The organism is Flavobacterium sp. (assembly GCF_039916025.1).
In the GTDB taxonomy this organism is placed as follows: Bacteria; Bacteroidota; Bacteroidia; order Flavobacteriales; family Flavobacteriaceae; genus Flavobacterium.
The window spans coordinates 1-57,671 of record NZ_JBDSMB010000137.1; the positions used below are offsets into that span (position 1 = coordinate 1).

Annotated in this window: 46 protein-coding genes (1 of these 46 running past the window's edge); 23 read left to right on the forward strand and 23 right to left on the reverse strand. The window is 36.1% G+C overall.

All coding sequences use genetic code 11. The annotated features are described in order from the left end of the window. Positions 1 to 47: 47 nt before the first annotated feature. The 4 genes from ABIQ27_RS09765 to nhaA all read left to right on the forward strand — a co-directional run bounded on the left by ABIQ27_RS09765 (position 48) and on the right by nhaA (position 10,452). The gene (locus tag ABIQ27_RS09765) at positions 48 to 6,299 is read left to right on the forward strand and encodes a gliding motility-associated C-terminal domain-containing protein (RefSeq protein WP_348033697.1); all 6,252 of its coding nucleotides are present in this window, start codon (positions 48 to 50) and stop codon (positions 6,297 to 6,299) included. Positions 6,300 to 6,354: 55 nt separating this feature from the next. Next, complete coding sequence (locus ABIQ27_RS09770; RefSeq protein WP_348033698.1) at positions 6,355 to 7,266, forward strand: type IX secretion system membrane protein PorP/SprF; 912 nt, start codon at positions 6,355 to 6,357, stop codon at positions 7,264 to 7,266. Between the two features lie 13 nt (positions 7,267 to 7,279). After that, a complete protein-coding gene (locus tag ABIQ27_RS09775; RefSeq protein WP_348033699.1) occupies positions 7,280 to 9,229 on the forward strand; it encodes an OmpA family protein in 1,950 nt (649 codons plus the stop codon). Positions 9,230 to 9,297: 68 nt separating this feature from the next. Beyond that, entirely contained in the window at positions 9,298 to 10,452 is a 1,155-nt protein-coding gene (nhaA, locus tag ABIQ27_RS09780; RefSeq protein WP_348033700.1) for a Na+/H+ antiporter NhaA, read from the forward strand. 34 nt (positions 10,453 to 10,486) lie between these two features. On the opposite strand, the gene corA is transcribed toward nhaA, so the two are convergent. Further along, positions 10,487 to 11,557 carry a magnesium/cobalt transporter CorA gene (gene corA, locus ABIQ27_RS09785; protein ID WP_348033701.1) on the reverse strand — a complete coding sequence of 357 codons (1,071 nt, stop codon included), beginning with the start codon at positions 11,555 to 11,557 and terminating at the stop codon, positions 10,487 to 10,489. A gap of 68 nt (positions 11,558 to 11,625) precedes the next feature. On the opposite strand from corA, the gene hutI reads away from it, so the two are divergent. After that, a complete protein-coding gene (gene hutI / locus ABIQ27_RS09790; protein WP_348033702.1) occupies positions 11,626 to 12,864 on the forward strand; it encodes an imidazolonepropionase in 1,239 nt (412 codons plus the stop codon). A gap of 58 nt (positions 12,865 to 12,922) precedes the next feature. Here the strand turns inward: hutI and ABIQ27_RS09795 are convergent, their stop codons facing one another. Further along, positions 12,923 to 13,807, reverse strand: coding sequence for a hypothetical protein (locus tag ABIQ27_RS09795; protein WP_348033703.1), 885 nt, complete (start codon positions 13,805 to 13,807; stop codon positions 12,923 to 12,925). A gap of 96 nt (positions 13,808 to 13,903) precedes the next feature. Between ABIQ27_RS09795 and ABIQ27_RS09800 the strand changes: the two genes are divergently transcribed. After that, positions 13,904 to 14,941, forward strand: a complete 1,038-nt coding sequence (locus tag ABIQ27_RS09800) for a formimidoylglutamase (RefSeq protein ID WP_348033704.1) — start codon at positions 13,904 to 13,906, stop codon at positions 14,939 to 14,941. Positions 14,942 to 15,085: 144 nt separating this feature from the next. Then, entirely contained in the window at positions 15,086 to 16,342 is a 1,257-nt protein-coding gene (locus ABIQ27_RS09805; protein ID WP_348033705.1) for a DEAD/DEAH box helicase, read from the forward strand. Here the strand turns inward: ABIQ27_RS09805 and ABIQ27_RS09810 are convergent. The 3 genes from ABIQ27_RS09810 to ABIQ27_RS09820 form a co-directional block, all read right to left on the reverse strand. Next, a complete protein-coding gene (locus tag ABIQ27_RS09810) occupies positions 16,339 to 18,543 on the reverse strand; it encodes a response regulator (protein ID WP_348033706.1) in 2,205 nt (734 codons plus the stop codon). The two genes, ABIQ27_RS09805 and ABIQ27_RS09810, sit on opposite strands and share 4 nt — an antisense overlap. A 77-nt stretch (positions 18,544 to 18,620) precedes the next feature. Continuing rightward, positions 18,621 to 20,312, reverse strand: coding sequence for an energy-dependent translational throttle protein EttA (gene ettA, locus ABIQ27_RS09815; RefSeq protein WP_348033707.1), 1,692 nt, complete (start codon positions 20,310 to 20,312; stop codon positions 18,621 to 18,623). Positions 20,313 to 20,393: 81 nt separating this feature from the next. Further along, positions 20,394 to 20,576 carry a CAL67264 family membrane protein gene (locus ABIQ27_RS09820; RefSeq protein WP_348033708.1) on the reverse strand — a complete coding sequence of 61 codons (183 nt, stop codon included), beginning with the start codon at positions 20,574 to 20,576 and terminating at the stop codon, positions 20,394 to 20,396. A 173-nt stretch (positions 20,577 to 20,749) separates the two neighbouring features. Between ABIQ27_RS09820 and ABIQ27_RS09825 the strand changes: the two genes are divergently transcribed. Next, a complete protein-coding gene (locus tag ABIQ27_RS09825) occupies positions 20,750 to 21,358 on the forward strand; it encodes a Pr6Pr family membrane protein (RefSeq protein WP_348033709.1) in 609 nt (202 codons plus the stop codon). A gap of 36 nt (positions 21,359 to 21,394) precedes the next feature. Here ABIQ27_RS09825 and ABIQ27_RS09830 read toward each other — a convergent pair whose 3' ends face one another. The 8 genes from ABIQ27_RS09830 to ABIQ27_RS09865 form a co-directional block, all read right to left on the reverse strand. Continuing rightward, entirely contained in the window at positions 21,395 to 21,898 is a 504-nt protein-coding gene (locus ABIQ27_RS09830; RefSeq protein WP_348033710.1) for a 4'-phosphopantetheinyl transferase superfamily protein, read from the reverse strand. Next, positions 21,895 to 22,149: an acyl carrier protein gene (locus ABIQ27_RS09835; protein WP_348033711.1), complete on the reverse strand. Its 255-nt coding sequence runs from the start codon at positions 22,147 to 22,149 to the stop codon at positions 21,895 to 21,897. Before ABIQ27_RS09835 ends, ABIQ27_RS09830 begins: the two co-directional genes overlap by 4 nt. A gap of 1 nt (position 22,150) precedes the next feature. Further along, entirely contained in the window at positions 22,151 to 23,422 is a 1,272-nt protein-coding gene (locus tag ABIQ27_RS09840) for a beta-ketoacyl-[acyl-carrier-protein] synthase family protein (RefSeq protein ID WP_348033712.1), read from the reverse strand. Between the two features lie 49 nt (positions 23,423 to 23,471). Further along, the gene (locus ABIQ27_RS09845) at positions 23,472 to 23,897 is read right to left on the reverse strand and encodes a FabA/FabZ family ACP-dehydratase (protein WP_348033713.1); all 426 of its coding nucleotides are present in this window, start codon (positions 23,895 to 23,897) and stop codon (positions 23,472 to 23,474) included. A gap of 1 nt (position 23,898) precedes the next feature. Next, positions 23,899 to 24,951: a type III polyketide synthase gene (locus ABIQ27_RS09850; protein ID WP_348033714.1), complete on the reverse strand. Its 1,053-nt coding sequence runs from the start codon at positions 24,949 to 24,951 to the stop codon at positions 23,899 to 23,901. Positions 24,952 to 24,967: 16 nt separating this feature from the next. Further along, a complete protein-coding gene (locus ABIQ27_RS09855; RefSeq protein ID WP_348033715.1) occupies positions 24,968 to 25,681 on the reverse strand; it encodes a methyltransferase domain-containing protein in 714 nt (237 codons plus the stop codon). Then, the gene (locus ABIQ27_RS09860; RefSeq protein ID WP_348033716.1) at positions 25,671 to 26,813 is read right to left on the reverse strand and encodes an NAD(P)/FAD-dependent oxidoreductase; all 1,143 of its coding nucleotides are present in this window, start codon (positions 26,811 to 26,813) and stop codon (positions 25,671 to 25,673) included. Before ABIQ27_RS09860 ends, ABIQ27_RS09855 begins: the two co-directional genes overlap by 11 nt. An 86-nt stretch (positions 26,814 to 26,899) precedes the next feature. Further along, positions 26,900 to 28,177, reverse strand: a complete 1,278-nt coding sequence (locus ABIQ27_RS09865; protein ID WP_348033717.1) for an amidohydrolase family protein — start codon at positions 28,175 to 28,177, stop codon at positions 26,900 to 26,902. Between the two features lie 232 nt (positions 28,178 to 28,409). Between ABIQ27_RS09865 and ABIQ27_RS09870 the strand changes: the two genes are divergently transcribed. The 5 genes from ABIQ27_RS09870 (at position 28,410) to ABIQ27_RS09890 (ending at position 32,076) form a co-directional block, all read left to right on the forward strand. After that, positions 28,410 to 29,423 (forward strand): restriction endonuclease, encoded by a 1,014-nt coding sequence (locus tag ABIQ27_RS09870; protein WP_348033718.1) that lies wholly within the window; start codon positions 28,410 to 28,412, stop codon positions 29,421 to 29,423. Positions 29,424 to 29,562: 139 nt separating this feature from the next. Then, complete coding sequence (locus tag ABIQ27_RS09875) at positions 29,563 to 30,195, forward strand: hypothetical protein (RefSeq protein ID WP_348033719.1); 633 nt, start codon at positions 29,563 to 29,565, stop codon at positions 30,193 to 30,195. 116 nt (positions 30,196 to 30,311) lie between these two features. Beyond that, on the forward strand, positions 30,312 to 30,839 hold the full coding sequence (locus tag ABIQ27_RS09880) for a hypothetical protein (protein WP_348033720.1): 528 nt from the start codon (positions 30,312 to 30,314) through the stop codon (positions 30,837 to 30,839). 18 nt (positions 30,840 to 30,857) lie between these two features. Further along, positions 30,858 to 31,298, forward strand: a complete 441-nt coding sequence (locus tag ABIQ27_RS09885; RefSeq protein WP_348033721.1) for an RDD family protein — start codon at positions 30,858 to 30,860, stop codon at positions 31,296 to 31,298. 91 nt (positions 31,299 to 31,389) lie between these two features. Further along, positions 31,390 to 32,076 (forward strand): T9SS type A sorting domain-containing protein, encoded by a 687-nt coding sequence (locus tag ABIQ27_RS09890; RefSeq protein WP_348033722.1) that lies wholly within the window; start codon positions 31,390 to 31,392, stop codon positions 32,074 to 32,076. Between the two features lie 62 nt (positions 32,077 to 32,138). Here the strand turns inward: ABIQ27_RS09890 and ABIQ27_RS09895 are convergent, their stop codons facing one another. Beyond that, positions 32,139 to 33,197, reverse strand: a complete 1,059-nt coding sequence (locus ABIQ27_RS09895) for an NAD(P)-dependent alcohol dehydrogenase (protein ID WP_348033723.1) — start codon at positions 33,195 to 33,197, stop codon at positions 32,139 to 32,141. A 290-nt stretch (positions 33,198 to 33,487) separates the two neighbouring features. Here ABIQ27_RS09895 and ABIQ27_RS09900 point away from each other — a divergent pair, with 290 nt between their 5' ends. Together ABIQ27_RS09900 and ABIQ27_RS09905 are read left to right on the forward strand one after the other, a co-directional pair. Then, positions 33,488 to 33,865 carry a hypothetical protein gene (locus tag ABIQ27_RS09900; RefSeq protein WP_348033724.1) on the forward strand — a complete coding sequence of 126 codons (378 nt, stop codon included), beginning with the start codon at positions 33,488 to 33,490 and terminating at the stop codon, positions 33,863 to 33,865. A gap of 57 nt (positions 33,866 to 33,922) precedes the next feature. Next, the gene (locus tag ABIQ27_RS09905; protein ID WP_348033725.1) at positions 33,923 to 34,510 is read left to right on the forward strand and encodes a C40 family peptidase; all 588 of its coding nucleotides are present in this window, start codon (positions 33,923 to 33,925) and stop codon (positions 34,508 to 34,510) included. Here ABIQ27_RS09905 and holA read toward each other — a convergent pair. Next, the gene (holA, locus tag ABIQ27_RS09910; protein WP_348033726.1) at positions 34,503 to 35,507 is read right to left on the reverse strand and encodes a DNA polymerase III subunit delta; all 1,005 of its coding nucleotides are present in this window, start codon (positions 35,505 to 35,507) and stop codon (positions 34,503 to 34,505) included. The genes ABIQ27_RS09905 and holA overlap by 8 nt on opposite strands. Before the next feature lie 54 nt (positions 35,508 to 35,561). On the opposite strand from holA, the gene ABIQ27_RS09915 reads away from it, so the two are divergent. From ABIQ27_RS09915 to ABIQ27_RS09925, 3 genes are all read left to right on the forward strand, one after another. Next, positions 35,562 to 36,023 (forward strand): type I restriction enzyme HsdR N-terminal domain-containing protein, encoded by a 462-nt coding sequence (locus ABIQ27_RS09915; protein WP_348033727.1) that lies wholly within the window; start codon positions 35,562 to 35,564, stop codon positions 36,021 to 36,023. Positions 36,024 to 36,034: 11 nt separating this feature from the next. After that, complete coding sequence (locus ABIQ27_RS09920) at positions 36,035 to 37,024, forward strand: glycosyltransferase family 2 protein (RefSeq protein ID WP_348033728.1); 990 nt, start codon at positions 36,035 to 36,037, stop codon at positions 37,022 to 37,024. Between the two features lie 82 nt (positions 37,025 to 37,106). Further along, entirely contained in the window at positions 37,107 to 37,943 is an 837-nt protein-coding gene (locus tag ABIQ27_RS09925; RefSeq protein WP_348033729.1) for an OmpA family protein, read from the forward strand. 110 nt (positions 37,944 to 38,053) lie between these two features. Here ABIQ27_RS09925 and ABIQ27_RS09930 read toward each other — a convergent pair whose 3' ends face one another. After that, on the reverse strand, positions 38,054 to 38,674 hold the full coding sequence (locus tag ABIQ27_RS09930) for an L-threonylcarbamoyladenylate synthase (protein ID WP_348033730.1): 621 nt from the start codon (positions 38,672 to 38,674) through the stop codon (positions 38,054 to 38,056). 103 nt (positions 38,675 to 38,777) lie between these two features. Next, positions 38,778 to 41,105, reverse strand: coding sequence for a UvrD-helicase domain-containing protein (locus ABIQ27_RS09935; RefSeq protein ID WP_348033747.1), 2,328 nt, complete (start codon positions 41,103 to 41,105; stop codon positions 38,778 to 38,780). Between the two features lie 105 nt (positions 41,106 to 41,210). Here ABIQ27_RS09935 and ABIQ27_RS09940 point away from each other — a divergent pair, with 105 nt between their 5' ends. After that, the gene (locus ABIQ27_RS09940; protein ID WP_348033731.1) at positions 41,211 to 41,735 is read left to right on the forward strand and encodes a hypothetical protein; all 525 of its coding nucleotides are present in this window, start codon (positions 41,211 to 41,213) and stop codon (positions 41,733 to 41,735) included. A 34-nt stretch (positions 41,736 to 41,769) separates the two neighbouring features. Here the strand turns inward: ABIQ27_RS09940 and ABIQ27_RS09945 are convergent, their stop codons facing one another. From ABIQ27_RS09945 to ABIQ27_RS09955, 3 genes are read right to left on the reverse strand one after another with little or no spacing between them, the layout of a single operon-like run. Beyond that, a complete protein-coding gene (locus ABIQ27_RS09945) occupies positions 41,770 to 43,767 on the reverse strand; it encodes a thioredoxin family protein (RefSeq protein ID WP_348033732.1) in 1,998 nt (665 codons plus the stop codon). Then, positions 43,760 to 45,070, reverse strand: a complete 1,311-nt coding sequence (gene tilS / locus ABIQ27_RS09950; protein WP_348033733.1) for a tRNA lysidine(34) synthetase TilS — start codon at positions 45,068 to 45,070, stop codon at positions 43,760 to 43,762. Before tilS ends, ABIQ27_RS09945 begins: the two co-directional genes overlap by 8 nt. Positions 45,071 to 45,092: 22 nt before the next feature. Beyond that, positions 45,093 to 46,379: an anthranilate synthase component I family protein gene (locus tag ABIQ27_RS09955; protein ID WP_348033734.1), complete on the reverse strand. Its 1,287-nt coding sequence runs from the start codon at positions 46,377 to 46,379 to the stop codon at positions 45,093 to 45,095. A gap of 201 nt (positions 46,380 to 46,580) precedes the next feature. On the opposite strand from ABIQ27_RS09955, the gene ABIQ27_RS09960 reads away from it, so the two are divergent. After that, positions 46,581 to 47,477 carry a DUF4349 domain-containing protein gene (locus tag ABIQ27_RS09960; protein ID WP_348033735.1) on the forward strand — a complete coding sequence of 299 codons (897 nt, stop codon included), beginning with the start codon at positions 46,581 to 46,583 and terminating at the stop codon, positions 47,475 to 47,477. A 99-nt stretch (positions 47,478 to 47,576) separates the two neighbouring features. Beyond that, positions 47,577 to 47,951, forward strand: a complete 375-nt coding sequence (locus ABIQ27_RS09965) for a DoxX family protein (protein ID WP_348033736.1) — start codon at positions 47,577 to 47,579, stop codon at positions 47,949 to 47,951. Between the two features lie 54 nt (positions 47,952 to 48,005). Here ABIQ27_RS09965 and katG read toward each other — a convergent pair whose 3' ends face one another. Continuing rightward, positions 48,006 to 50,252 (reverse strand): catalase/peroxidase HPI, encoded by a 2,247-nt coding sequence (gene katG / locus ABIQ27_RS09970; protein ID WP_348033737.1) that lies wholly within the window; start codon positions 50,250 to 50,252, stop codon positions 48,006 to 48,008. 178 nt (positions 50,253 to 50,430) lie between these two features. On the opposite strand from katG, the gene ABIQ27_RS09975 reads away from it, so the two are divergent. Then, positions 50,431 to 52,107: an amino acid permease gene (locus tag ABIQ27_RS09975; RefSeq protein WP_348033738.1), complete on the forward strand. Its 1,677-nt coding sequence runs from the start codon at positions 50,431 to 50,433 to the stop codon at positions 52,105 to 52,107. Positions 52,108 to 52,162: 55 nt separating this feature from the next. Here ABIQ27_RS09975 and ABIQ27_RS09980 read toward each other — a convergent pair whose 3' ends face one another. Next, entirely contained in the window at positions 52,163 to 54,319 is a 2,157-nt protein-coding gene (locus ABIQ27_RS09980; protein WP_348033739.1) for a prolyl oligopeptidase family serine peptidase, read from the reverse strand. 746 nt (positions 54,320 to 55,065) lie between these two features. On the opposite strand from ABIQ27_RS09980, the gene lpdA reads away from it, so the two are divergent. Continuing rightward, complete coding sequence (gene lpdA, locus ABIQ27_RS09985; RefSeq protein WP_348033740.1) at positions 55,066 to 56,469, forward strand: dihydrolipoyl dehydrogenase; 1,404 nt, start codon at positions 55,066 to 55,068, stop codon at positions 56,467 to 56,469. Positions 56,470 to 56,536: 67 nt separating this feature from the next. On the opposite strand, the gene ABIQ27_RS09990 is transcribed toward lpdA, so the two are convergent. Further along, positions 56,537 to 57,671: the 3' portion of a hypothetical protein gene (locus ABIQ27_RS09990; RefSeq protein WP_348033741.1), read on the reverse strand. The gene runs 89 nt beyond the window's last position; only the last 1,135 of its 1,224 coding nucleotides appear in the window; the start codon falls outside the window, past its right edge; the stop codon is at positions 56,537 to 56,539.

A 57,671-nucleotide genomic window follows, 5' to 3' on the forward strand; every position in this document is an offset into this window, starting at 1 on the left:
CTCTTGCTTTTGAAACAAATCAAGGAAAAGGTCGTGCAGAATTCACATTGGTATCTCCTAGTGGTCAAGCAGTTGTTCTAGTCGGACCTTATTGTACAGGTGGTGCATGTGAAGATGACAATTCAAGCGACCAAGAATTATACTTGCCATTATTTTATCCAAATAGTTCAGGATATACACAATGGAACAATAACAATGTTATAACTCAGGATATTCCTCAAAACTTTACCCCTAATGGTGCTTTGTCATCTCCTAATACAATTGTTGGTGTAAATAGCTATGTTTCAAGTTTTGAGAATTTAACTGGTCCAATGAATGGTACCTGGTTTATATTCGCCAGAAAACAAGCTAGTGTTAACGGAAGTATTACTTTCCAAAGCGTATGTTTAACACCAGCAAGTGCATGTCCTAGCAATAAGGTAATCACAAGAACATGGACAGTAACTGATGCTTGTGGGAATGCAACTTCTGCAACACAAACTATAACTATTCAAGATATTACAGCTCCTGTAATTGCTACATTACCTGCTACATCAACCATCAACTGTCCGGCAACACCTAACTTTGCTCAGGCTATTGCTACAGACAATTGTGACCCAAATGTTTCTTTAACATTTGTTGATGTAACAACTAATGGTGCTTGTGCCGGTTCTTACTCAGTAACCAGAACTTGGACAGCTACCGATGCCTGTGGAAATACTTCTACAGCTTCTCAAACTATAAACGTACAAGATATTACCGCGCCAACTATTGATACAGCTGCTGCTAATGCAACTGTTGAATGTGACGGGAATGGTAACTCAGCTGCTTTAGCTGCCTGGTTAGCTTCTAACGGTGGTGCTTCAGCTTCTGATGCTTGTTCTAATGTAACCTGGACAAACAACTTTAATGCGCTTAGCAATGGTTGTGGCAACACAGGTTCTGCTTCGGTAACTTTTACAGCAACTGATAATTGTGGAAACACAGCAACATCTTCAGCTACATTTACTATTCAAGACACTACTGCTCCAACAATTACAATTGCTGCAGCGAGTGCTACAGTTGAATGTGATGGTCAGGGAAATACTGCTACATTACAAGCCTGGTTAAACTCTAACGGTGGTGCTTCAGCTTCTGATACTTGTTCTAATGTAACCTGGACTAACAACTTTGATGCTCTTAGCGATGGTTGTGGAAATTCAGGAACTGCTTCGGTAACATTTACAGCTACTGATGATTGTGGTAACGCAACTTCTTCAACAGCTTCATTTACAATTCAAGATGATACAGCACCAACAATTAATACTATTGCTGCAAATGTAACTGTAGAATGTGATGGAAATGGTAACTCTGCTGCTTTAGCTGCTTGGTTAGCATCTAACGGTGGTGCTTCAGCTTCTGATACTTGTTCTAACGTAACCTGGACCAACAACTTTAATGCTCTTAGCAATGGTTGTGGAAACACAGGTTCTGCAACAGTAAACTTTACTGCTACTGATGATTGTGGTAATAATACTTCATCAACTGCTACTTTTACAATTCAGGATACAACTGCCCCAACTATTGATATTACTGCAGCTAATGCTACAGTAGAATGTGATGGAAACGGTAATCCAGAAGCTTTAACAGCTTGGTTAGCTTCTAATGGTGGCGCTTCTGCTTCTGATATTTGTTCAAATGTAACATGGACAAATAGCTATAATGAACTTAGCGATGGTTGTGGTAACACAGGTTCTGCTTCTGTAACGTTTACTGCTACTGATGATTGTGGGAATGCTACTTCATCAACAGCAACATTCACTATTGAAGATACTACTGCTCCAACTATTGATACAGCTGCTGCTAATGCAACTGTAGAATGTGATGGAAATGGTAATTCAGCTGCTTTAACTGCCTGGTTAGCTTCTAACGGTGGTGCTTCAGCTTCTGATACTTGTTCTAACGTAACATGGACTAACAGTTTCACTGCATTAAGCAATGGGTGTGGAAACACAGGTTCAGCTTCGGTAACGTTTACTGCTACTGATGATTGTGGCAATGCTACAACTACTTCAGCAACCTTTACTATTGAAGATACTACTGCTCCAACTATCTCTATTGTTGCAGCTAATGCAACTGTGGAATGTGATGGAAATGGTAACTCAGCTGCTTTAGCCGCTTGGTTAGCTTCTAATGGTGGTGCTTCAGCTTCTGATACTTGTTCTAACGTAACATGGTCTAATAACTTTGATGCTTTGAGCAATGGTTGTGGTAATACAGGTTCTGCTTCGGTAACATATACTGCTACTGATGATTGTGGTAACGCTACTACATCAACAGCTACCTTTACAATTGAAGATACTACTGCGCCAACAATTACTATCGCAGCAACTAACTTAATTGTTCAATGTGATGGTAGTGGTAACTCAACTGCTTTATCCGCATGGTTAGCTTCTAATGGTGGTGCCTCAGCCTCTGATATATGTTCTAATGTAACTTGGTCTAATAATTTCAGTACTATAGCAAGTGATTGTTCAGCTGCTGTGACAGTAGTATTCTCTGCTACTGATGATTGTGGTAATGCCACAACTACTTCAGCTTCATTTACTGTTCAGGATATTATTGCTCCAACAATTGATATTGTTGCAGTTAATGCTACAGTAGAATGTGATGGTCAGGGAAATACTGCTGCTTTAGCTGCTTGGTTAGCTTCCAATGGTGGCGCTACAGCTTCAGACACATGTTCTAATGTAACCTGGTCTAACAGCTTTGATACACTTAGCAATGGTTGTGGAAACACAGGTTCAGCTTTGGTAACTTTTACCGCTACTGATACTTGTGGAAACACTTCAACTACTTCAGCTACTTTTACAATTCAAGATACTACAGCGCCAACTATTACAATTACTGCAGCTAATGCTACAGTAGAATGTGATGGTCAGGGAAATACTTCAGCTTTAGCTGCCTGGTTAGCTTCTAACGGTGGTGCTTCGGCTTCAGATATTTGTTCTAACGTAACTTGGACTAACAGCTTTGAGGCTCTTAGCAATGGTTGTGGTAGCACAGGTTCTGCTTCTGTAACTTTTACAGCTACTGATGATTGTGGAAATACTTCAACAGCATCTGCTACCTTTACTATTGAAGATACTACGGCTCCAACTATTAGTGTTGAAGCAGCTAATGTAACTGTTCAATGTGATGGTCAGGGAAATACTGCAGCTTTAACTGCTTGGTTAGCTTCTAACGGTGGTGCTTCAGCTTCTGATACTTGTTCTAACGTAACGTGGACTAACAACTTTGATGCGCTTAGCGATGGTTGTGGAAACACTGGAAGTGCTTCTGTAACTTTTACAGCTACTGATGATTGTGGAAACGCAACTTCATCAACAGCAACCTTTACAATTGAAGATACAACTGCGCCAACAATCTCTATCGCTGCAGCTAATGCTACAGTAGAATGCGATGGAAATGGTAATCCAGAAGCTTTAACAGCTTGGTTAGCTTCTAATGGTGGTGCTTCTGCTTCTGATATTTGTTCTAACGTAACATGGACAAATAGCTATAATGAACTTAGCGATGGTTGTGGTAACACAGGTTCTGCTTCTGTAACTTTTACTGCTACTGATGATTGTGGTAACGCAACTACGTCAACAGCTACATTTACTATTGAAGATACTACCGCTCCAACTATTAGTACGCCTGCGGCTAACTTAATATCACAATGTGATGGTAGTGGAAATACGGCTACACTTCAAGCTTGGTTAGATAACAATGGTGGTGCTTCGGCTTCAGATATTTGTTCTAACGTAACTTGGTCAAATAATTTTGATACTATAGCAAGTGATTGTTCAGCTGCTGTAACTGTAATATTTACTGCCACTGATGATTGTGGAAATGCTACAACTACTTCGGCTACATTTACTGTTCAGGATAATATAGCGCCAACTATTGATACAGCTGCAGCTGATGCAACTGTACAATGTGATGGAAATGGTAACACAGAAGCTTTAGCCGCCTGGTTAGCTTCTAATGGTGGTGCTTCGGCTTCTGATACTTGTTCTGATGTAACTTGGTCTAACAGCTTTGATGCTCTTAGCGATGGTTGTGGAAATACAGGTTCAGCTACAGTAATATTTACCGCTACTGATGCTTGTGGAAACACAGCTACATCTTCAGCTACATTTACTATTGAAGATACAACTTCACCAACTATTGATATCCTTGCAACTAATGCAACCGTTGAATGTGATGGAAATGGTAACACAGAAGCTTTAGCCACTTGGTTAGCTTCTAACGGTGGTGCTTCGGCTTCTGATACTTGTTCTAACGTGACTTGGTCTAACAGCTTTGATGCTCTTAGTGATGGTTGTGGAAGTACAGGATCAGCTACAGTAACATTTACTGCTACTGATGATTGTGGAAACACAGCAACATCTTCAGCAACCTTTACTATTGAAGATACTACCGCTCCAACTATTGATATCGTTGCTGTTAATGCAACAGTAGAATGTGATGGAAATGGTAACGCAGACGCTTTAGCCGCCTGGTTAGCTTCTAATGGTGGTGCTTCGGCTTCTGATACTTGTTCTAATGTAACTTGGTCTAACAACTTTGATGCTCTTAGCGATGGTTGTGGAAACACAGGTTCTGCTTCGGTAACCTTTACAGCAACTGATGATTGTGGAAACACTGCAACATCTTCAGCTATCTTTACCATTGAAGACACTACCGCTCCAACTATTGATATTGCAGCAGCAAATGCTACAGTGGAATGTGATGGAAATGGTAATACTGAAGCTTTAGCTGCCTGGTTAGCTTCTAACGGTGGTGCTTCGGCTTCTGATACTTGCTCTAACGTAACTTGGACTAACAACTATGAAGCTCTAAGCGATGGTTGTGGAAACTCAGGTTCTGCATCTGTAACGTTTACTGCTACCGATGATTGTGGTAACACTGCTACATCAACAGCAATCTTTGCAATTGAAGATAATACAGCTCCATCAATCTCAGTTACTACAGTTAACACAACAGTAGAATGTGATGGAAATGGTAATACCGCAGAAATGGCAGCTTGGTTAGCTTCTAATGGTGGTGCTTCGGCTACAGACATTTGTTCTAACGTAACCTGGACTAATAACTTTGATGGTCTTAGTGATGGTTGTGGTAGCACAGGTACTGCTTCTGTAACGTTTACTGCTACTGATGATTGTGGAAATTCTTCTTCAGCAACAGGTTCATTTACTATTGTTGATACAGTAGCACCAACAATCACAACTGTTGCTGTTAATGCAACAGTAGAATGTGATGGAAATGGAAATACCGCTGCATTAAATACTTGGTTAGCTTCTAATGGTGGTGCTGCAGCTTCAGATATTTGTTCTAATGTAACTTGGTCTAACAACTTCATTGCATTAAGCGATGGCTGTGGAAGTACAGGTTCTGCTACAGTAATCTTTACAGCTACTGATGGTTGTGGAAATAGTGTTGCTACAACAGCTACATTTACAATACAAGATACAATTGCACCAGTATTAACTTCAGAATTTGATCAGAAGGTACAGGTTACTTGTTCTACTATTCCGGTTGCACCTGAATTAACCTTTACTGATAATTGTTCTGGTAATATTGTTCCAGTGCCTACAGTAACACAATCTGAAGTAATTGATAACTCTTATATTATAGTAAGAACATGGGTTGCTACTGATGCTTGTGGAAATATATCTCAAACATATACGCAAACAATTCATGTTACTGTAACAAATACAACAGTACAGGAAATACCTGCTGTAAGATGTAACTTTGCTGAATTCGATAGCGTTGACTTAATGACATTGCTACCTGCTGGTACACCAACTGGCGGTACATGGACAAATGTTAACAGCGCTACTGGTTTAACAGGAACTGTATTCAATCCTTTTGGAGTAGCACTTGGAGTTTATATCTTTAGATATACACTTGCTGACGGTAGTTGTTTCGATAGCTATGACATAGTGATGACTGTAAATGATGATTGTAAACCATTACCTTGTGAATTAATTGCAATACACAATGCATTTACTCCTAATAATGATGGTATAAATGACTGGTTCCAAATTGATCATATTGGAGACTTTGAATGTTATCCTAGCAATAAGGTTGAAATATACAACCGTTGGGGTGTTTTAGTTTATGAAACTAAAAACTATGATAACCTTGGAAGAAGATTTGAAGGTGTTTCCGAAGGAAGGACTACTATTGACAAATCAGCTGAATTGCCAACAGGAACTTACTTCTATGTAATCCAATGGACTGATGGAGGAGCTTCTTTCACTAAAGACGGATATTTATACCTTACAAGATAAAAAAACCTACTAATTCCTGAGGGTTGAAAAACCCTCAGGTTAAAAAATAGAAAATATGAGAACAAAAATTTTAATTTTCGCTTTGATGTTAACGTGTTACTCTGGTTTTGCTCAGCAAGATTCACAGTTTACCCAATACATGTATAACACCATAAATATCAATCCGGCTTATGCAGGATCGAGAGGAGTCATGAGTATTTTTGGATTGCATCGTACCCAATGGGTAGGATTAGATGGTGCTCCTACCACTAATGCATTTTCCATCAATACACCAATCAACAACAGTAATCTTGGACTTGGAGTATCTTTAGTAAATGATAAAATTGGCCCAACTAAAGACAATACCATTTCAGCCGATTTATCGTATACAATCCCAATGAATGAAAACTATAAACTGTCTTTTGGAGTTAAAGCTTCCGGGAATATATTTAATTTAGATACGGATAAGTTGACTCCTGCTCAGGCAAATGATCCAAATCTTCAAAATTTCGATAATGAGTTTTCACCGAATTTTGGAGCTGGAGTTTATCTTCATTCTGATAAATTATACTTAGGCCTTTCGGTGCCAAACTTCCTGCAGGATTCTAAATACAACGATAATGATGTAGCTGTATTTCAGGAAAGAATGAATTTTTATTTTATTGGTGGTTATGTGTTTGATTTAGGACCATCGGTAAAATTCAAACCGGCTGTTTTAACTAAACTAGTAACTGGTGCTCCGCTACAGGTAGATGCTTCGGCCAACTTCTTATTCTTTGACAAGCTAATGCTTGGTGGAGCGTATCGCTGGGATGCTGCAGTAAGTGCTCTGGCAGGTTTTCAAATAACCGATGGTTTGTTTGTTGGCTATAGCTATGATATGGAAACAACAGAATTAAGAAGATATAACTCGGGTTCTCATGAGATTTTCTTACGATTTGAGTTGTTCAATAAAGTTAGTAAAATGGTATCACCTAGATTCTTCTAATAATATAACGATTATGAAAAATAAAATTACATATTTAGTACTATTAGCTCTCACTTGTGTGAGTAGTTATTCTCAGGTTAGTAAAAAAATAGAAGTTAGGGGTAATAAAGAGTATGCAAAATACGCTTATATTGATGCTATCAAAACATACGAGCGAATCTATGAAAAAGGATACAAATCGCCTGATATGCTTCTAAAAATGGGAAACTCTTATTATTTTAATGCTGAGTTAGAAAAAGCAAACAAATTTTATTCTGAGCTTTATGCGACGAATCCGGAACAAGATCCTGAATTCTATTATCGTCATGCCCAAACGCTTAAAGCTGTAAAAGAAAATGACAAAGCGGACGCTATGTTAGCCATATTTTCAGAAAAAAGCGGAAACGACACCAGAGCAAAATTACTATCTGAAAACAGAAATTATTTAGATGTAATCAAAAGCAACTCAGGTCGCTATAAAATCGAGAATGCTGGTATAAATACCAAGTATTCTGATTATGGAACTGCATTTATGGGAACTAAAGTAGTATTTTCATCTGCCCGTGATACTGGAAACTTCTCTAAAAGAATCCACACCTGGACAGGTCAATACTTTACCAATCTTTACGATTCTCCTATTTCAGAAGATGGTTCTCTTGGAGCTGTTGGTAAATTTGGTAAAAAAATAAACACCAAATACCATGAAGATACTCCGGCTTTTTCTAAAGATGGAAAAACGGTTTACTTCACGCGTAATAATTACCTTGACGAAAGAGGGTTTGATGCCAGTAAAGTAACGCTTTTAAAAATTTATAAAGCCACTTTAGATAAAGAAGGACAATGGACAAATATTACTGCGCTTCCATTCAACAGCGATGGTTATCAAACAGCTCACCCAGCCTTATCACCGGATGAAAAAACATTATATTTTGCTTCTGATATGCCTGGAACTAAAGGACAATCAGATATATTCAGAGTAAAAATAAATGAAGACGGCAGCTTTGGTCCTGCGGAAAATCTTGGAGATTCAATTAACTCAGCCGGAAGAGAAACTTATCCTTTCGTTTCTGACGATAACGAATTGTATTTTGCTTCGGATGGTCAGCCTGGTTTAGGTGGATTAGATGTATTTATCACAAGATTGCCAAAAGACGGAAGCCTTAATTTTAAACAAGTTCTAAACGTTGGTGAAGAAGCAAACAGTCCAAAAGATGATTTTGCCTTTATCATTAATTTTAAAACTAAAAATGGATTCGTAAGCTCAAACAGAGATGGCGGACAAGGAAACGATGATATTTATAAATTTGTAGAAACAAGACCAATTTGGTGTGATCAAATCCTTTTCGGTGTAGTTACTGATGAAGATACTAAAGCAGTTTTACCGAATGTGAAATTGATTCTTTTTGATGAAAAATTCAATCAGCTTAAAGAAACAACTTCTGATGCAGAAGGAAAATACGAATTCACCGAAGTCGTTTGTGGTACAAAATATTATGTAAGAGCTTCTCTTGAAGATTATACGACGAAAGAATCTCCAGTAGTTATTGGTAAAGAAACCGGTAAGACAGAACTTAACATCGAACTAAAAACAACTACATGTAAAGTTAAAATAGGTGATGATTTAGCAGATTGTTTCAAAATCAATCTTATCTATTTTGATTTGGACAAATGGAATATCAGACCTGATGCAGCTGTGGATTTAGCAAAATTACTGGATGTATTGAACCAAAATCCATCAATGAAAATCAACATTCGTTCTCATACAGATAGTAGAGCTTCATTCTCTTACAACGATAGATTATCGAAAAGAAGAGCAAAATCTACCAAAGACTGGTTGATTAAAAACGGAATTGCTGCCGATCGTTTAACATCTGAAGGTTTAGGTGAAAACGAATTGGTTAACGGTTGTTCAGATGGTGTAAAATGTTCTGAAGCAGAACACCAACTTAACAGACGTTCAGAATTCGTAATTACAGCATTATAATACAAAACCCTAATAATCATATTTTAAAAAAGCATCCTTAAACGGGTGCTTTTTTTTATCTTTGAAATATGAAAATTACTAAACTTTTCAATGATTTTTTTGATAGTGAGAAAGCAGGCGGATTTACATTAATTGCCTGTACACTGCTTTCATTACTGCTGGCGAATTCTATTTGGAGCGAAAGTTATCTACACATTTGGCAATATCAATTAGGAAATCATTCGCTCGAACATTGGATAAATGACGGGTTGATGACCATTTTCTTTTTGCTGATTGGTTTGGAATTAGAACGCGAAATTTATGACGGTGAACTTTCCAATATCAAAAATGCATTGCTTCCAATCTCGGGAGCGCTTGGTGGAATGCTGGTTCCGGCAGGCTTGTTTTTACTTTTAAATTTTGGAACTGAAACACAATCCGGAGCCGGAATTCCAATGGCGACAGATATTGCTTTTGCATTGGGAATATTATCACTTTTAGGAAATAAAGTTCCGACTTCATTGAAAGTTTTCTTAACAGCTTTGGCAGTAATAGATGATTTGGGCGCAATTCTGATAATTGCCATTTTCTATACCGGCGATTTAAATTGGATGAATCTAATCATTGCCTTATCCATTTTTGGAGGCTTGTTAATTTTAAACAGATTGAAAGTTCATAACCTTATTCCCTATTTAATTGGCGGTGTTTTTATGTGGTATTTTATGCTTAATTCCGGAGTTCATGCTACAATTACAGGAGTTTTATTAGCATTTGCAATTCCGTTTAGTAAAGGAGATGAAAAATCACCATCCATAATTTTACAGCACTTTTTACACAAACCTGTTGCCTATTTTATTCTTCCCATTTTTGCCTTGGCAAATACTGCAATCATAATAAATTCTAATTGGCATTCAGCCTTATCCCAAAATTACACGCTAGGAATTGCTTTAGGATTAATTATCGGGAAGCCTATTGGAATTGCGCTTTTCAGTTATTTAGCAGTGAAATTAAAAATCTGTTCGCTTCCGGACGATATCAATTGGAAAGCCATAATCGGTGTTGGATTTTTAGGCGGAATTGGATTTACGATGTCAATCTTTATTACGCTTCTCGCATTTTCCGATGCTGAGCATATCGATAATTCCAAAATCATGATTTTGGTTTCTTCCCTAATTGCCGGAATTATAGGTCTATTATTTTTAAAGTCAGTTTTGAAAAAGGATTTTAACCAAGCTAATTCGTAATTCGTAATTCGTAATTCGTAATTCGTAATTCTTTTTAATACCAATTCTTCTTTTTGAAATAATATATCATTCCCAAAAGCAACAAAATCATAATCCCAATGATGATAAAATAACCATACTGCCAGTGCAGTTCGGGCATATTGTCAAAGTTCATTCCGTAAACTCCAACAATAAATGTCAATGGCATAAAGAAAACCGAAACTACGGTTAAGGTTTTCATCACTTCATTCATCTTGTGGTTTTGGGAAGAAAAATAAAAATTAGAAGCACTGTCAAGCGTAATCAAGTCATACTCTATCTGTTCCAAAAGCTCTAAACATTTTTGATGCAGACGCTCGAAAAAACTATAATTATCATGCTCTATAGCATTAAAAACATTATCGTCTTTCATGCTTTTAATCGAATACAAAGAATCACGCAGCGGAATTATAGAACGCTTTAAGAAGTTATAATTATCACGGTGTTTTTCGATTTGCTCTAAAATTTGTGGATTGGTACTTGTTTTTGATAAATTAATCAATTCCTCAACCTTGTCCTCTTCGTTTTCGATGGTGATGTAGAAATTTTCCATTACCGCATCAAGCAATAAATACAATAAATAATCTGCTTTTTTATCTCTTACAATTCCTGAATGTGTTCTGATTCGCTCCCGAATGTGCGAAAAAAAATCGCTTCGCTTTTCCTGAAACGAAACTAAAGTCCCATTCTTCAAAAGAAAACTTATTTGCTCCACATTGATAGCATCGCTATTCTCAATCGGCAGTAATGATTTAATATTGAAAAAAAGAATGTCGTGATATTCTTCAAGCTTCGTGCGTTTAGTCGTATTTAATATATCGCCCAGCATAAAATTATCAACCTTTAGACAGTCGCCAATCGATTTGACAATCACAATATCATTCAAACCATGAACATTCAGCCAATTTATTTTGGAGTCATTAAAATATTTTTCACAATCAGCAACCTTAAACTCATTATACTCAGTCAGGTCATTGGTATCGTAAACAAACAACTGCATTTCTGTCGCTGTATCTTTATGCTTTCCTGTATATTCTAAAAGTGATGGTTGCACTTTTCTACCTTTTTTGTATTTAATTTTTCTCACGAATTCTAAATTTGTTTAAATTTAATACTATTTCTTTTTTTAGAACTATTTTTACCAAAAATCATTTTATGCAAACGTTGATCATCAACATAAAAGAGTTATTGCAAGTCAGACAAACTTCAATAGATAAAGTTTCCGGAAGCGAAATGGGAATTTTACCGACTATCAAAAATGCCTATTTGTTAATTGAAAATGAAACGATTGCAGCTTTTGGCTCGATGGATAACTGTCCGAAAATAAACGCTGACAAAACAATTGATGCTGCTGGAAAAATGATTTTGCCATCATGGTGTGACAGCCATACTCATATCGTGTATGTTGGTAATCGCGAACAGGAATTTGCAGACAGAATCAATGGTTTGACTTATGAAGAAATTGCTAATCGTGGCGGAGGAATTCTAAATTCTGCCAAAAAACTAAACGAAGCAACGGAAGAAGAAATCTACAACCAATCTAAAAAAAGACTCGAAGAAGTTATCCAGCAAGGAACCGGTGCAGTCGAAATTAAATCGGGTTACGGCCTGACCGTTGATGGTGAACTCAAAATGCTTCGCGTGATAAAAAAATTAGCTGCTAATTATCCAATAACCATTAAAGCTACTTTTCTTGGTGCTCATGCTTTCCCTTTAGAATACAAAGAAAATCATGCTGGATACATTGATTTAATCATCAATGAAATGCTTCCCAAAATTGCCAAAGAAAACCTGGCTGATTATATTGATGCTTTTTGTGAAACAGGCTATTTTTCAGTTGAAGAAACCGAACGGATTATGGCGGCCGGAAAGCAATATGCTTTGCGTTCCAAAATACATGTTAACCAATTTACAGCCATTCACGGAATTGCAGCCTGTGTACAACACAACGCACTTTCTGTAGATCATTTGGAAATTGTAACCGATGAAGATATTGAAGAACTGAAAAATAGTGAAACGATGCCAGTCGCGTTGCCAAGCTGTTCTTATTTTATCAGCATTCCGTATACGCCCGCACGAAAAATGATTTCTGCTGGTCTGCCTCTGGCTTTAGCTTCCGATTTTAATCCGGGAACTTCACCATCAGGAAATATGAATTTTGTTGTAGCAACAGCCTGTATTAAAATGAAAATGACGCCCGAAGAAGCAATCAATGCCGCCACAATAAATGGTGCGTATGCTATGGGAATCTCTGTAACTCACGGAAGCATAACTGTTGGCAAAAAAGCCAATCTCATTATCACAAAACCTCTGAATTCATACTATGAATTGCCCTATTCCTTTGGCACTGATTTGATTGAACAAGTCCTGTTAAACGGAAAGTTAGTTTCATAAAAAAAGTCCCGATAAATCGGGACTTTTTCCTTTTATAATTATTAAAAAGCGATGATGATTATTTCAAGCTAAAGCTGCTTTTTGAAACCAATTCTCCTTTGTCAAATACATTGACAAAATACGTTCCTTTAGCAAAATCCTTACCTGGCAATTGTTCAGAAACATTAACTGATTTGTTTTCATATTTAACCGTTGTTGTAAAACTGTAAGTTAAAGTTTGATCTCCAAATGAAACGGTTGCTTTATCACCCAACACATTGTTTTTAGCATCAATCACCTGAACATAATAGGTTTTGTCTCCAGACTTAGCAATTTTGTTTTCTGCTATCGTAAAATTAACCTGAAGCATGTCTGTTCTGCTTGCTTTGTCAGTGGCAATTTGTTTTCCGGAACTTCTCACTTTATACGAAGCTGTTTTCAAATTCGTAACCGATAGTTTAGAACCCATTTCAACCGTTTTAGCTAATTCTTCATTTTGACCAACTAAAACCTGATTGTATTTTTTGTTGTCTTCCAAAACTACTTTTGTGCTATCCAGATTGGTGGTTAAAGTTTGATTTTGTGTCTTCAGAACCTCAACTTCCTGCATCAAATTCTGCATTTTCTGCTCTAATGCTTTGTACTGAGTTCTGTATTTCTGTAGAGAAGCATTGTCACCTTTTGATGATTTTAGGTCTGCCATAAGTTTTACAACTTTATCTCTCTCAGTAATTAACTCATCCGACATTGAAGTGTTTTCAGCGATTGCAGCATCATAAGTAGCTTTCAAATCCGATAAATCCTTCAATACTGACTCTTTTTCAGATTTTACAGTTACAACTGTTGTTTGTAATGACTTCGCGTCAGATGTAAGTTTAAAAATGTAAATTAAACTTCCTATCAACAAAACTGCTAAAATTCCAATAATAGCTTTTAGTTTCGAATGATTGTTTTGATTTTCCATGTAGTATTTTTTTTTAATTATATAATGGTACTATATTAATATAGTAACGAAAGATAAGCAATTTTATTATATTTTTGGTGAAATATTTTTTTTCAGATGGAGAATATAATTCCGTTTTCAATTACTGATTTAGCAAAAGTTACCAACCACAGAAGCGGCGAAGTAAAGTTTGGCGAAAAAATGCTAACCATTCCCAAAGGCGAGAATTGTCATGATTATTTGAAAAATTGTGAAGCACAATATGTGCTTTTTGGAATTCCGGAAGATGTTGGTGTCAGAGCTAATTTTGGTCGTCCCGGCGCTTATTCAGCATGGGAAAGTGCTATTTCGAGCATTGCTAATATTCAGCATAATCGTTTTTGTAAAGGCAGTCAAATATTGATTTTAGGCGCTCTAGATGTTTCCGAAGAAATGGAAGCTGCCAAAGATTTAGATTTCCACGTAACGGCTGACCGAAAAAAATTAAGTTTACTTGTTGAAAAAATCGATAAAGAAGTCGTTCATATTATCAGTTCTATTATAAAATATGGCAAAACGCCAATAATCATTGGTGGCGGTCATAACAATGCCTACGGAAATATAAAAGGAACAGCACTCGGATTAGGAAAACCAATAAACGCCATCAATTTTGATGCGCATTCCGATTTTAGGATTCTGGAAGGAAGACATAGCGGCAATGGCTTTTCGTATGCGTATGAAGAAGGTTTTCTAAAGAAATATTTCATTTTTGGCTTACACGAAAATTATACTTCTAAAAATGTACTCGATAATTTAAAGAAAATTGAAGACCGCGTTACGTTTAATACTTATGATGAAATTAAAGTGCGTCATCAAAAAAACTTTCCGCAAGAATTAATCAATGCATTTGAATTTATCAGAAACGACAATTATGGCATTGAAATCGATTTGGATGCTTTGCCTAATATTGCCAGCAGCGCGATGACAATGAGTGGTTTTTCGGTCGAAGAATTACGTCAGTTTGTTTACTTTTTTGGCAACCATAAAAATGCAGCTTATCTTCACATTTGCGAAGGCGCACCCGATTTAGGCGAAGAAAAAAACAACCATCTTATCGGAAAACTGATTGGTTATTTGGTTACGGATTTTATTAAATCGAGAAAGGAATTGCTATGAGCAAGTGATTAGTGAATAGTAATTAGTGAGTAGTAAAAAACCAAATAATTATCTAACTATAATTGACTAATTACTTGTAACTAATTACTAATTACTAATTCCCTATCTTTGCGCCGACTTACTACTTAACAGTAAGTATATTATATGTTATTCGAAGATTTATCATTATCCAAAAGTATTCAAAGAGCAGTTTTTGAAGAAGGATACACAAGCCCAACACCAATTCAGGAAAAAGCGATTCCATTTATTTTAGAAGGAAAAGATTTGGTTGGCTGCGCACAAACAGGAACAGGAAAAACAGCAGCTTTTGCTATTCCAATTATACATAACCTACACAGAATGGTTGGTTCATCCAAAAAAGCAAAAGTAATTCGTTGTTTAGTGGTTACACCAACACGCGAATTGGCGGTTCAGATTGGAGAAAGCTTTGACACTTATGGGAAATATACCAACATTCGCCAGATAACGGTTTTTGGTGGCGTTTCTCAGGTGCCACAAGTTGACCAGCTAAAGAAAGGCGTAGATATTTTGGTTGCCACACCAGGAAGATTACTGGATTTACACAAACAAGGTTTTATCGATTTTGACCATTTGCATTATTTGGTTTTAGACGAATCTGATTTGATGCTCGATATGGGTTTCATTAATGATGTTAGAAAAATTGTTAAACTGGTTCCAAGCAACAGACAAACATTACTATTCTCGGCAACGATGCCAATGGCAATCCGTGAATTAGCCGATACTTTTTTGAACAAACCCGAATATGTTTCGGTAACTCCGGTTTCATCAACAGCTGAAATCATTGAGCAGCAAATCTATTTTGTTGGAAAAGAAGACAAACGCGGTTTATTGTATCATTTGATACGAAATGAAAACCTCAGCAATGTTTTGGTTTTCGTCAGAACAAAACATGGTGCAGATAATGTGGTTAAAGCATTGAAAAAACACGGTGTTAATGCTGAAGCGATACACGGAGACAAATCACAAACGGCAAGACAACGCGTTTTGGATCATTTCAAGAACAAGGAAATCTCCGTTTTGGTTGCAACCGATATCGCAGCGCGTGGGATTGATATTGAAAGTTTACCTTATGTAATCAATTTCGATTTGCCTAATATTCCTGAGACTTATGTACACCGAATTGGTCGTACCGGTCGTGCCGGAAATGGCGGAATCTCGATTTCATTCTGTAGTAAAGACGAAGAACCCTACTGGAAAGACATTCAGAAGCTGATAAAGGTCAATGTAAAAATCATCAAAGATCATCCATTTCCATGGAAAGATGCTGAACCAGATCCGGATGCAAAACCCGATTTGAGAAACAAAAAGAAACCCGAAGGAAAGGAAAACAATTCAAGAAAATCGGAAGCTTCTAAAAAGAATAAAAAACGCTGGTACTAACCGGCGTTTTCTTTTGTTTTAATTTGATTGTGAATGACCTGAAACAACTTTGAAGGTTCAAAAGGCTTTACCATAATGTCATTCATTCCGGCAGAAATAGCTTGTTCTGCGACTTCCTGTTTGTCAAAAGCAGTCAGGGCAATAATCGGAATGGTTATTCCTTTATCCCTGATTTTTCGTGTAGTATCAAAACCGTTGATTAATGGCATATTGATATCCATTAATACCAAATCAAACGTTTCGCGGTCTAAAGCAACTAAAGCAGCATAACCATCATCTACAATGGTGCAGCTCATATTGCTTCCCTGAATGATTTTTTTGGTCACAACCTGATTGATTTTATTGTCTTCGACAACCAAAATGTTGTATAAATGGCTTGTCGATAAATCCACTTCTATATTATTGATAATCTCTTTTGATTTATCTTCATCAAATTCAAATCCGATGGTAAATGAAAAAGTAGTACCTACATTTTCTTCACTTTCCAAATGAACTTCACTGTTGAATAATTTCAGTAAACTTGAAACTATAGATAATCCCAAACCTGTACCTTGATAATCTTCTTCTTTCCGCTCTATCTGAACGAATTTATGAAAGATTTTTTCATGATCTTCTTTAGCAATTCCGATTCCGGTGTCTTTTATTTTAAATTCGATGAAATAGACATTTCCTTCTACTTTTTTTAAATCGGCCATGACGGCAACTTCACCGTTTTTGGTAAACTTCAAAGCATTGCTCACTAAATTCATAAGAATTTGCGACAATCGAAGTTTATCGCCAATTAAAAACTCAGGAATTGCAGTGTCAATTTCAAGTGTGAAAACGTCATTATTTTTGTCAGCTATATATTCAACTGAATTTTTTATCAGTGTAATTTCATCTGTCAAATTAAAAATCAAACTTTCCAACACGATACGCTTCTCTTCTATTTTATTGATTTGAAGGATATCATTCACAAGAGAAAGCAGATATTTAGCCGAGAACTTTAAGGATTTCAAATGTGGGCTGTTACCTAATTCTTTATGTTCGTCTAAAATAATATTGGTGATTCCGATAACTCCATACAAAGGTGTTCTTAATTCATGAGTTATGGTTGACACGAATTGTGACTTGAGTTGAGACGCTTCTTCAGCGGCTTCTTTTGCCAAAACAAGTTCTTCGTTGGCTTTTTTTAATTCGATATTAGCCTGTTCTCTTAGCTTTATATTTTTATACAAAGTCAAAAGCAGTAATAATAAAATTATCAGGATAATTATAAACAGAATAACAATTAACCTTGATTCTTTTATGCTTTTTTGATGTTTTTCGTTTACCTGTTCAACTCGTCCCAATTCATTTTTGTATTCGTCTAACTCAATTTGCACCGCTGCTTTCTTCAGGTTATCAAGCTTGTCTTCAGAATAGACAATTTTGCTTAATGAATCTACTTTTGCTTTATACTCAATCGCTTTTTGTGGCTCTTTGAAATGCTTATAATGACGAACCAGGTTTTCATAAATATTAATCAAAAAAGAGTCGAATTTATTCTTCTCTGCAATTTGCTGAGCAGTAAAATAATAATGTTCCGCTTCCGCTTTTTGATCTATACTTGTGGTATAAATACCAATCAATAAATTCATTGACATCTTGGCTTCTTCGGAACCATTAGTCAAAACTTCATCTTTGATGCCTTTAACCACCAGAATTCCTTCGTCAAATTTATCGACAGAAAAATAGGCGCTGGCTAAATTAATCCTGTCAAATTCGATTTGGGATTTATCCTTTATTCGTAAAGCATAAAACAATGCTTTTTTGTAATAGGCTATTCCTTTGTTGACATCAATTTCACTAAAGTAATAGACACTTCCTAAGTTTCCGTATATCCAGTTGTAGAGTTTGTCGTTGTTGACTTTTTTGGCGTATCCGAGTGCTTTATCATAAAATTCTATAGCCTTTTTGGATTCCGAACATTCGTTATAAATAACCCCGAGTGTATTATAGGATTGCGCGATATAGGAGTTATCATTGATTGCAAACGAATTGACCAAAGCATGTTTTGAAAGTTCCAGTGCATCATCATATTCGGATTTATTAAACTCCGTAACTGCCCTATTGAGTAATTTCTCAATGACTTCTTTCTCCTTTTTATATTCCTGCGCTACCGAAGTGGTAAAACAAAAAAGTAAAAATACAAGTAAACTAATGAAGTTGGCTTTAATCATAAGGTTGGTTCAACGCTCAAATATAAATTTTTATTCATAAAAAAATCCCGATTACGCGGGATTTTATAAGTTAATCGTTAATTTCTAATCAATTTTCTGTATTTAATTCGTTTTGGCGTAACATCACCCATACGTTTCTTCTTATTCTCTTCATACTCAGAGAAACCACCTTCGAAATAGTAGACTTCTGAGTTTCCTTCAAACGCTAAGATGTGTGTACAGATTCTATCTAAAAACCATCTGTCGTGCGAAATAACTACAGCACAACCTGCAAAGTTTTCCAATCCTTCTTCCAAAGCACGAAGCGTGTTGATGTCCAAATCATTTGTTGGCTCATCCAGTAGCAATACGTTTCCTTCTTCTTTTAAAGTCATTGCCAAATGCAAACGGTTACGTTCTCCTCCTGAAAGTGCTGCTACTTTTTTGTTCTGATCGCTTCCGCCAAAGTTAAAACGGGATAAATACGCTCTCGAGTTTACTTGTCTTCCGCCCATCATGATTAATTCCTGCCCATCGCAGAAGTTTTCCCAAATAGATTTATTTGGATCGATGTTAGAATGCGCTTGGTCAACGTAGGCAATTTTCACAGTATCACCAACGCTGAATTCTCCAGCATCAGTTTTCTCTTCTCCCATTATCATTCGGAAGATTGTTGATTTACCTGCACCGTTTGGTCCGATGATTCCAACAATTCCAGCTTGTGGCAAAGTGAAGTTTAAGTTGTCATATAATAATTTGTCTCCAAAAGCTTTAGCAACGCCTTTTGCTTCAATAACATTTGTACCCAAACGTGGACCATTTGGAATATAGATTTCTAATTTTTCGTCAAGCTCTTTTTGATCTTCGTTTAAGAGTTTATCATAATTTTGCAAACGTGCTTTTTGTTTTGTTTGTCGTCCTTTCGCACCCTGACGAACCCAATCCAACTCACGTTCTAAGGTTTTTCTTCGTTTTGAAGCCACTTTTTCTTCCTGCTCCATACGTTTTGATTTTTGGTCAAGCCAAGAAGAATAATTCCCTTTCCATGGAATACCTTCACCTCTGTCCAATTCCAAAATCCAACCTGCAACATTATCAAGGAAATATCTATCGTGCGTTACAGCAATTACAGTTCCGGCATATTGTGCTAAATGCTGCTCTAACCAAAGTACGCTTTCTGCATCCAGGTGGTTGGTTGGCTCATCTAAAAGCAATACATCAGGTTGTTGCAATAACAAACGACATAAAGCCACACGACGGCGTTCTCCACCAGATAAATGTTTGATTGGCGTATCGCCTTCCGGTGTGCGCAAAGCATCCATGGCAATTTCTAGTTTGGTATCTAATTCCCACGCACCGGAAGCATCGATTTTATCCTGTAACAAAGCCTGACGCTCCATTAATTTGTCCATTTTATCGGCATCTTCATAGACTTCGGGCAAACCGAACATATCATTTATTTTGTTGAACTCATCAAGAATAGCAACTGTTTCGGCAACACCTTCTTTAACGATTTCAATAACTGTTTTAGTATCATCCAATATTGGTTCCTGCTCTAAGTAACCAACAGTATATCCCGGTTGGAAAACAACGTCTCCCTGGTAGTTTTTATCAACTCCGGCTATAATCTTCAAAAGCGAAGATTTCCCCGAACCATTTAGTCCAAGGATTCCTATTTTTGCTCCGTAGAAGAAACTCAAATAGATGTTTTTTAATACTTGTTTATCACTTCCCTGATAGGATTTACTTAGTCTCTGCATCGAGAATATTACCTTCTTATCGTCTGACATTTTAAAGTTATTTTAAATTTTGAATTATAAATTTTAGATTATTTCAATCTGCATTCTGCAAACTGAGGACTGAACACTTTTTTACAGTCTTCCTTTTAACGAACTAAACACCCATGCATTGGCCAAGAACCCTACTCCTGTTGCGCCAAATCCCCAACCAGCGGTTTCATCATATCTGAAAGCACCAAGTGCAATAAGTATTAATCCCATGATAATCATGACTAGAGTTGCCCATCCTAAGACTGTGTTTTTATTCATTCCCATATTAAGTGGTATTTTGATTTTAGGAGAGCAAATTTAAGAAAAAATGTTGAGAGTTTTCGGTTTTATTACGCTTTGCATTTCGCAAGAATTTTTATCTTTAACAGAAAATAATAAAGTTCTGAACCTTGCAAACTCGAGGAAATGCTAACCTTACAATTAATTGAAATTACTATATGAAAAAAAACTTAGCCTTATTGTTTGCCCTGATTGGATGGTTTGCAGTAATAGCTCAACTTTTTTTAATGATTGAAAATAAAATCACGCCTATTTCAGAGGCTGTAATTAGATTTTTTAGTTTCTTCACAATCTTAACTAATATATTAGTTGCCATTTATTTTACTGGTATCGTATTTATTAAAAATTCAAATAAGTTAGTTCATAAACCGGGCGTTCTTACAGCGATAACCATCTACATTTTAATGGTTGGTTCCGTTTATCAAATCGCATTAAGAAATATATGGGAACCTCAAGGTCTGCAAATGGTTGTTGATGAATTACTTCATTCCTTTATCCCGGTTTTAGTAGTTGTGTTTTGGAGTATGTTCGAAATAACAAAACCAGTTAAATATTCGCAGATATTAAAATGGATGATTTATCCTGTAACCTACTTGATTTTTATCATGGTTCGGGGAAGTTTTTCTAACTTTTATCCCTACCCTTTTGTTGATGTTGTCACTTTAGGAATGACAGAAGTTCTTATAAATTCAGCGATTTTATTATTCGTTTTTATAGTGATTTCAGTTATTTTTCTTTTTATAGGAAAATCAATTATCAGAAGATAAAAAATCTTATGAGAAGCTGAGTCAGTCTAAAATACGTTACTTATCCAACACAACCACTCTGCCAAACCTTCCATGATGACTTTTTGAAATTGGCTTCCAGATTTTATTTTCTGAATCAAAATAATTTGGAATCCCATCGGTTTTGACAATCATGTCGAATGTGTCTATTGTTTTAATATTGTCAAAATCTCGTGAATTAACAACCGCATTTGTTTCAATATAATCGGAAGTAATTATAGTTTTTGTATAGTAAACAGTGTCGTAGCAGATTACTTTTCCCAAAATGATTCCGTCTATTTCTTCTATATCAAAACATTCTAATTGTAGTGGGATAAAAGCCCGGATTTGCGTTTGACGGTTATAGATTTTATAAGCAGCTTCTTTTCGGCTCCATAAATTCCACAATGTTGTTTCGGGGTTTTGTGAGTTTGAAATCAACACTTGTTCTTTTGGCGTAAAGAGTTTGTCTAAAAAACCTTTCCGTTTCCAGTTGCTTTCTTTTCGTGCGAGAGCCAAATCTATGATATCGTTTCCAATCACTTTTCGGCTAGTTTAGTTTCAATGATATTCAAAGTGGCTTTAACGTTCAGCATTTTTGCCATAGAGCCATCGTCAATTACAATTCCGAAAGCATCTTCTACGTCCAAAACAATATCAACCAAATTGGCTGAATTTATATTTAAGTCTTTAATGAAATCAGTGTTCTCATCAATGCTTTCAAACGCTTCTTGGTTTGCCACAAACGGTTTTACAATTGCTTTTAATTGTTCGATTATTGCTACTTTGTCCATTTCATTTATATTTTTTAAAAATCACACATCCGTTGACATCGCCAAAACCAAAGCTGGCTTTCGCTAAGATAGTAATATCTTTTTGAATTAGCTGCTGTGGAATTTTAGACACATCAATACAATCAGTAATCTCCGGATTCAAATCCTCACAGTTACTATTCGGAAAAATAAATCCGTCATAAACCTGTAGAACAGACGCTACGCTTTCGACACTTCCCGAAGCCGATAAACAATGCCCAACCATTGATTTCAATGAGTTGATATATGGAAATTCTTTTCCTTTTCTGTTAAGCGCTTCGCTCCAGTTTTGGATTTCTAAAGCATCTTTACTCGTTGCTGTCAAATGTCCATTTATAGCATCAATCTCATCCGAAATTATTCCGGCATTTGCCATTGCATCGGTTATGCATTTTTGCACCGCAATTGGATTTGGAGCTGTCATTGTACCAAGCCCACGTTGTCCGCCCGAGTTAACATTTCCTCCTAAAACCTCAGCGTAAATCCGTACACCACGTGCCAACGCTGTTTCTAAATCTTCCAAAACAAATGCTCCTGCGCCGCTTCCAGGGACAAATCCTGAAGCAGTTGCCGACATTGGTCTCGAACCTTGTTCCGGTGAATCGTTGTGTTTGAATGTGCAGACTTTCATAGCATCAAATCCGCCCCAAATATAAGGACCGCTATCACTGGTACTTCCTGCCAACATTCGTTTTGCTTGTCCAAGTTTTATGCGTTCATAAGCCATCAAAATGCTTTCCGTCCCTGTTGTGCAGGCAGAGGAATTCGTCGTCACCTGATTGCCTAAACCTAATTTTCCTCCAAGATAAGCACTCACGCCGCTATTCATTGTTTGCGCAACAGCTGTACTCCCGAGTTTTCGGGTTTCTAAATTGTCAATCTTATAAATGCTTTCCCTGAATTTTTCTATTCCTGATGTTCCGGTTCCAAAGATGGTTCCCGAATCCCAATCGGGATTTTCGTTTTGAAGAATTGGCAGGTCAGCATCTTTCCAGGCATCCATTCCGGCTATTACTCCGTACAAGATTCCGGTAGAGTTGAAATTCCGCAGTTCCAATTCGGTAAAATATTCTCTTTTGAGTTCTTCCGAGATTTCCGGCGTTCCCGATATCTGACATGAGAATTGCAGACGTTCGAGTTCTGGATTGTGTTTAATTCCTGAAATACCGTTTTTGATGGCATTGGTAAACGCATCGAGCCCAACTCCGTTTGGAGCCACAATTCCAAGACCTGTTATGACAACTCTTCTTTCCACTTGTGCTGAATTTATTTACTTCGTCAGTTCACTGCGCTCGTGTCAGTATTTATACAATCATTCCGGCAATAGTGCCGCGACAGACTTCTTCATCAGCAGCATTGAACATTTTAACCTTGCATTTTAATTTACCAAACCTGAAATACATTTTCTCTGAAACTACAGTTACTTTTTCATTTGGAAAAACCGGTTTCAAATACTCAATTTCAGAAGAGGTTAAGGCTACTTTTGATTCCCCATTAAAATCATTCCCCAACAAATATATTCCCAGACAAACAACACCAATCTGCGCCATGGTTTCGGTTAAAATAACACCAGGCGTAACTGGGTTATCTTTGAAATGCCCTTTATAAAAATCCAAATCAGCACTGAAAGTAAATGTGCCTTCTGCTCCGTTTTCATCTATGCTAATTAACTCATCCACAAAAAGGAATGGCTTTGAATACGGCAGTTTATCTATAATATTTTTATACATATCAGAATTCAATCAGTATTCGCTGCGCTGAAAAACCTGGACCAAAACTGAGCAGCAATCCTTTCTCGCCTTTCTTTGGTTTCTTATCCATTACGCGCTCTAAAACATACAAAACTGTGGCACTCGACATGTTTCCGTATTGCCTTAGCACTTCTTTTGTATCGTCTATATTTTTCCCTAAGCCAGAAAACAAATCTTCCACCGTTTGCACAATTTTTTTGCCTCCGGGATGAAAAATCAGATGATCAATATCCTTTATTTTGAGGTTGTTCTTTTCTAAAAACGGATGAATAATTTCAGGGAAATGCGACGCAATAGTATCGGGAACTTCTATATCCAAAACCATTTGCAGACCGCTATTCGTAAGCTTAAAACCCATCATATGAATTGCATCGTAAAAGTGATACATATCTTCGGCTATGATTTTCGGACCTTCATCATCTTCGTGGGAAGACAGCAAAACACAAGCTGCGCCATCGCCAAAAATAGCAGCAGAAATAATATTGGGCATCGAATAATCATCCAATTGAAAAGTTGCTGTTGGACTTTCCACCGCAATAACTGCGGCACGTTTTCCGGGATTTGCCTGCAGAAAGTTCTTTGCGTATATCATTCCGGATATTCCAGCCGCGCAGCCCATTTCGGTAACGGGTAATCTGACAATGTCCTGACGGAGTTTGAGTGAATTAATCAAATAAGCATCAAGTGACGGAATCATGATTCCAGTGCAACTGACGGTGATTATATAGTCGAGTGTTTCAGGTTTCCAGTTGGTTTTTTTTAAAGCATTGTCCAGGACTTTTTCGCCAAGAGAAATAACTTCCCTGACATAAATATCGTTGCGTTCTTCAAAAGACATATTAGTAAAGACTTCCACTGGTTCCATAATGGAATAGCGTTTGTCTACCATTGCGCCTTCGAATATCTTTTTTACTTTTCGGATAAAACGTTCATCCTGCCCGGAAAGCCAGCCTTCCAAAAGGGGTATGATTTCTTCTGTCGTTCGGGAATATTTTGGTAATTCTTTTGCAACGGCCGTTATTTTGACACTCATTTAGTTGTTTTGATACTTAATTTGTATTGATAATCCACTGATAACGAAATGCCCATTTCCATTCTATCGAATATTTTTTGAGATGCAGTTTTCTTGAAAACTGTTCCAGCTCGGGTTTTTTGAATCCTCTTAAAATGGATACTAAACCATCTTCTCTCGACATATCATTCAGCCTCAAAGTAAAACATAATGCCTGAAATAAGCGATAGGAAATACCGCTTCTTTCCAAATCATTGATTACGATTCCCATTTTGGCATTGGCTTTAAAAACTTTTAGCAAGTTCATGATTTCGTCATCCTTGAAATGATGGAGTGTTAAGGTACATAAAACAATGTCATATTCGAGATTTTCAAATGATTTATCAAAAATATCTTCGCATCGATAAGTGATATTCGGATAATGACTGGACAGTTTTTTAGCATAATTAACCGAAAATTGATTGGCATCAATTCCAATTAACTCACATTTGATATCATTCCCTTCTAGATAATCAGCCACAATTCGAAGCATATCGCCATTACCGCAACCAACATCAACAACAGTGATTTTGTCTTTGGCTGGGTGTTGTTTAAGAATGTTTTTTACACCCTGCAGCGTGAGTCTATTACCGCCTAAAAACTGATTGATTTTTGCGATTTTGTCTAAAGCGTCTTTGAGCTTGTCGCCTTTCATGTCAAAATTGTCCATGAGCTCAGGTTCATTGGTTCTGTAGGTAGTTTTAATGAACATAATATAAATTTTTAGTTAAGTATTTGCCATGTGTTTTTTTGATAATTGCAGTTAAGAGAGATGGGAATACAGTCAAAACGCTTAGTGTGGCATCCGAAAGTTTTGGTTTTTGCAGTAATGCTGAAAGCCATCTTCCTATTCGTAAGCGTTGCCTGAACTTATGATTCCATTCCTGCGTATAGCGATTTTCTAATTCCTCTCTTGACTCTAATTCCTTTCTCAAATATTTCGCCACTAAATCTGAGGCCATCTTGGCGCTGTGAATTGCCATAGCCATTCCGTTTCCACATAAAGGATGAATCAAACCGGCAGTATCGCCTATCATTAAAATATGATTGTCAACAGCGTGTTTTGGGGCAAACGATATCTGGCTGATGGTTAATGGTTTTTCCGAGACCAAAGTCATCGTATCGAATATTTCTTTTAGATTGGGATTCTTAGCAACCACTTTTTCCTGATATTCCTGCACATTTTTATAGCTTTTGAAACTATCATAATCGGCTAAATAACAAATATTGATTTTGTCGTTTTCAACTTTGGAAACACCACAATAACCACCTTTAAAATTGTGCAGCCCAACAACATCATCTGGAAAAGCTCCTGTATAATGTGCTTTGACTGCCAGCCATGGCGATTTGTGTTTGATAAAATCACGTTGCATTTTCTGGTCGATGGCCGAACGTTTACCAAAAGCTCCCAAAACAATTGTGGAGTTGTATACTGTTCCGCTGGAAGTGTTGACAATAAAGGCATCCTCTATAAATTCTACATTCTCAACCGAATCCTGAATGACTTTGCACCCATTGGCAATCGCTTTTTGATATAAAAAATTATCGAGCGCATAACGACTGACGCCAAAACCGCCTAAGGGCAGCGGCGCCGTAATGTTTCTCCCGCCGGTAGTAGAAAAATGTATTTTGGTAATGTGTGTTGGATATAACTCGTTCAAATCCAGCTTTAGCCAACTGAGATAAGGCAAAACTTCATTTGAAATGTATTCACCACAAACTTTGTGTTTTGGGTAAGCATTTTTTTCAAAAACAGTGACCTGAAATCCCAGTCCCGACAAATGAATGGCAGCTGTTAGACCTGCCAGACCTCCGCCTGCTATTATTACTGTACTATTTTCCATGGACAGTAAATTTATGGAATAAGCATGTTAAGAATTTATATAATTATGGGTAACATTTTATATAATTACAATAAAAATTTATAAAATTATTGTTTGTAAACAACTCCTTCTTTCATCACAAAAATTACGTTGGTAACTGTTGAAACATCTTGCGTTGGATCATCATTTGTCGCAATGATATCGGCAAGAAAACCTACTTCTATCGAACCTAATTGCTTGTCCATGTCTAGCAGCATCGCATTTGTGATTGTGGCACATTGCAGAGCTTTCATAATTGGCATTCCCGCTTCTGTCATATAGATGAATTCGCGGGCATTTAATCCGTGTTGGAAAACTCCGGCATCGGTTCCGAAAGCGATAGGAACTCCTCTTTTATAAGCTTTGGCAAAAGTTCCCTTAATCTTTGGTCCAATTGCCAATGCTTTTGGAACTACAATTCCGGGATAGTAACCAGGTTTTTTGGCATTCTCTTCAACGGTTTTTCCGGCTGTGATGGTTGGCACTAAGTAGCAGTTGAGTTTTATCATCAGGCTCATAGTGTCATCACTCATTTCGGTGCCATGCTCAATCGTTTTTACTCCGGCACGAACAGCTCTTTGCATACCTTCATCGCCGTGAGCGTGAGCGGCTACTTTCATTCCGTAGTCTTTGGCTGTGGAAACAATTGCTTCTATTTCTTCCATTGTAAATTGTGGATTTCCGGCACTCTTGGCAACACTTAAAACACCGCCAGTTGCTGTTATTTTTATCCAGTCAGCACCATTTTTATAACGCTGGCGAACCGCTTTTCGGGCATCATCAACACTATTAACAACACCTTCTTTTGGACCCGGATCACCCACTAAATTTTTTTTGTATCCGTTTGATGGGTCGGCATGACCACCGGTTGAAGCCAATGCTTTTTCGGCAGTGAATATTCTTGGACCGATTACTTTTCCTGCGTTGATAGCATTTCTTAATGATACATTGACACCAGTTCCACCTAAGTCTCTTACGGTTGTAAAACCAGCTAATAAAGTTGTTTTTCCAAAAGCTTCAGCATCATACGCAATATCGGCATCGTTGAGTGTGAATTCTTCTAAGTAAGCAGTTGGGCTGGTTTCTCCTTCAAGATGTACGTGCATGTCAATCCAGCCGGGCATTACGGTTTTGGTTTTGAGGTCGATGACTTTATCGGTTGTGTTTGTTGGGTTGATAAAACCGTCCTGAATGCTTTTGATAATTTTATCTGAAACGATTATGGTTTTGCCGGTTAGCACTTTCCCGTTTTTGGTATCGATAAGTTTACCACACTGAATGTAAGTTTCCTGGGCTTGGATTGTTAATGCTGTAAAGAAAAAGGTGAAGAGTAATATTTTTTTCATGGTAAGTTGGTTAGGATGATAAAGATAGGGAATAATTGTGGATTTGGTTATTCGGTTATTTGGTTAAGAGAACCTTGTCGATGGCTGAGTTTTTATTAGGAATAATTTTATATCTTAGCTTATATTACGTAGCGCAACTTTCACTTACATATCTATTTTTCTAGGGCTTTGCGAATGTTTGTTGCGGATATACAAGTTAGGCACAATTACTTACACCACTAGATGAAACGATATGCGTAAATTAAAAGAAGATTTTATAAGAGAAATTATAAAAACCGTAACAGAGGAATATGAATTTGAAGAATTAAATTTTGTAAAGAAATCTTCAAATAATTCTGAAGAAGTAGAAATTAAAACCATCAGCAAAGGAATTTTCAGAAATCCGGGAGGTCATTTAGGAATATTTTGCAAGTTTATCAAGCCATCCGAATTAAAGCCTGCCTTAAAAGCTTACCTACATAATAGAATTCCTGTAAAACATTTATATGAAGGGGAAAAATATTTATTATGCTCAACCGAGGAAAATATTTATTCATTCAGTATTGAATTCTATAAAACGATAACCAAAATAATAAACGAAATTGATTTTGAAATACCGCTGGAAAAAAGAGATATGTTTATTGGAATTGATAAAAAGTCTAATTTAAGAGTTTTTATTATTGAAACAGAAATTGCTGACTTTGCTATTGCAGTTTTACTTAGAGATAATCCTGAAGAAGAGGAAAGAGTAATACTAAGTAAAAAGCTTGAAGAATCACAACCTTTTTTTGAATTCAAAGCTCCTATCCATTTTAATTGGGACAAGCTCATCGGAGATAAAGATAGACAGTTTGAAAGAATATGTGAACTATTACTTCAAAAGGAGCAAAACATTTCAAAAATAATCCCAATTGGAAAAACGAGAGCTTCAGACCGAGGAAGAGATTTCGATGTAATTGAAAAAATTGAAAATCTTGGAGAAATTACAGAAAGGAAATGGCTAGTTCAATGTAAATATTCTGAAAATAGTATTTCTCCCTCAGCTATTTCAGGTTGGACTGATCGAGTTATTGAACATGATTATTATGGCTACTGGTTAATGACAAACAATGATATGACGCCAAATTTATTTGACCAATTCAAAGATGTTGAAAAAAATGAAAAGTATGGGATTAAAATTAAATTTTGGCAAAGAAGTGATTTTTACATAAAACTTAATGTCAACTCAGAATTATTTCTCAAGAATGACATTTTTCAAATAGATTAGTACTGCCTACCGGCAGGCAAGTTGCTAATTTTGCGGTAAGTTCACGTTCGCGTTTCACAAGAATTTTTATCTTTAACAGAAAATAAAAAGTTCCGAAGTTCACAACTGACGATAAGCCGCGGAACTTTATAGCCAACCAATGAGACACTACATTAACATCACAATTTTATTTTTTTGGACGACTTTATCGTATGGACAAATAGAAGTTGTGCCCCGAAAAGACAATGAGACCATTGAACAATTTGCTGAAAGACAAAAACCAGAAAATTCAACTTTGACACATAAAGTTTTAAAAACAAAATGGAATGGAAATTCTGTCATTGTTTCACTTTACGACATTACATATAAATTGCCCGTACAAAATGACCCAGACCAACAGACATATCATAAAATTGAAGGATATGTTTTTTCTCAACTGGATAAAAACACTTACAGTAAAGTAACTTTTGGAATCATAGATTCGGAAGGTGGTAATCCAACTATTGAAACTGTCTTCTTTGCAAATACTGATAAGGACAAGGCAGAAGAGTTAATTGTTATAGCTTCTTGGAAACAGAGACATTATGATATTACCGGAACGCTTTACGGAACATACGTCTTTGATAACGAAACGATAGAGAAAACACTCGATTTGAAATTTCTTGAAGAAATAAGTAAAAAGCTTGATGGAGGTTGTGAATGTACTTGGAGTGATGAAACAAACAAAAAGGCAAAATTTAAAACTGCATTAGAAATTAGGAATGAATTAATTCGACTGGGATATAAACAATAACAAAACTTACAACGAATAATTGGCTGCCTATAACAGCCGTTTCACGCAATAGCTCATTTAGTTTTTCTTAGAAATTACAAAGTTGAACTTTTACTTATCTTTATAAAAAAATCAATATGAAAAAAGGACTATTCATTCTTATCTCAATTTTGGCATTAAGCTGTAACAGCGATGAAACTAATCTAACCGATAAGACTGCTATTAATTTAGTCACTGGAGTTAATTTCAGACAGAACTTTGACGATTTGCCATTACAACTTGGAAATCCTAATGTTTTAGTAAACGACAGGTTTTTAATTTATCCTAATCCGGCAAACGAAACCTTTTATATTGTTGCTCAGGAAAATGTTACAGATGTTTGGATTGTGCCTGCAAATCCGGAAAAAATTTATCAGGATGAAGACTTCAGCATTGTTTTGAACACAAATTCATACACCGAACAATCAATTGATCCAAATTCAGATGTTTCACTTAGCGGATTATCTTCAGGCAATATTAGTATGGATATAACAACTCTTGAAAAGGGATATTATAAGGTGTTCGTTAAAATCGGTGGAGAAATATATTGGGATAATTTGTATAAATACGAAAATGGAGGAAATAACGAAGAACAAATAGCGGCGATACTTAATTTTTGGGATTAACCGCAAACATAAAATCACATGGAACATACAAAAACAAAACCACACACAGCCGCTAGATTTTTGGCTGGTTTTATTGATTATGCTATCATTTTTGCTGTAACAGTTTATCTAATTGTTCTTATCGGCAAAAAAAAGGCAGATGGCGAATACGAAATAGCCGGATTAACATTGTTGATTCCTATGCTGTTTTGGGCTTTTATGACAATCGGTCTGGAACAACTATTTGGTGTCACACTTGGCAATGGAATTGTTGGTCTGAAGCCAGTTCAGGAAAATCTGCCTGGCAAAATTTCTTTGGAACAATCCTTCAAAAGACACTTAATGGATCCTGTCGATATGTTTTTCTTTGGATTGGTTGGTTTTATTACAATTTCAAAAACACCAAAAAACCAGCGTGTTGGCGACCTTTGGGCAGAAACGATTGTTGTAGATGCAAATCAGATTTTTACTGAAGAATAAAAAACGTGGCGCAAAAATGAATTTTTTCATTGATAAATTTCTTACCTTAGCACAAGCTTAAAAATAAATCAGTCACTTAAATCTACAAAATATGAAATATTTACTACTCTTCGTTTCAATACTTTGCGGCGTAAACTGTTTTTCACAAGACCCAAATCCACAGTTATTTCAAACCTGGTATTTACGATTTGTTCAGACAAATGATTTCGCTCCCGCATATACAATTTCGGCAGTTGATCCGCCCATCGCACCAACTCTGACTATTTCTGCTGATTTGAGTTTTAGCGGCAATGGTGCCTGCAATACATTCACCGGTTCGTTTGCCACTATGGATGCTTCTGATTATATGCCTGGTACATTTTCTGCGACTTTAGCGATTTGTGGTCCCCAAATCCATAACTCAGTTGAAGGTTCCTATTTTTATTTTTTGCAATCACCAGGATACTATAATATTTATACTGAAGGTACTGGACGAGTTTTGATATTTGGCACGCCACTCTTTGGGCAGGCTATATTCCAAAACTTTCCTCTTAAAAATAAGGATTTTAGTTTAGAACAAATAGCAATTTATCCAAATCCAACCAGCTCCACAGTTTTTATAAATTCGAATCAAATACCGATTTCAAAGGTTCAGGTCATTAATTCATTAGGACAAAATGTAAAAACTATAAATCAAGGTTTTGAAGCTATCGATATTTCTGAATTATCTTCGGGAATATACGTTTTAGAAATTACCACAGACCTTGGAACAATAAACAAGAAAATCATCAAAAATTGATTTAGATTCAATAAATAAAAAAGGCGTTCCAATGGAACGCCTTTTTTATTTATATAGCAATGTTATTTCTTAAGCGAAGTCATATCAATCACGAAACGATATTTCACATCGCTTTTCAGCATTCTTTCATAAGCTTCATTGATTTCCTGCATTTTGATAACTTCTATTTCAGAAACGATGTTGTGCTTACCGCAGAAATCGAGCATTTCCTGAGTTTCGGCAATTCCTCCAATTAGTGAAGCAGCAACTGCTTTTCTTCCCAATATCAATGGAACAGTATTCAAAATAGGTTCTAAACCACCTAAATAACCAACGATAACCAACGTTCCGCTTATAGCTAATGTTCCAACATACGGATTCACATCATGTACATAAGGAACGGTATCAATGATCACATCAAATTTTCCTGCAACCGAAGCCATCTGAGCATCATCTGTAGAAATTATTACAGCATCTGCACCCAAATCCTTTGCATCTTTTTCTTTTTCCGGTGTTCTGGAAAACAGTGTTACATCGGCACCTAAACCTTTTGCCAACTTTATTGCCATGTGTCCTAATCCACCAAGACCGACAACGGCAACTTTACTTCCTTTACCAACATTCCAGTGACGTAATGGAGACCAAGTCGTGATTCCCGCACAAAGTAACGGAGCAACTGCAGCCAAATCTAAATTAGCCGGTACTTTTAAAACAAAGTCCTCATCAACAACAATCTTTTCTGAATATCCGCCATGTGTAAATCCACCTAAATGCTTGTCCTGACTGCCATAAGTTCCCACCCAACCATTTAAACAATATTGTTCTAAATTCTGTTTGCAACTACTGCATGTTCGGCATGAATCTACAAGACAGCCTACCGCTGCAAAATCGCCAACTTTTAATTTGCTTACTTCACTTCCTACTTTGGTTACTTTCCCAACAATCTCATGTCCCGGAACTACAGGATAAGTAGTCCAACCCCAATCATTTCTTGCCGAGTGTATGTCTGAGTGACAAACACCGCAGTATAAAATTTCAATCTCAATGTCTTTAGGCAATGCTACTCTGCGCTCAATATTCATTTCTTTCAATGGCGCTGTGGTACTGTCTGTACCGAATGCTTTTACGTTTGTTGTTTCCATTTGTGTTGTTTTTGATTTATTTTAAAGACAATAAATTTAATCTATTTTATTACAGTTTAGACATTAGAAAAAATTAAAGTAAAGTTAAAGTTGTTGTGGTTTGGAGTTGTAGTTTGTAACTTTAACATAACAAATTCAGAATTATATGAATATGTAAAAGAAGCGAAAGACGGGAGTGTTTCGCTTTTTTTATTGTTCAAAATTCTGGAATAAAAAAGTTTCCTGTCACTTTATTTCTGAAGACAAAAAAATTGTGGCGCATTTTTTGTATTTCGAGGAAAAAAAATTCTATGAAAAAATTCCTTTTTATACTGATGTTAACTTCAGGAGTTTATGCTCAGCAGGAAGTATTCAATGTACAACAATATTGTGTTGATGTCAAACCTTTCAAAAAAGGAGAATGTGATATTTCCGGAAACGAATATTCCTTTGTGTTTTTAGATACCAAAAAAAAGGATGTAACGTTCTTTTTTACCGACACCAAACTAAAATATAAAATTATGGAATCTCATGTAGATGAATTGAATTCTAATTTTATGTGGTATGATTTAGAAAATGAAAAAGGAAAGATGGATATGAAAATCAATAAACAAAAAACAAAAATTGAATTTATTGATGCTTCCAATCATATCTATCTGACTGTTGGTAAATCAACTAAATTAGAATAGCCTGATAAACAACTGTAGCTTTCGCTCTTAATCCTCAAAATAAAAACTAGCTTTGTAATGGTAGATTTAACAACATCTAATTTCGATATGAAATCTCAAAGGATAAATCTCTTAAAACTCGCGACACTTATTAGTTTATTGCTAATAGTTTCAGCAATTGCGTTTAGTTGGCTGACAAAATCTAAGCCTCAAAATAATGAAATCAATATCAATGACTCAGTTATAAATCCAACTGAAAACGAAAACACAATTTCCAAAAGGGACAGCATTGTCAATTACGGAAAGGAATTATTAGGAACTCCTTATGTTGAAGCTGGTTCTGATACGAATGGATTTGACTGTTCAGGATTTGTTTATTATGTTTTTAAGCATTTTAGAATTGAAGTGCCACGAAGTTCACCACAATATGAAAATTTTGGAAAAGAAGTTCCAATTGAAAATGTAAAAAAAGGAGATATACTTGTGTTTTTGAGTCCGACCAATAATACTGTTATAGGCCATTTGGGCATCGTTACGAATCCAAAAGGAATGGAAAGCGACTTTATCCATTCCACTTCAGGTCGTGAAATGAAAGTAGTTATTACCAGTCTAAAAGTGGAAGGTTATAAGCGTAGATTTGTAAAAGCTATAAGTGTAATTAATTAAAAATACTCACCAGCATCTCTTTCAGCAAATCGCCATGAGGCAACCCATTCGCTCCAACACCTTTACTTTTGACATCAACATCTCTTAGTGTTGCTATAATCGTGCTCACTTTTCTCATCGGATAATTGTGTGCAGCACCTATGTAATCATTTATAAAATAAGGGCTTACCTTAAGTATTTTGGCTGCATTACCAGGTGATTTATCTTTTAAACCATGGTATTGCAATAAAGCCGAAAAGAAACTAAACACCAATCCGTTGGTCATAACTATTGGATTGTCTTTTTGATTCTGTGCAAAATAGTTAGCAATTTGGTAAGCCTTGAATTGGTTTTTCTCTCCAATGGCTTTTCTAAATTCAAACACATTAAAATCTTTGCTGAAACCGATATTCTCTTCTATGTGATGAGGCGTGATTGTGCTTCCTTTTGGAAGGATAATTTCAAGTTTGGTCAATTCGTTTGCAATCCGGCTTAAATCATTCCCAAGAAATTCGACGAGCATTGCCATAGCTTTTGGCTCGATGGCATAACCCCTGTTTTTCAAAACATTCTTAATCCATTGCCCAACCTGATTATCGTACATCTTTTTACTTTCGTAAACCAGACCATGTTTATCGAGCGTTTTGGTTACTTTCTTGCGTTTGTCAAGAGTTTTATATTTGTAAGCAAAAACTAAAACTGTTGTAGGCTGCGGATTTTCGGCATATTTCTCCAATTGGTCAATCGTTCTTGATAATTCCTGAGCTTCTTTAACAATTACAACCTGGCGTTCTGCCATCATTGGATAACGTTTGGCATTGGATACGACATCGTCAATAGTAGTGTCGCGACCATAAAGCACCATTTGGTTGAATCCTTTTTCTTCTTCGGTCAAAAGATTATCTTCCAAATATTCGGTAATTCTATCAATATAATAGGGTTCTTCACCCATCAGGAAATAGATAGGTTTGATATTACCAGCTTTGATGTCGTTAATTATTTTTACTACTTCTTCCAAAATAAGTTGATTCGGTTATTTGGTTATTCGTTTATTTGATAATAGATTTGCTTCATGCAGCAACTCAACTTTCCTTCCTATAACTTTCGCTTCAAAAATAGTGAAAATAAAGTGTCAATTTTTGATGACATCAGGAAAAAGTTTATACAATTAACTCCTGAAGAATGGGTTCGTCAAAACACCATTCAATTCTTATTACAGGAGAAGAATTATCCAAAATCTTATCTCAATATTGAGAAACTTATTAAGATTAACGATATAACTAAACGCTACGATATAGTTGTTTTTCAACCAGATGGAACAATATTTTTGCTAATTGAATGCAAAGCGCCCGAAGTAAAAATCTCGCAGGAAACTTTTGATCAGATTGCACGGTATAACCTGACGCTAAAAGCACAGCATCTGATGGTAACCAACGGACTAAATCATTACTTTTGTCAAATGGATTTTGAAAATGAGAAATACGTATTCTTAAAAGAACTACCTGATTTTTCAAATAACCAAATCCACAAATAACCAAATTATCATTGAAAAAAATCGCCGTAGTTATTTTGAACTGGAATGGAGCCAAGCTGTTAGAGCAGTTTTTGCCTTCGGTGGTTGCCTATTCTAATGAAGCAAAAATTTATGTTGCTGATAATGCTTCAACGGATAATTCGATTGCGGTTATAAAAGAGAAATTCCCAACGGCTACAATTATTCAAAATGATGGTAATTATGGTTTTGCCAAAGGTTATAATTTAGCTTTGCAACAAGTCGAAGAAGAATATTATGCTCTTGTCAATTCCGATATAGAAGTTACTGAAAACTGGCTTGCTCCTATTCTATCCATTTTTGATTCTGAACCAAACATTGGTATTATACAGCCTAAGATTTTAGATTATAAAAACAAAGAATACTTTGAATATGCCGGAGCAGCCGGAGGTTTTATTGATCAATATGGTTATCCATATTGCCGAGGCCGTATTTTTGACACTATTGAAAAAGACAACGGACAATACAATGATGAACTTGAAATCTTTTGGGCAAGCGGTGCTTGTTTATTCATCCGAAAAGAAGTTTACCGAAAATTAAATGGTTTTGACGATGATTTCTTTGCGCATCAGGAAGAGATTGATTTATGCTGGAGAGCTTTTAACTTAGGCTATAAAGCCAAATATACATCCGAATCTGTTGTCTATCATGTTGGCGGCGCTACTTTGAACGAAAGCAATCCCAAAAAAACTTTTCTGAATTTTAGGAATTCATTATTGATGCTCACCAAAAATTTACCCGAAAACAAGTTGTTTCCTATTCTTTTTGTGCGTCTGATACTTGATGGCATTGCAGGAATTCTATTTATTTTTAAAGGAAAATTTATTCATTGCTGGGCAATTTTGAAAGCTCATTTTTCTTTTTACTCTCTGATAAACAAAACGTTAAAAAAACGAAGCGGAATTCAGTTGGATTCATACTATCATTCGAAAAGCATTGTATACCGCTACTTCATAAAGAGCGGCACCGTTTTTGACAAGTAATTTTAACAAGAGTTTATCATTAGATATGCTCAGAAAAATTAAAATAATCCTTATTTTTGTTAAAATTAAAATCACCTAACTCATGAGAAAAGTAATTTTTGCACTTTCGTTAGCGGCGCTTACGCTAACATCGTGTGGTACCAAGAAAAAAATCGCCGCTTTAGAAGCACAGAACAAAGAATGTCAGGATTTATTGAATTCGACAACCGTTAAACTGAATTTGTGTCTATCTGAAAAAGATGCGCTTTCAAAACAAAACGATTATTTAAAAACAAACAATTCTGATTTGATAAACAGTTCTAAAGAAATGACTATGTTGAGTACTAAGGGTGCTACGAACTTAGAAAAATCATTAGAAAGTTTGAAAGAAAAAGATCTTAAGATATCACGTCTTCAGGATGCGTTAACCAAAAAAGACAGCGTTACACTGGCTTTGGTTACCAGTTTGAAAAGTTCCGTTGGTATTTCTGATCCGGATATCGAAATCAACGTAGAAAAAGGAGTTGTTTTCATCTCTATCGCTGATAAATTATTATTCAAAAGCGGTAGTTATATGGTAAGTGACAGAGCAAAAGAAGTGTTAGGCAAAGTAGCCAAAGTAATTAACAGCAGACCAACATTCGAATGTATGGTTGAAGGTCACACCGATAATGTTCCATTTACAGGAAATGCAATTTTGCTGGACAACTGGGATTTAAGTGTAAAACGTTCAACAGCTATTATCAGAGTATTGACAAAAGATTTAGGTGTAAAACCATCTCAGTTGATTGCTGCCGGTAGAAGTGAATTTATTCCGTTAGTGGATAACAATTCTGCTGATAACAGAGCCAAAAACAGAAGAACACGTATTGTAGTATTACCAAAAATTGATGAGTTCTACGAAATGATTGAAAAAGAAATGAAGAACCAACAAAAATAGTCTGAGTCACAGTTTACAGTCACAGCTATGTCATAAACAAAAAATGTCTCGAGAAATCGGGACATTTTTTATATAGAAACCATACTGCTTACTGAGACTGCGACTGAACACTAAAATATATCCGGGTCACCTTTGCCTTCACGAATAACAACCGGTTCATAACCTGATAAATCGATAATAGTGGAACCAACATTATCTCCGTAACCGCCATCAATCACTAAGTCAACCAAGTGCTGCCACTTTTCAAAAATCAATTCAGGATCAGTAGAATATTCTAATACTTCATCATCATCGTGGATAGAAGTTGATACGATTGGATTGCCCAACATTTTTACAATTTCGAGTGCAATACAATTATCCGGAATCCTAATTCCAACAGTTTTCTTTTTGCGGAATTCTTTTGGCAAATCATTATTACCAGGTAAAATGAAAGTATATGGTCCGGGCAAAGCGCGTTTCAAAATTTTGAAAGTAGCTGTATCTATTTGCTTTACATAATCGGAAAGATTACTCAAATCACTACAAACAAAAGAGAAGTTGGCTTTCTCCAACTTGATGCCTTTGATTTTGGCAATGCGTTCCAAGGCTTTGGTATTGGTAATATCGCACCCCAAACCATAAACGGTATCTGTGGGATAAATTACCAAACCACCATTTTTTAAAACGTCAACTACCTTTTTTATGGAAGCTTCGTTTGGTTTGTCTTCGTATATTTTTATGAATTCGGCCATTTTTTTTTGAATAAAGAGTATAGAAAATAGATATTTATGAAAGAAGATAAAATTAATAAAATAAAGGACAAAGTCTATGTTCTATATTCTTTGTTCTATTCTCTTATCCAATAACATCCAATTTAGCAAATCGAAGTAATAATTTCTTAATTCCGCCTACTTCAAATTTGATTTCTGCTTTTTTGTCGGCGCCGACACCTTCTAAACTTACTACCTGACCTTTACCAAAACGCTCGTGAATTACAACATTTCCAATGGTTAATTTACTGTCAAACAAATTGGTATTATTACTTGGTGCATTGCCAATTGGTTTCAATTTACGAATATTCACAGAAGAAACTGGTTCATCTCCATATTTTTTTGGTGGAGTTCCTGCTTCAGGCTTGGCTAAACGCAATTTGGATTTATCAATATCTCCAAAAATATCCAAATCTATGGTTGGTTTATAGCGATAACCTGTATCCAACGGATTGATATATTCTAAAAACTCATCTTTTATATCTTCGATAAAACGGGAAGGCTCGCTATCGACCAATTTGCCCCAACGGTAACGCGATTGTGCATACGTTAAATAAGCCTGATGTTCGGCACGTGTTAAGGCAACATAGAACAATCTCCGTTCTTCTTCGAGTTCGCTCCTTGTATTTAGACTCATCGCACTTGGAAACAAATCTTCTTCCATTCCGACCACAAAAACATACGGAAATTCCAATCCTTTTGCCAAGTGAATTGTCATTAGGGCAACTCTATCATCATCGCCGGTATCACGGTCTAAATCAGTTGCGAGTGCTACATCTTCCATGAATTCAGATAAAGCACCACGAGCGCCATCAATTTCTTTTTGACCTTCGATGAAATCTTTTATACCGCCCATTAAAGTTTCGATATTTTCAATTCGGGCTATTCCTTCAGGCGTTCCGTCTTTTTTGAGTTCCTGGATTAACCCTGTTTTTTTGGCAACATGCTCGGTTAATACAAATGCATCCTGCTGTTCGTTGATGACCTGAAAACTTTTGATCATCGTTACAAAATCTTCGAGTTTTTGTTTGGTTCCCGAATTCAATTTCAAATCAATCTTATCAATATTTTCCATTACTTCAAAAATGGAACGCTTATAATGATTGGCTGCAACCGTAAGTTTTTCAACTGTTGTATCTCCAATTCCACGCGCAGGATAATTAATCACACGGATTAACGCTTCCTCATCTTTTGGATTGATAACCAATCGCAAATAACACAATACATCTTTGATTTCCTTTCTTTGATAGAATGACAAACCACCATAAATCCGGTACGGAATATCGCGCTTACGCAAAGCGTCTTCCATAGCACGGGATTGTGCATTGGTTCGATACAAAATCGCAAACTGACCATTTAGCATTTGATTGCGCATCTTTTGTTCAAAGATTTCAGAAGCTACAAATCGACCTTCTTCGCCATCTGTTATGCTGCGATGCACTTTTATTTTTGGCCCGAAATCATTAGCTGTCCAAACAACTTTTTCGAGCTTGGTTTTATTTTTATCGATGATTGAATTTGCGGCTTCTACAATGTTTTTAGTAGAGCGATAATTCTGTTCTAATCGGTATGTTTTTACATTTTCATAATCCTTTTGGAAGTTCAGAATGTTATTGATATTGGCACCACGGAAAGCATAGATACTTTGCGCATCATCACCAACGACGCAAATATTTTGAAATCTATCGCTCAACGCACGTACAATCAAATACTGCGAGTGATTGGTATCTTGGTACTCATCAACCAAAATGTAACGAAATCGGTCTTGGTATTTTGCCAACACATCCGGAAAACGATTTAAAAGTTCGTTGGTTTTTAATAACAAATCATCAAAATCCATCGCACCGGATTTAAAACATCTGTCAACATAATTTGCATAGATTTCACCTAAACGCGGCTTTTTGCTCATAGCATCCTGCTCCTGCAATTCGGGATTATTGAGATATGCTTTTACTGTAATCAATGAGTTTTTATAGGATGATATTCTGCTCAGAACCTGCTTTGGTTTATAAATATCTTTGTCCAATTGCATTTCCTTGATTATCGCTGAAATCAAACGGACACTATCTTGGGTATCATAAATTGTAAAGTTGGATGGATAACCCAATTTATCAGCTTCACTTCTTAGAATTCGGGCAAAAACGGAGTGGAAAGTTCCCATCCAAAGGTTTTTGGCTTCATTTGTTCCGACGATTTCTGAGATACGTTTTTTCATTTCGCGTGCCGCTTTGTTGGTAAACGTCAATGCCAAAATATTAAACGCATCCACACCCAAGCTCATCAAATAGGAAATACGAACCGTCAATACACGCGTTTTTCCTGAGCCTGCGCCAGCAATGATAATCATTGGCCCATCTTTCTGAAAAACAGGTTGTTGTTGGGCTTCGTTAAGTTGTGAGATATATTTTTCTATCATCATTTTTGAGAATGCTCAAATTTATGATTACTCGTTTTGAATTACAATTAATTTTAAGGGTATTTCTATTATATTTGTCAACAATTTTAGTCAAAACTAACTATGAGCTCCGATAAAATTTTAGAATTACTGATGTATGCTGTTCCATCACTTATAACTGGTGGTGTGGCGTATTATTTGTTTGACAATTACTTTAAAGACCAGCAAAATACCAGACGTTGGTTATTGCAAAGAGAAAATCAGAAACATTCATTACCATTGCGTTTACAAGCTTATGAAAGACTGGCTTTGTTTTTAGAGCGTATCAATCCTTCGAAATTACTAATCAGAGTTGCTCCATTGAATAATGATAAAGTAGATTATCAAAATCTTTTGATTCATCATATTGAACAAGAATACGAACACAATATCACGCAGCAAGTCTATATTACAAATGAACTTTGGACAATGCTTTTGACAGCTAAAAACACTATCATTCAAAATATCAGAAAAACAACTTCGGATGAAACCGTTACGAATGCGGATCAACTAAGAGAAAAGATTTTAAGCAATATGCTCGACGGACAATCTGCCACTACAGTAGCTTTGAGTTATTTAAAAAATGAAGTAGCCGAAGTTTTAGGATAACAAAAAAGCCTTCTCGATTGAGAAGGCTTTTTTGTTATTTGAACTTTGACACTCCGTCTTTTAGCCAAGTTAGATATTCACTAATATCCGGTGTGTAAGCAACTGGTGTGTTTAATTCTTTCTCGTTTAAATCTAATAATACATACAATGGTCTGGAATTATTATTGAATCGTGTAATTTGGAATTCGCTCCATTTTTTGCCAATCGTATTAATTTCTTTTCCTTCTTTGGTAACATATTGATCCGATTCAGGCAATTCCTTTTTATCATCACCGTAAAGCGAAATCAAAACCACATCATTTTTCAAAATAGATAAGACTTTTTCATCAGACCAAACGTTGTTTTCCATTAACCTGCAGTTCACGCATTGCTTTCCTGTAAAGTCGATCATGATTGGCTTATTGACTTTCTTTGCGTAAGCAACTCCCGTTTTATAATCTGTAAAAGAAACTATGTTATGAACCGTTAACTCTGCTCCTTCGGGCAATTCTTTATTAGATTCAGGAGAAACTTTACTACCGAATCCCTGTGGACTTTCACTATAAGTCATCGGTGGCGGAAAAGCACTTATTAATTTCAATGGTGAACCCCAAAGCCCTGGAATTAAATAAACAGTAAAAGCTAATGATGTAATCGCAAGCAATAATCTCCCTACTGAAATATGTGATAATACACTATCATGTGGCAAAGTGATTTTTCCAAAAAGATACAACGATAAACCTGCAAAAATGGCAATCCAAATGGCTATGAATATTTCTCTGTGCAGCAAATGTAAATCCAAGCCAATATCTGCATTGGATAAAAATTTGAAAGCCAAAGCTAATTCTACAAATCCGAAAACAACCTTCAATGTATTCAGCCAGCCACCAGATTTAGGCATTCTTCCTAAAAAACTCGGCACTAAAGCGAAGAACATGAATGGTAACGCTAATCCAAATCCAAAACCTAACATTGCTATGGATAAAATTGTTGCGCCGCCATCAGAGTTTAATGAGGTTCCAAAAACAAAACCCAATGCCGGACCAATGCATGAAAATGACACTATTATTAAAGTCAATGCCATAAAGAAAATACCAATCAAGCCACCTTTATTCGAAGCTTTATCAGTTCTATTGCTTAAGCTTGTAGGTATCGTTATCTCAAATGCCCCGAAAAATGATATTGCAAAAACTGTAAAAATCAGAAAGAAAAAAATATTGACATAAACGTTGGTGGATACTTCAGAAAAAATATCCCTGCTTATTCCCTCAAAAATGTGAAACGGAATTGTAATGGCAAAACAAATCAATACTATACAAATTCCATAAAATATAGCGTTGAATTTTCCTTTTGATTTCCTGCCTGGTTGCTTCAAAAAGAAACTAACCGTCATTGGTATCATTGGATAAACACAAGGCGTAAATGTGGCCGCAAAACCACCAAGAAGCGATAGTATAAATAGGGTCAACAAACCTTTGCTCTCTTCTTTTTTTGGTGCTTCGGCAACTGTTTCTACTTCTGGTTTGGCAGGTTCACTAACCGTAAATTGCGATGAACTTGCAGTGGTTGTATCGCTAACAACAGTTGAACTTAGCGCTGCTTTCGAATCAGGTAAAGCAAACGTAAACTGCATATTGTCATTGATGCACGCCTGCTTGCAAACCTGATAATCAATCTGGGCTTTTATGGAAGTTAGTTTGGCATTAATAATTTTTACTTTTTGGGTAAAGGTTACGCTCTTTTCAAAATAATATTCATCAACACCAAAAATATCATTGAACTCTTTTTTATATGGACTTTCTTTAACCTTGCCAATCAATTCATAGTTGCCTTTTGCATCTTTAAATACAAATTCGGCAGGTAAAGGGCCATCGACAGGCGTAAATTGAGAATAAACATGCCAGCCTTCATCAATCTTTCCATCCATGATCAAATTAAATGCATCCACCGAAGTAACCTCAACTCTGGAAGTCCATTTTACCGGTTTTACAATTTGTGCATTGATGTTGGCAAAAGCCAAAAAGGTTAGCAGTGTAAATACTATTTTATTCATGAAGTTGGATTTGTATTATTTGTGTTGTTTGTGTTGTAACTTTAAATCGCTCGTCTTGTCTTTTTCCGATAACCCAAACAATTTGATTCTCAGAACATAAAAGCCAGGCATTTGATTTGTCCAGTAAAGAAATTTTTTCGTCTTTAAAAAACTTGCTGAGCTTCTTTTTCCCGTTCATTCCTTGAGGATAAAACCAATCACCTTCCTGCCATTTTCTGATTTCCAATGGAAACTGGAGTTTTTCTTCGTCGACAAAGATAGTATTAGTTGCCTGAACCGAAATGTCGTCTACGTTACAAAACGAAATTTTTAAGGGAAATTTAACGTCTTTTTGGTCTTTTTCAATTAGAAACTCTTCGTTTCCTTCTGTTTTTTGTTTCTGAAAAAAAATCAACTCATTTCTGTCTTTTAGCAACGTGTGATTTTGCGAATGAATCTGCTTTCCGGATTGTGCTGTAACCAAATCAGTAATCGAATCCCAATCGCTAAAGCCGAAAGGTTCCAGCCATTGATACAAATACGCATAGTAATTGGGCAATTGCATCAATTCCGTCAAGTTGATTCTCTTTTGAAAATTCATGTCTGTAACGACTTTTCGATATACAATTCGGGATGCATCATCAACCAAAGTCTGTGCTTGCTGCAGATTCGAAATGGTGTTTTCGAATGAATCCAACAGACTTGAATTGAGCTCTTTTAATATCGGAATCACATCGTGACGCAATTTGTTTCGAACATATTTATCCGAAGCATTGCTGCTGTCTTCCCGCCATTGAATCTTATTTTCTTTAGCAAAAGCTTCGATTTCGTTTCTGGAAAAAGGCAATAACGAACGAACAACATTTCCGTTTTGCTGCGGAATTCCGGTCAAACCGTCTAATCCTGAGCCGCGTGTAAAATTGATTAGAAACGTTTCCAAACTGTCATCCAAATGATGCGCCGTTAGAATATAATCGTAATCATTATTTATCAAAAGTGTGTTGAACCATTCATAACGAAGGTTTCGGGCAACAACCTGAATGGATAATTTCTGTGTTTCAGCAAATTTTTTGGTATCAAAATGATTTACAAACATCAGAACATCCAGCTTTTCACATTGTGATTTCACAAATTTTTCATCTTCATCGCTTTCATCACCACGCAGTTGGAAATTGCAATGTGCGACTCTAACATCTAACTTCAAATCATGACACAAATGCAACAAAACCATGCTGTCAATGCCTCCGCTTGTTGCCAAAAGGAGTTTTTTCTCTTTCAGAAAAGGAAGATTTTGATTGATATGATTTTGGAATTTTGCGAGCATCTTCAAAAGTAGTTATTTTAATTTAACTCAAAACTTCAAACATCGCTTTGGCTTTCAGCAAACATTCTTCATATTCCTGTTCGGGATTGGATTGCGAAGTGATAGCGCTTCCGACAGAAAATGAAACATAATTGGCTGAAGCATTGTACAAAATACTTCGGATAACGACATTGAAATCGAAATCATTTTCCGGAGTAAAATAACCAACAGCGCCGCTATACATACCGCGTTTTGATTCTTCCAGTTCTTCGATTATTTTCATTGCCGAAATTTTTGGCGCGCCTGTCATGCTTCCCATTGGAAAAGTTGTGCGTAGAATTTCTATTGGCGAAGTTGTATTTTCCACATTAGAAACAACTGTCGAAATCATTTGATGCACCTGTTCGAAAGTATAAATGCCGCACAATTCTTCAACTTCTACTGTGCCCTTTATGGCTGTATGTGATAAATCGTTGCGAACCAAGTCAACAATCATGATGTTTTCGGAACGTTCTTTTGGGTTTTGCTCTAATTCTTTTTTTGAATTATTATCGAGAGTTTCATCCGAAAAACGTTTGGCTGTTCCTTTTATCGGTTGCGATATGATTTTGTTTCCTTCTTTTCTTAAATAACGTTCCGGCGAAGCACAAAGCAAATACTGCTCATTGTTTTTGAAGAATATCGCAAATGGCGGTTTGGAAATTTCGTTTAGTTTTTGGTAGATTTCAATTGGCTCAATAGTAGCCTTCTCGGCATAAAACTCCATGCAAAAATTAGCTTCGTAAATATCGCCACGATGAATCTGTTCGAGCATTTCATTTACTTTGGAAAGATAGCTTTCTTTTGAGATTCTTTGTTGAATAGACGATGGATGATGGATGACGGATGATGGATGTGAAATGGTTTGAATGTGGTTAAAATCCTCATCAAATTCATCATCACACATTCTCAGATACTGAACTTCTAATTGATTTCCTTTTAGTAGGAATAATTTCTTTGGCTGAAAGAAAAACAAATCGGGAAAATGCAAGCTATCAAAGTTGTTGGAATGCAATTCTTCTACATCATTTTTTACATCATAAGACAAATAGCCAAACAGCCAGTCTTTCGTTTGTTGCTGGTATTGTTTTAAGTCTTCAAAAGCGTTGTTGTAATCTGTTTTTACTGAAGTAAAAGCATCCACAGCCAGCACACAATCAAAGCTGGACTGTTTTTGATGATAATTATTTGAATCCAAAAAAACTACTTCCCTAAACTGTTGTGACCAATGCAGTAATTGGTTTTTGAACAGTTCAGGATTGTCAATTTTTTTCGAAAATATAGTTCTCAATGAGATGATTTTTATGGCACTCAAAATTACAATAAAATAATTGTTCATTAGAATAGACAAGTGTAAAATTTTGGCACGCTTTTTAGTAAGACTAAAAAAACCATTTAACAAGTAATTCATTTTAAACTATTGATAGAAAACTACACTCACCTTTTGAGAATTGAAATTGTAACTATTAATAACTATTAAAATGAATGTAAAATGAAAAACAAAACAAAACTTGGTTTGGCATTGCTCTTATTCGGACTTGCCTTTGCGTGTAAACAAGCTGACGGTCTTGCAGAATCTAATGTTGAAGCCGCGGTTGACAGCACATCAGTAGAATCAACAATCTCTTCCAACGCTGCGGTTGAAAAAAAAGAAAGTAATCGGAAATTTGTACGAACCGCAGATTTAAAATTCAAAGTAAAGAATGTTGCCAAATCAACTTATGCTATTGAAAATATAGTTTCCAAAAACGGGGGCTTTGTTACTTTCACAGATTTGAAAAGCAACATCAACGAAAAATCAGAAACCAAAATCAGTCAGGACAGTACACTCGAAACTACCCATTTTACTGTTGATAATACCATTACACTTCGCGTTCCAAATACCCAATTAGATACCGTTTTAAAATCAATGGTGCAAGAAGTCGCTTTTTTAGATAGCCGTTTGATAAAAGCTGATGATGTTGCCCTGCAATTATTATCGAATAAAATGGCGCAAAAAAGATTGGCTGCAAATCAAAAAAGACTCGAAAATGGCATTGATAGTAAAGGTAAAAGATTAAGAGACATTACGGGCGCGGAAGATAAAGTTCTAAACAGGGAAACCGAAAGCGATGAAACTGTTCTAAAAAATCTAAGCCTCGAAGATCATGTAAATTTTAGCACGGTTACTTTGTATTTGTATCAGAGAGAAAGTGTTTTGCAGGAAATTGTTGCCAATGAAAAAAGCATCAATGCTTACAGACCACATATTGGACTTCAAATTTGGGATAGTCTGAAAACGGGTTGGTTTATGTTGGAAGCCATTACTGCTTTCATAATGCAACTTTGGGCGTTGATATTGCTCGCTATTTTAGGAGTATTTGGATATAAAAAATTTGTGAAGAAATAATAGTTAGTAACTTGACTGTAAATTAGATACCATTGGAGCAATCCTTTGGTATTTTTTATTTAACTTTGGTTATCATTAATCACTTAAAAATCAAAAATTATGAAAATCGCAACCATTATTGTTCGAGTCTTGATTGGGCTTTTTTTGCTATTTGCTTCAATCAGTTTCTTTTTAAAACTAATGCCTGAAACTGAAGCGACTGGGAATTTTAAAGCATTCAATACCGGTTTGATTGCCTCAGTATATTTAATGCCTTTAGCGAAGGCTGTTGAACTACTTTGTGGATTGTCTTATGTAATTGGTAAATATGTAACTTTGGCTAACATCGTTATTCTTCCTGTTACTTTGAATATTTTATTAATTAATTATTTTATGGCTCCGGCAACATTACCAATAGCAGCATTACTTTTCATTGGAAATCTGTTCCTGATTTATCGTTACTGGGATAATTATAAAACAGTATTTACACCCTAAAAAAAGTCCTCTTGTTAAAAAAAACGAGAGGACTTTTTTATTTATAAACTTGAATTAAGCCAAATCAAATCGGTCAAGATTCATCACTTTATCCCATGCTGAGACAAAGTCTTTTACGAATTTATCTTTAGCATCACTACTACCATATACTTCAGCAATAGCTCTTAATTCTGCATGAGAACCAAATACAAGATCAGCACGGGTTGCTGTCCATTTGTGTTCTCCCGTATTACGGTCTGTTCCTTCGTATAATTCCCTGTCTTCTGAAGTTGCTTTCCATTCAGTATTCATATCAAGAAGATTCACAAAGAAATCATTAGTTAATTGCCCAATATTTTTTGTCAAAACTCCATGCGCTGAACCATCAAAATTTGTATTCAATGCGCGCATACCGCCAACAAGTACCGTTAATTCTGCGGCTGTAAGTGTCAACAATTGCGCCTTATCTATTAATAATGCCTCAGTCAATACACCAGATTTCTTGCGATAGTTTCTGAAACCATCAGCTTTTGGCTCTAAGTGAGCGAAAGATTCTACATCAGTTTCTTCCTGTGATGCATCCATACGACCCGGAGTAAAAGGCATATTCGTTCTTGAAGCTTTTTCAATTCCAACACAACCAGCTAAAACAATAAGGTCGGCAATTGATACTTTTTTGTCACCAGACTCAGCATTGAATTCTTTTTGAATAGCTTCCAATTTATTCAATGTATCTGTAATCAATGGCGTATTATTTACCTGCCAATATTTTTGAGGGGCAAGACGTAAACGCCCACCATTGGCACCACCGCGTTTGTCTGAACCACGGAAAGTTGAAGCTGATGCCCAAGCTGTAGATACCAGGTGGGATACTGAAAGTCCAGCGTCTAAAATTTCATTTTTTAATGTAGCAATATCATTAGCGTCAATCAATTTATGATTAGCAGCCGGAATTGGATCCTGCCATAGTAATATTTCTTTTGGAACATCTGCACCCAGATAGCGTGCTCTCGGTCCCATATCACGGTGAGTTAATTTAAACCAGGCTCGTGAAAATGCATCTGCAAACTGATCTGGATTTTCAAGGAAACGACGTGAGATTTTCTCATATGCTGGGTCGAGCCTCAATGATAAATCGGTAGTAAGCATTGTTGGGAAATGTTTCTTTGAAGCATCAAAAGCATCCGGTATAATTTCTTCGGCGTTTTTGGCTACCCATTGATGAGCACCTGCAGGGCTTTTAGTCAGTTCCCATTCGAAACCAAAAAGGTTTTCAAAGAAGTTATTGCTCCATTGCGTTGGTGTTTTTGTCCACGTAACTTCTAGTCCGCTTGTAATGGTATCTGCGCCTCTTCCGCTGCCGTGTTTGCTAATCCATCCAAAACCCTGATGTTCTAAACCGACAGCTTCCGGTTCTTTCCCTACGTTATCTGAAGACGCAGCTCCGTGGGTTTTCCCAAATGTATGTCCACCTGCAATCAAAGCAACCGTTTCTTCATCATTCATTGCCATACGTGCGAATGTTTCACGGATGTCCTTTGCTGCTGCAATAGGATCAGGATTTCCGTCCGGGCCTTCCGGATTTACATAAATTAATCCCATGTGTGCTGCCGCAAGAGGATTTTCCAAATCACCTTTGGAATGCATATCTCCAGGATCTTCGTCTGAAGAAACTACTCCACGCCCTGCCAAACCTTCTACTCCATGACTATAACGATCTTCATTTCCAAGCCATGTTGTTTCTGAACCCCAATATACATTCTCATCAGCTTCCCAAACATCTTCACGTCCTCCGGCAAAGCCAAAAGTTTTAAATCCCATTGATTCAAGTGCCACATTACCCGCGAGAATCATTAAATCGGCCCACGAAATTTTGCGGCCATATTTTTGTTTAATTGGCCATACCAATCTACGTGCTTTATCAAGACTAACATTATCAGGCCAACTATTAAGGGGTGCAAAACGCTGTTGTCCTGCTCCGCCTCCACCTCGTCCATCATGAACTCGGTAAGTTCCGGCACTGTGCCAGGCCATACGGATAAACAAACCTCCATAGTGCCCAAAATCTGCCGGCCACCAATCTTGTGAATCTGTCATTAATGCAGTCAGGTCTTTTTTTACTGCTGCCAAATCCAAACTTTTGAACTCTTTTGCATAATCGAAATCGGCATCCATCGGGTCAGAAAGCGAAGAGTTTTGACGAAGTACATTTAACTTTAATTGATTTGGCCACCAATCAATATTTCTTGTTCCACTACCAGCGGTTTCTTTTGAGGCTCCGTGTCCAAACGGGCATTTGCCCTGAGATGTGTCATTTCCCATATCTTATATTTTATGTTGTTATAAAGTTACATTTTAGAATTCCAAATCTAGTGATTCTTGTTGTTTTTTCTTAATAGCTTTTAATTATATATTACTATTAACTAATTGCCAAAACTTATATTGAAGATAATATCATTTGGTTTTATATATTTGTTTCCTACTAAACCAAAAGACATTTATGCTATTATCTAAATTATTCCGAAAAAAATCAACTTCAGTCATAGTAAAACAAGGTGGCGATGGTGATGAGCATGGAGGCTTACACAAAGTTTTAAATGTTAGGGATTTAACGTTCTTTGGTATTGCAGCCATTATTGGTGGTGGTACTTTTAGTGCGATTGGCAATGCTTGTTTTTCTGGTGGACCCGGTGTTGTGTTTTTATATGTGATTTGCGCTATTGCCTGTGGATTTACCGCTTTATGTTATGCCGAATTTGCATCAAGAGTTCCGGTTTCAGGTAGCGCTTATACCTATGCTTATGTTTCTTTTGGTGAATTGTTTGCCTGGATTATTGGATGGGCATTGATTATGGAATATTCTATTGGGAATATTTATATTGCTTTTTCTTGGAGTGGCTATTTTACTAATTTGCTCGAAAGTTTCCATCTGCACTTACCCGAATGGCTGACAATAAATTACAAATCAGCACAGGATGCTTTATTGGCTAACAAAGCTGGTGAAGGATTAACAGCCTGGCAAAATGCACCGACCATTGGTGGTTTGCGTATTATTTTTGATTTGCCTGCCGTCGTGATTAATATGCTTATTACTTATTTGGTTTATCGTGGCACTAAAGAGTCTAAAAACTTCAGCAATGTCATGGTTTATATCAAATTGGCGATTATTGTTTTAGTTATAATAGTTGGAATCAGTTATGTTGATATTGAAAACTGGACACCATTCATGCCTAATGGTTTTAGTGGAGTTATGGGTGGCGTTTCAGCCGTATTCTTTGCCTATATTGGTTTTGATGCGGTATCTACTTTAGCAGAAGAAAGCAAAAATCCACAGCGTGATTTACCACGTGGAATGATTTATTCGTTGGTGATTTGTACTGTTGTTTATATTATTTTGGCTTTGGTAATTACAGGAATGGTTTCTTATAAACTACTTGGCGTAAGTGATCCTTTAGCAGAAATATTTGCATTGAAAGGTGTAAAATGGATGTTGTTTATTGTATCGATTGCAGCTGTAGTAGCTATGACAAGTGTATTATTAGTTTTCCAAATGGGGCAGCCTCGTATCTGGATGACGATGAGCCGTGACGGTTTAATGCCAAAAAAATTCTCTACTATACATCCAAAATACAAAACACCGAGTTTTGCCACAATCGTGACTGGCTTAGTGGTTGGAATTCCTATATTCTTTACCGATGAAAATTTTGTATTGGACTTTACCAGCATCGGAACCTTATTTGCCTTTGTATTGGTTTGTGGCGGTGTTCTTTTATTATCTCCGCAAAGTGAGGCAGAATTGGCCGAACGCGCTACAAAAGGAAAATTCAGAATTCCGTATGTGAACTCTAAGTTTATATTTCCACTGATTTGTATTGTAACAATTGGTATTATTCAATATTATTTACCAACCTACTTTAGTGATACTTTTGACTTTTCAGGAGATAAGATGGCAACCAATATCACATTAGTAGTTTTCTTTATTCTTTGTGCGGTAATGGCTGTTCTTGCATTTATAAAGAACTTATCTTTAATTCCTTTATTGGGATTAATTTCCTGTTGTTATCTGTTAACCGGAATGGCAGTTTCCAACTGGAAATGGTTTGGTATATGGCTGGTTATTGGGCTGTGTGTCTATTTTATGTATGGCTATAAGAACAGTAATTTAAATAAAAAATAAGCGTAAAAAATCCCGATTTCAAATTCAGAAATCGGGATTTTCTATTATTAAATCTTTATAATTTCATCTGAAAATCGGGATGACCACATTGCCATAAAACAAAAGAAAACTGATCGGCAAAATTAGCATAAGTCACATCTTTATCTTCTGTAAAATGTCCGTTATCATAGTTAACTTTCATTAACACAGGTTTGCCAGATGCAGAAGCATTTTGAACTGCCGCTGCAAATTTCCCAGGCTGCCATGCAACAACTCTAGGGTCATTCCAGCCACCAACGCAGATTACAGCAGGATAGTTAACACCATCTTTAACATGTTGCATTCCATCCATTTCATAAAGCGCCTTGCATTCTTCTTCTAAAGTTACTGTTCCAAATTCCGGAATATTCACTGGCCCATTTGACGTAAACTCGCCTCTCATCGTATTAGCACAACCAACATTACAAATGGCTGCCCCAAATAAATCTGGTCTTTCTGTAATAGCACGTGTTATTAAAATTCCACCAGCACTTGTTCCTGTTCCACCTAATTTTTTTGGGGATGTGTAACCATTCGCTACTAAATATTCTCCGCAACTAATGAAATCTTTCCATGTATTTGGTTTTGTAGTTTTAAATCCGGCTTTATACCAATCCTGCCCTTTTTCGCTTCCACCGCGAACGTGGGGAAAAGCCACTACAACTCCTCTAACAGCTAATGAGTTTTCCATCACATTAAAATAAGGTGACATACTTGAACCATAAGCACCATAACTGTCCATCAAACAAACATTCGAACCATCTTTTTTTAATCCTTTTTTGTAAATGATAGAAAGTGGAATCATTACTCCATCGTGTCCTTTAACTTCTACTTCCTCAACAACAAGATCTTTATAGGCATCAGGATATACCGCAGGTTTATTAAATGGACTTGGTTCAAATTTATCCTGAGCAGCGTTATACTTAAATTCTGAAAATGGTTTGTTCCATGAAGTAATAGCGACAATAAAATCATTGGTTTCAGTATCGATGGAAAAAGCATAAGCTAAACCATTAAAAGGCAACTTTACCTCAGTAGTTGCATCCGTTTTTAAATTGTATTTGTAAAAATGATTATTAATGCCGTCGCTGTAATTCAATAATAAATAGTCTTTACAACGGGCAAATGATTCCAATGTCTGATCCTTTTTTTCCGGACCAATGGTTTTAGCAGTTGCCCAATTTGGGTTTTTCAAACTGGTTTCAACGAGCTTATAGTTTTTAGCACCATTGTAAGTAATTGCAAATACTCTGTCTCCCACCATATCAAAACCTCTTACCAATTTATCATCAGTTGTACAAAGTGTTTTCCATTGTATATTTCCGGAAAATGATTCAGAAATGGGCGCATAATAAAATTTCTGCTCATTTTGTACCGTTCCTTCGCCCGCAAAAATGTAAGCTTTAGAATCTTTGGTAAAAAAAGCATACGGATAAGCTTTTGACTCAATATTTAATTTTGGATAACTTTCATTACTAAAAAAATCAATGTCTTTTGAAACATCTGTACCCAGTTTGTGCAGCTTTGTTTTTGGATTCAACCGACTGTTTGGATCCGTATTATCTGCCGATTTGATCCAGGAATATAGAAATGAACCATTGTCAAAAGTCCAGCTATCAATACCTGCGGCGGCTTTTATAACATCCGGTAAAAAAGTTTTAGTATCCACATTCATTACTTGAATGGTTGATACTTCTGCTCCATTTTCTGAATAAGCAATAAGAAGCTTTTTACCGTCAAAACTTGGATAAGTACTTTGTACAGAGAGTGTTTTACCTTTAATGAAATTAAGTGGATCAAACAGTAATTGCTCGGCGCCATTATCGCCTTCCTTATAATATACTTTGCTAATTTTTTCACCAGGCGTTGTTTTCTGATAAAAAATTCGTCCACCTTCTTTAGATCTTCCACGATATGTTGGTGGCTGCAGTTTGTCTAAACTTTTCCATTCGGCTATCAGCTCATCTCTACCGGCTAATTTATTCATAGTAGCATTCGTTAAATCGGCTTGATCCTTGAACCATTTAACCACGGTCGAATCTTTAAAATCCTCCAGCCAACGATAATTATCAGTATAAGTTGTTTGAAAATAAGTATCCGTAACTGGCACTTTTTTAGTCTCTGGATATTTCCATTGTGCAGAGAGATTTGCACTCAATAAAAAAATGGCAAAGCCAATAAGAGTTTTTTTCATGATTTATATATAGTTAGTTATTGTTTAATAATTTGTTGTATGCTATTGACATGAAAAAAGAATTATTTTAAGAGTAGGTTTTCATAACTCTTTTATTAAGAAGTCATAAAGCTAATAAAAATTCTTTAATTGTGGCTTATAAATTACAAAATCGTACAGACTTAATATTGATTAAGAATGCTGCTTTTATAGAATAAAAAAATCCGTTAAAGATGTTCTCTAACGGATTTCCTACACAATCTTGATAAATCTACCTTAACCCACTTTTGCTTTTCGACAGGCAGTTAACTGTCTATATTATTTTAATTTGTTGGTTTTATTACCAACTGCAAAAGGAAAAAAATTCATTCTTAACGGCTACTGTAATCTATGCACAGATTAGTATAAATTAAGGGTTGCTTTTCACTGCGAATGCATCTCCTTTGAATACTTTTTATTCATCATCCCGCTAACAATATATTGGGATAATTACTTCTAATATTCATTTCAAATCTACAAAAAAAATATTTTATTTTAATTGATTTCCAATGATTTAATTTTAAAAAATATGCTTTTTTATCGTTCTTGTATTCTTATCCCTATTAATAAAAAAAAAACTTAAAACTTCTCTTATATTTGAAATTAAAAGAAGAATATCCAATGAATATTTGATTACAAAATCAAAATACAAAATCCTTATTTTCTAAGAGTAGAAAAGTGAAATAAAAACTGTAATTTTGTGACGCAAAAAAAATAAAATATAGATTATGAGTTCATTTGACGTAGTCATCATAGGTTCTGGTCCCGGCGGATATGTATCAGCTATTCGTTGTGCCCAATTAGGTTTCAAAACCGCCATCATCGAAAAATATTCAACACTTGGTGGAACTTGCCTTAACGTAGGCTGCATTCCATCAAAAGCATTATTAGCTTCATCACATCATTACGAAGAATTACAGCATTTTGCCGACCACGGAATTGAAGTTTCCGGCAAAGTAAAAGTGAATCTTGAAAAAATGATTGCCCGCAAACAAGCGGTAGTTGATCAAACTTCCGGTGGAGTGAAATTCTTAATGGATAAAAACAAAATCACCGTACTTGAAGGCGTTGGTTCTTTTGAAAGTGCTACCAAAATCAAAGTCACTAAAGCAGATGGAAAATCGGAAACTATTGAAGCTAAAAATGTAATCATTGCTACAGGTTCAAAACCATCTTCTTTGCCTTTTATCAAATTAGATAAAGAAAGAATCATAACATCAACAGAAGCACTGAAATTACCGGAAGTTCCTAAACACTTAATCATTATTGGTGGTGGTGTTATCGGAATCGAATTAGGTCAGGTATATTTAAGACTTGGTGCTCAGGTTTCAGTAGTTGAATTCATGGACAGAATAATTCCGGGAATGGATGCAGGCTTGTCTAAAGAATTGACCAAAGTATTGAAAAAACAAGGCATGAAATTCTATACTTCTCATAAAGTAAAAGAAGTAACCAGAAAAGGCAAAAACGTAACTGTTCAGGCCGATGATGCCAAAGGAAATACCGTAACTTTCGAAGGTGATTATTGCTTAGTAGCTGTTGGCCGTCGCCCTTATACTGACGGATTAAACGCTGATAAAGCCGGAGTAAAAGTAACCGAACGTGGCATGATTGAAGTCAATGATCATTTACAAACTAATATTCCAAATATTTATGCGATTGGTGATGTTGTTCGTGGAGCGATGTTGGCTCACAAAGCAGAAGAAGAGGGCACTATGGTTGCTGAAATCTTAGCGGGACAAAAACCACATATCGATTATAACTTAATTCCGGGTGTAGTTTATACCTGGCCTGAAGTTGCTGCTGTTGGTAAAACCGAAGAGCAATTAAAAGAAGCTGGTGTGGCTTACAAAGCAGGAAGTTTTCCTTTCAAAGCTTTGGGAAGAGCCAGAGCAAGTGCCGACAATGACGGATTTGTAAAAATCTTAGCGGATGCAAAAACGGATGAAGTATTAGGTGTTCACATGATTGGTGCGCGTTGTGCCGATTTGATTGCCGAAGCGGTAACCGCAATGGAATTCAGAGCATCAGCCGAAGATATTTCAAGAATGTCTCATGCGCATCCAACTTTTGCCGAAGCAATTAAGGAAGCAGCATTAGCGGCTACTGATAACCGACCGTTACATATTTAATTAGACTAGCTTAGACTACTTAGATTTTTAGATAACAAAAGGCCGACTCAATTGAGTCGGTCTTTTGTTATTTGATTCGGGAAGTTGTGATTTTGACATCGGCAGTTGCCCAACTTTTCGAAAGCAAAGCATCTATTTCTTTAACTTTAGAAGGATTATTAAGTTTTTGATAGGCCAGTTTCAATCCAGTTTGCGCCCAGCCATTATTTCTAAATTTTTTCAAATCAGTTTCATAGGTTTTCACAGCATCATTATACTTTCCGGCTTCAATTTGCACTGCACCGAGATGATGCCGCACGGAGAAAAACCAATCTGGTGGTTCATTATAATTTAATGCGTCTTCAATGGCAACTGCTTTTTCGAGCAGTGGAATACTTTGTTTATAGTTTCCCTCCGAAGCTAAAATTTCAGCTTTCAATACTTTACTTGCAATTTGCAAAACATCATACATTGTATTGATATCCCAAATAGTCATTTTTTTCATAGCGTCATCATTAGACAAAACTTCCAATTTCGCTAACTCAGCTTTTGCTTTTGCGATGTCTTTTTTTCCTAAATAAGCCATTCCTTTTGCATAATGAGAAACAGCCACTGGATATTTCAACGTATCGGAAACTAATTTCATTTTTAAAACTGCATCCCATTTTCCAAATTTTACTGCGACAAAATATGGAATAACATAAAAATGCTGCAAGGTTGACCAGCCTGGTTCAATCATTGTTTTTGGATGGACAAGATTTGATGTTTTATCAGCTCCTATTTTCGCCCATTTATAATTGCCTTCTAATGTAGCGCAGGCTGCCATAAAATGATAATTATGTGGATAATAAGCTAATGGATATGCACCTTGCGCGTGACACATCGTTACATAAATGCTGTCTAATTTCACCGAATTGATATTGGCCAAAGTACCTTTGTGATATTCGCCTGTTCGAATATAAATATGCGAAGGCATGTGAACCAAATGCCCTGAGGCTGGAGCTAATCCGTCATCAAAACGTTTTGCTGAAGCATTGGCTCTTTCTGCAGAATTCGAAGCTTCTACAGCATGAATATAGAAATGGTTTGCACCAATATGCTTTGGGTCTTTTTTTAATATTTTTTCCAAGAGCATTAAAATTTCCGGTGTCCATGGCTTGGCAATGCCATTTTTATCAAACAAATCCCAAGGATGCAAATCCATAATAGATTCGGCATATAAA

Excerpts from the sequence above, each read along its gene's own strand:
- ABIQ27_RS09850 (WP_348033714.1), bottom strand. The coding sequence starts at position 24,951 with ATGAGTGTCAAAATAACGGCCGTTGCAAAAGAATTACCAAAATATTCC.
- ABIQ27_RS09915 (WP_348033727.1), top strand. The coding sequence starts at position 35,562 with ATGCAGCAACTCAACTTTCCTTCCTATAACTTTCGCTTCAAAAATAGT.
- ABIQ27_RS09895 (WP_348033723.1), bottom strand. The coding sequence starts at position 33,197 with ATGGAAACAACAAACGTAAAAGCATTCGGTACAGACAGTACCACAGCG.
- ABIQ27_RS09800 (WP_348033704.1), top strand. The coding sequence starts at position 13,904 with ATGGAGAATATAATTCCGTTTTCAATTACTGATTTAGCAAAAGTTACC.
- ABIQ27_RS09810 (WP_348033706.1), bottom strand. The coding sequence starts at position 18,543 with ATGATTAAAGCCAACTTCATTAGTTTACTTGTATTTTTACTTTTTTGT.
- ABIQ27_RS09980 (WP_348033739.1), bottom strand. The coding sequence starts at position 54,319 with ATGAAAAAAACTCTTATTGGCTTTGCCATTTTTTTATTGAGTGCAAAT.
- ABIQ27_RS09885 (WP_348033721.1), top strand. The coding sequence starts at position 30,858 with ATGGAACATACAAAAACAAAACCACACACAGCCGCTAGATTTTTGGCT.
- ABIQ27_RS09865 (WP_348033717.1), bottom strand. The coding sequence starts at position 28,177 with ATGAAAAAAATATTACTCTTCACCTTTTTCTTTACAGCATTAACAATC.
- ABIQ27_RS09945 (WP_348033732.1), bottom strand. The coding sequence starts at position 43,767 with ATGAATAAAATAGTATTTACACTGCTAACCTTTTTGGCTTTTGCCAAC.
- katG (WP_348033737.1), bottom strand. The coding sequence starts at position 50,252 with ATGGGAAATGACACATCTCAGGGCAAATGCCCGTTTGGACACGGAGCC.
- ABIQ27_RS09770 (WP_348033698.1), top strand. The coding sequence starts at position 6,355 with ATGAGAACAAAAATTTTAATTTTCGCTTTGATGTTAACGTGTTACTCT.
- nhaA (WP_348033700.1), top strand. The coding sequence starts at position 9,298 with ATGAAAATTACTAAACTTTTCAATGATTTTTTTGATAGTGAGAAAGCA.
- ABIQ27_RS09925 (WP_348033729.1), top strand. The coding sequence starts at position 37,107 with ATGAGAAAAGTAATTTTTGCACTTTCGTTAGCGGCGCTTACGCTAACA.
- ABIQ27_RS09930 (WP_348033730.1), bottom strand. The coding sequence starts at position 38,674 with ATGGCCGAATTCATAAAAATATACGAAGACAAACCAAACGAAGCTTCC.
- ABIQ27_RS09870 (WP_348033718.1), top strand. The coding sequence starts at position 28,410 with ATGCGTAAATTAAAAGAAGATTTTATAAGAGAAATTATAAAAACCGTA.
- ABIQ27_RS09845 (WP_348033713.1), bottom strand. The coding sequence starts at position 23,897 with ATGTATAAAAATATTATAGATAAACTGCCGTATTCAAAGCCATTCCTT.
- ABIQ27_RS09775 (WP_348033699.1), top strand. The coding sequence starts at position 7,280 with ATGAAAAATAAAATTACATATTTAGTACTATTAGCTCTCACTTGTGTG.
- ettA (WP_348033707.1), bottom strand. The coding sequence starts at position 20,312 with ATGTCAGACGATAAGAAGGTAATATTCTCGATGCAGAGACTAAGTAAA.
- ABIQ27_RS09940 (WP_348033731.1), top strand. The coding sequence starts at position 41,211 with ATGAGCTCCGATAAAATTTTAGAATTACTGATGTATGCTGTTCCATCA.
- ABIQ27_RS09860 (WP_348033716.1), bottom strand. The coding sequence starts at position 26,813 with ATGGAAAATAGTACAGTAATAATAGCAGGCGGAGGTCTGGCAGGTCTA.
- ABIQ27_RS09890 (WP_348033722.1), top strand. The coding sequence starts at position 31,390 with ATGAAATATTTACTACTCTTCGTTTCAATACTTTGCGGCGTAAACTGT.
- ABIQ27_RS09805 (WP_348033705.1), top strand. The coding sequence starts at position 15,086 with ATGTTATTCGAAGATTTATCATTATCCAAAAGTATTCAAAGAGCAGTT.
- ABIQ27_RS09825 (WP_348033709.1), top strand. The coding sequence starts at position 20,750 with ATGAAAAAAAACTTAGCCTTATTGTTTGCCCTGATTGGATGGTTTGCA.
- tilS (WP_348033733.1), bottom strand. The coding sequence starts at position 45,070 with ATGCTCGCAAAATTCCAAAATCATATCAATCAAAATCTTCCTTTTCTG.
- ABIQ27_RS09880 (WP_348033720.1), top strand. The coding sequence starts at position 30,312 with ATGAAAAAAGGACTATTCATTCTTATCTCAATTTTGGCATTAAGCTGT.
- ABIQ27_RS09835 (WP_348033711.1), bottom strand. The coding sequence starts at position 22,149 with ATGGACAAAGTAGCAATAATCGAACAATTAAAAGCAATTGTAAAACCG.
- ABIQ27_RS09855 (WP_348033715.1), bottom strand. The coding sequence starts at position 25,681 with ATGTTCATTAAAACTACCTACAGAACCAATGAACCTGAGCTCATGGAC.
- ABIQ27_RS09960 (WP_348033735.1), top strand. The coding sequence starts at position 46,581 with ATGAAAAACAAAACAAAACTTGGTTTGGCATTGCTCTTATTCGGACTT.
- hutI (WP_348033702.1), top strand. The coding sequence starts at position 11,626 with ATGCAAACGTTGATCATCAACATAAAAGAGTTATTGCAAGTCAGACAA.
- ABIQ27_RS09875 (WP_348033719.1), top strand. The coding sequence starts at position 29,563 with ATGAGACACTACATTAACATCACAATTTTATTTTTTTGGACGACTTTA.
- ABIQ27_RS09975 (WP_348033738.1), top strand. The coding sequence starts at position 50,431 with ATGCTATTATCTAAATTATTCCGAAAAAAATCAACTTCAGTCATAGTA.
- ABIQ27_RS09965 (WP_348033736.1), top strand. The coding sequence starts at position 47,577 with ATGAAAATCGCAACCATTATTGTTCGAGTCTTGATTGGGCTTTTTTTG.
- ABIQ27_RS09795 (WP_348033703.1), bottom strand. The coding sequence starts at position 13,807 with ATGGAAAATCAAAACAATCATTCGAAACTAAAAGCTATTATTGGAATT.
- ABIQ27_RS09905 (WP_348033725.1), top strand. The coding sequence starts at position 33,923 with ATGGTAGATTTAACAACATCTAATTTCGATATGAAATCTCAAAGGATA.
- lpdA (WP_348033740.1), top strand. The coding sequence starts at position 55,066 with ATGAGTTCATTTGACGTAGTCATCATAGGTTCTGGTCCCGGCGGATAT.
- ABIQ27_RS09900 (WP_348033724.1), top strand. The coding sequence starts at position 33,488 with ATGAAAAAATTCCTTTTTATACTGATGTTAACTTCAGGAGTTTATGCT.
- ABIQ27_RS09820 (WP_348033708.1), bottom strand. The coding sequence starts at position 20,576 with ATGGGAATGAATAAAAACACAGTCTTAGGATGGGCAACTCTAGTCATG.